This window comes from Nocardia sp. NPDC057272, assembly GCF_042668615.1.
In the GTDB taxonomy this organism is placed as follows: Bacteria; Actinomycetota; Actinomycetes; order Mycobacteriales; family Mycobacteriaceae; genus Nocardia.
The window spans coordinates 57,672-115,342 of sequence record NZ_JBHUYK010000009.1; the positions used below are offsets into that span (position 1 = coordinate 57,672).

The following is a 57,671-nucleotide window of genomic DNA, read 5'->3' on the forward strand; positions in this document are numbered from 1 at the left end:
GCCGCAAGGAAATGCTGCACAACCAGGCGCTGCGCGCGGATCACATGCGCGGGCACGCGGGCACCATCGCCCGTGAAGTGGATCAGATGGTCGCGCAGTGGGACGACGAGGGCGAGATCGATCTGCTCGAGTTCTTCGCCGAGCTGACCATCTACACCTCTTCGGCCTGTCTGATCGGGGTGAAGTTCCGCAATCAGCTCGACGGACGTTTCGCGCATCTCTATCACGAGCTCGAGCAGGGCACCGACGCCCTGGCCTACGTGGACCCGTACGCGCCGATCGAGAGTTTCGTCCGGCGTGACGCGGCGCGCGCGGCGTTGGTCGAGCTGGTGCAGGCGATCATGGATCAGCGCGAGGCGGATCCGCCCACCAGCAAAGACGATCGCGACATGCTCGATGTCCTCATCTCGGTGAAGGACGAGAACGGGGCGCTGCGGTTCTCGGCCAGCGAGATCACCGGCATCTTCATCTCGATGATGTTCGCCGGCCACCACACCACCTCGGGCACCGCGGCCTGGACGATCATCGAACTGCTGCGCCATCCCGAGACGCTGGCCGGGGTGGTCGCCGAACTCGACGAGCTCTACGCCGACGGCGCTGACGTGAGTCACCATGCGCTGCGCCAGATTCCGAATCTGGAAGCCGCGCTGAAGGAGACCCTGCGGCTGCATCCGCCGCTGATCATCCTGATGCGCCTGGCGCGCGGTGAGTTCGAGGTGTGCGGGCACCGCATCGAGCCGGGCGACATGGTGGCCGCCACCCCCGCGGTCTCCAACCGGATTCCGGAGGACTTCCCCGACCCGGACGCCTTCGATCCCGCGCGCTATCTCGACCCGCGCCAGGACGACATCCTCAACCGCTGGACCTGGATTCCGTTCGGCGCGGGCAGGCACCGCTGCGTCGGCGCGCCGTTCGCGCTCATGCAGCTCAAGGCGATCTTCTCGATTCTGCTGCGGGACTGGGAGTTCGAGCTCGCACAGCCGTCGGACACCTACCGCAACGACCATTCCAAGATGGTGGTGCAGTTGCAGCAGCCCTGCCGCGTCCGCTACCGCCGCAGGCAGCGCTGAGCGCGAGCGGAGGTCACTTGTGTCCGCGACATCCATCCCTGCCGGATTCGATTTCACCGATCCGGCCCTGTGGGAATCCCGCAACCCCGTCCAGGAATTCGCCGAGCTCCGCCGGACCGCACCGGTGTGGTGGAACGCCCAGACCGACGCGCAGTCGGGCGGCTTCCGCGACGGCGGCTACTGGGTGATCACCAAACACGAGGACATCAAGGAGGTTTCGCGTAATCCGGAGCTGTTCTCCTCCGAGCGCAAGGGCTCGGTGATCCGGTTGCCCGGCGAGGTGACACCCGAGCAGATCGAACTCACCGGCGCCCTGCTGCTGAACATGGATCCGCCCAAACACACCAAGATCCGGCGCATCATCGCCAAAGGGTTCACGCCACGCGCGGTCGAGGGGTTGCGCGCGGCGTTGACCGAACGGGCAGGGGCGATCGTGGCCGCGGCGCGTGCGGCCGGTAGCGGTGATTTCGTCGAACAGGTGGCGTGTGAGCTTCCGCTGCAAGCCATCGCCGAACTCGTCGGGGTCCCCCAGCGGGACCGCCGCAAGCTGTTCGACTGGTCGAATCAGATGCTCAACTACGACGACCCGGAGTACGGCGACGCCACGACCACCGACGCCTCGTCCACCGCGGCGATGGAGATCCTCGGCTACGCCTGGAACATGGCCGAGCAGCGCCGCATCGAACCCAGCGACGACATCGTCAGCAGGCTCGTGCACGCCGATCTCGACGGGGAGGCGCTCGGCTCCGACGAGTTCGGGTTCTTCGTGATCCTGCTCGCGGTCGCGGGCAACGAGACCACCCGCAACGCCATCACCCACGGGATGAAGGCGTTCATCGACAATCCGGATCAGTGGGAGCTCTACAAGCGACAGCGGCCACGGACCGCGCCCGACGAGATCGTGCGCTGGGCGACGCCGGTGACGGTGTTCCAGCGCACCGCGACCGCCGACACCGAGCTCGGCGGACAACTCATCCGCGCCGGTCAGCGCGTCGGATTGTTCTACAGCTCAGCCAATTTCGACGAGGACGCCTTCGAGAGCCCGTTCCGCTTCGACATCTCGCGCGACCCCAATCCGCATCTGGGCTTCGGCGGTACCGGCGCGCATTTCTGTGTCGGCGCGAACCTGGCCCGGCTCGAGATCGAGCTGATCTTCAACGCCATCGCCGACGTGATGCCCGATTTGTCCCAGGTTTCGGAGCCACAGCGGCTGCGATCGGGTTGGATCAACGGCATCAAACACTGGCAGGTCAGCTACGAGTCGGGAACGGTGCACTGATGCGGATCGCGCTGCTGTCATATCGGAGCAAGGCGCATTGCGGCGGGCAGGGTGTCTATGTGCGGTACCTGAGTCAGGGACTCGTCGATCTCGGCCACCAGGTCGAGGTGTTCTCCGGCCAGCCCTATCCCGAGGATCTCGACCCGCGGGTGCGGCTCACCGAGGTGCCGAGCCTGGACCTGTATCGCGACGAAGACCCTTTTCGCACACCGCATCCCCGCGAGATCCGGGATCGCGTCGACCTGCTCGAGCTCGCCACCATGTGGACGGCCGGGTTCCCCGAACCTCGCACGTTCAGCTTGCGCGTGGCCAAGCTGCTGGCCGCGCGCGCCACGGAATTCGATGTGGTGCACGACAATCAGTGCCTGGGCTACGGCCTGCTCGCCATCGCCGAGCGGTTGCCGCTGGTGGCGACCGTGCACCATCCGATCACCCGCGACCGCGCGGTGGACCTGGCGGCGACGCCGTGGCGGCGCAAACTGTTCGTGCGGCGCTGGTACGGATTCCTCGGCATGCAACAGCAGGTGGCACGCCGGATTCCGGATCTGATCACCGTCTCGTCGTCCTCGGCCGCCGACATCGCCGAGGACTTCGGGGTGCGCCCGGGGCACCTGTACACGGTCCCCCTCGGGGTGGACACCGAGCTGTTCCGGCCGCGCTCGACACCACGGGTGCGTGGGCGGATCGTGGCGGTCGCCAGCGCCGACAAACCACTCAAGGGCATCGCGCATCTGCTCAAAGCCGTTGCCCGGCTGCGCCATACCCATGAGGTCGAGCTCCGGCTCGTCGCGAAGCTGGAGCCCAACGGCCCTACCGAGAAGCTGATCGCCGAACTCGGCATCGCCGATATCGTCACCCCGGTCAGCGGAGTCAGCGACGAGCAGCTGGCCGAACTGCTCGCCTCGGCCCAGATCGCCTGCATTCCCTCGATGTACGAAGGGTTTTCGCTGCCGGCCGTCGAAGCGATGGCGAGCGGCACACCCCTCGTCGCCAGCCGAGCCGGGGCACTGCCCGAGGTCGTCGGCGACTGCGCCGAACTGGTCGCTCCTGGCGACGTGGACGCCCTGACCCGGGTGCTCGGCGAGCTGCTCACCGATCCCGACCGGCGCGCCCGCATGGAAGCGGCCGGGCGGAGCCGCGTCCTCGCGTTGTTCAGCTGGGCGGCCGTCGCGGCGCAGACCGTCGCGATCTACGAGCAGGCCGTCGCCCGGCGTTTCCCGACCACGATCCCTTCCCACCCTTTTCCGGAGGCCCCATGTTGACCGTCGATTTCGACCGCTTGGGCGTCGGCCCCGGATCACGGGTAATCGACATCGGCTGTGGTGCGGGCAGACACTCCTTCGAGGCGTATCGCCGCGGCGCCGACGTCGTCGCCTTCGACCAGAACGCCGCCGACCTGGCCGACGTGGACGTGATGTTCCAGGCCATGGCCGAGGTCGGCGAAGCCCCCGAGTACGCGAAGGCCGAGACCGTGCGCGGCGACGCGCTCGACCTGCCCTACGGCAACGACGAATTCGATGTGGTCATCGCCTCGGAGATCCTCGAGCACATCCCGCAGGACAACCGCGCCGTCATCGAGCTGGTGCGGGTGCTCAAACCCGGCGGCGCGCTGGCGGTCACGGTGCCGCGCTGGCTGCCCGAACGCATCTGCTGGGCGCTGTCGGACGAATACCACGCCAACGAGGGCGGCCACGTGCGCATCTATCGCGCCGACGAATTGCGCGACAAGATCACCGCGCGCGGCCTGCGCTACCACCACCAGGACTTCGCGCATGCCCTGCACTCGCCCTTCTGGTGGCTCAAATGCGCTGTCGGCGTGCGCAACGACGACCATCCGCTGGTGAGCGCCTATCACCGCATGCTGGTGTGGGACATGATGTCGGCGCCCGCGCTGACGCGCACGGCCGAACGTCTGCTGAACCCACTGGTCGGCAAGTCCGTCGCCCTCTACTTCACCAAACCGGCGGTGCGCAGTGATGCCCGCTGAACTGCCCGCCGTTGCCGGGGTCGTCTCCGCGTGCGAGATCCGGCGCACCGCCGAATCCATCGCCGCCGCACAGGAACCCGACGGTGCGATCCCCTGGTTCAGCGGCGGCCACACCGATCCGTGGGATCACATCGAGTCCGCGATGGCGCTCACCGTGGGCGGATTGTGGGACGTGGCCCGTGAGGCCTACATCTGGTCGGCGAAATCGCAGCGGTCCGACGGGTCGTGGCCCATGCAGGTCCGCGCGGGCGTGATCGAGAACCACGACTCCGACACCAATTTCTGCGCCTACCTGGCCACCGGTGTTCTGCACGCCCTCACGATCACCGGCGATACCGGGTTCGCCGCGGAGATGTGGCCGACAGTCCGCGCCGGCATCGACTTCGTCCTCGGGCTGCAACGGGGCGCCCACGGCGAGATCCATTGGTCGGCAAACGAATCCGGGTCGTCGGGGGAGGCTCTGCTGACCGGCTGCTCCAGCATCTTCCACAGTCTCGGCTGTGCGGTGACCCTCGCCGAGCGGGTGGGCGACCCGCGACCGGATTGGGCGGTGGCTCGCGGGCGGCTCGGCAACGCTCTGCGCCGTCATCCGGAAGCGTTCCTGGACAAGAGCCGTTACTCCATGGACTGGTACTACCCGGTCCTCGGCGGCGCGGTGCGCGGCGCGGCGGCCGCGGACCGGATAGCGCGGCACTGGAACGAATTCGTGGTCCCCGATCTCGGCATTCGCTGCGTGTCCGACGCACCGTGGGTCACCGGCGCCGAGACCTGCGAACTGGTGCTCGCACTCGATGCCATCGGCGACACCGCCGCCGCGAGCACGCTGTTCGCCGCGATGCAGCATCTGCGCGAATCGGACGGATCCTATTGGACCGGACTCGTTTTCACCGACGGCAAGCGCTGGCCCGAGGAGCGCACCACGTGGACCGCGGCGGCGGTCGTGCTCGCCGCCGACGCCCTCAGCCGCACCACCGCGGGCAACGGCATCTTCCGCGACGCACTCCCCCGGTGATCCGGCTCAGTTACATGCGGCGGTTCGCTGCAGGATGCGCAGCGAACCGGTGACCGAGAGTTCGCGGAATTTGCCGCTGTCGATCGCGCGTCGATAGATGTTGAACGGCGCGCGACCACCGTCGGCGGGATCGGGGAAAACGTCGTGGATGGCGAGCAGCCCGCCGCCGGCCACCCAGTGCACCCAGTTGTCGTAGTCGCGCTGGGCGGCTTCCTCGGTGTGGCCGCCGTCGATGAACAGCATGCGCAGCGGGGCCCGCCAGAGGCGTGCGGCGGCACTCGACGAGCCGATGATCGCGGTCACCGTGTCGGTGAGATCCGCGCGAATCATGGTGCGCCGGAACGCGGTCACGGTGTCGAAGACGCCGGTCTCCGGGTCGATCATGCTGGTGTCGTGGTACTCCCAGCCCGGCTGGTGTTCCTCGGAGCCACGGTGGTGGTCCACGGTGCACACGGTGGCACCGGTTTCGCGGGCCGCGGCGCCGAGATAGACGGTCGACTTGCCGCAGTAGGTGCCGATCTCCATGATGATTCCGTCACCCGCGTACGCGCGGGCGGCCGTGTAGAGCGCCTGTCCCTCCTCCGGCGGCATGAATCCGACGGTCTGTTCGGCGAGGGCGAACAGGTCGCTGGTACCGGCGGAGATCTCGTCTACAGCTCCCATGCGGGTGACGCTAACACATGACCTGGAATACAATCCGGACTACTGTCCGGAAACATGCTCGGATAGCCGGAACCCAAGGAGAACACCGATGAAGACTCGTCTCAACTGCCCCTGCGGCGTCAGCATTCGTGGCACCGACGAGGCCGATCTGATCAAGCAGACCCAGGAGCACCTGGCCGCGAACCACCCCGGCCACGACTACACCCCGGACGAGATCCTCTTCATCGCCTACTGATCATTTCGTCGGCAGGGCGTTCTGCAGGCCACCCACCTCGGTGATCTGCCAGTCGGAATTCCGGTCGACGGTGAGCGAATAGGTGACGGTGGTCCGCGTCCCCTCGGGCGTCTGGGCGCTGGTGGAGACCACGTCGAGGTAGGCGTTGACCTTGTAGATGCCACCGGCTTCCGAGATCACCTTCGCCGACAGCGGGTTCGCCTTCGACGTCCACTGCAGCGGGAGCAGGATCTGCTCCAATTGCGGTGCGGTGGCGTCGAATTTGGCGGCCAGAGACCCGGTGGTGCCGGTCTTGAGCCGGGCGAACCAGGCAGGCACGTCGCGGTAGTCGATCGTGGACGCGCCGACGCCGTAGCCGGTCGCGATCTGCTCCACGCGCTCGGCGTCGGCCGCGCGCGCGTCGCGCTCGGCGATCGTCGCCCGCGCCGAGAAATACAGCGCCGCGAACGTGACGACCGCGGCGACGAGCACCCCGATCGTGCCGCTGACCAGAACGGTCGAGAGCCGGACGGAGACGGTGCGCGGCGCCTGCTCGCCGGTAGCGGTGGCTTCTGCTTCGGTCGCTGTACTCATGGTCAGTTCCTTTGTCCGGCTATTTGACGCCGAGGCGGAAGTGCACGGTGCCGTCGGCGTCCACGTTCTGCAGTGCTTGGTCGATCAGGGTGCTGATGTCGATGGCCGGCGTCCGATGTACCGCATCGGTGACCACCGGGCCGAGAATCTGTCCCAGCGGGGCGATACTCGGGCCGATCTCGGTGATCAGGGCGGTCAGGTTGTCGAGGAAGGGAACCAGGCCGTCGCCGGTGAAGTAGTCGTCGACCGGACGGCTTTCCACGAGCTCCGAACCGGACTCGACGATCGCGTTCAGCGTGACACCGAACTCGCCGAACAGCGGGCCCGCCGTAGCGAGTGACGGTCCGAGCCACGCCATGTCACCGCCGAGGGCTTGGATGTCGGCGAACAGCTGCCGAATCGCTGCGGTGCGGCTGAGCAGCGTCGCCGCGAGCAGCGTCGATGACCGCTGCAGGGTCCCCATCGCGGCATCGGTCCCGGCCAGCGCGCGATCGAAGGTGTCGACCAGGTTCGCGATCGCCTCGGGACGGATCTGGTCGAGCAGCTCGACCAGCCGGGCCGAGAGCGCGGTGATGGTCGTCGGCAGGTGAACGCGGTCCGCCGCGACGACCTGGCCGTCCTCGAGATACGGGCCTGCCCCCGACTCCGGTGCGAAGGCGATGTAGGGCTCGCCCAGCGCCGACAACTGCTCGATGCGGACATCGCTGGACACCGGGACGCGGTAGCGACTGTCGATGCGCAACCGGACGAGCACACCGTCGGCCTGTTTTCGCACCGACTCGGTGCGCCCGACCTGGACACCGGAGAGCAGGACCGGTGAGTTCGGCGCCAGCCCGCCCGAGTTCGCCAGCCGCAGATCCGCGGTGCGGTAGCTGATTCGCGGATCGAGCCGCAGCACACCGAGCGACATGTACCCGACCCCGAAGATCAGCACCGCCATGATCGCCGAGAGTGACACTGTCGCACGAAGATTCATCGCACCAGGCCGATCATTCGCAGGGAATCGACGATCCGCTCGGTGTGTTCGCCGGGGGTGATCGACAGGTCGACCTTCGGTCCGTGTCGCGCGAACGGGACCAGGTCGGTGTTGATCAGGTCGATGAGCGCCTTCATGTTCGAGGGCGCGTCGGTGTCGAGGGGGTGGCTGCCCAGCAGCATGGGGACCACGGCGCGGGTGGTGTCGTCCAGGGAGGACAGCAGCGGGCCGAGCCACTGCACGCTCGGCGCGACCGGGCCGAGTGCGGTCAGCACGAAGATGACGCTGATCTGGGTGTTCACCGCATCGGTGGTGTGTTGGACGCCGTAGGGGGTGAGCAGCTCGTCGAGAATCGGCACGTTGTGCCGCATCCCGTCTTCGACGGTGGCTTCCATGCCGTCGAGCAGGGCGTCGACCGAGTTCAGGTGGCTGCCGAGGTCGGCGATATCGGCGCCGAGAATGTCTGCGATCCTGGCTGTTTCGCGCGGATCGTCGGGGAAGACCCCGTTCATCGTGCGCACGATGTCCTGGAAGTCGGTCACCGCGCCGCTGCCGATGAAGGTGGACAGCCCGGCCAGGATGTCCTCGATCGGCGGCGACTGGGTGGTGTTGGCGAGCGAAATGGTCGCGCCGGCTGTCAGCTCGCCCGCGGTCGTGTCGGCGGGATCGCTCAGGGCGATGTGGACGTCGCCGAGCGGCGTCTCCTGGCGCAGTTCGGCGGTGGTGCCCACCGGGAGCCGGACCGACTGCTGGATCTCGACATCGACGACGGCATACCCCGGCACGGCCGCCCGATCCGCCGTGGCGGGGACGGGATCGACCAGGGTGACCCCGGTGAGCCCGCCGACGCGGACACCCGCCGCGATCACCTTGGCCCCCTGCGGGAGATTGAGGACGTCGGCGAACTCGATCCGTAGCGGGTAGGTGGGTCCGCCGACATCGGCGCCCGGCACGGGCAGATCGGCGGGCTGGAATCCGCAACCGGTGGCGGCGAGCAGCACCGCGAGGACGAGCAGGGCGGCACGTTTCATCGGGCACTCACCGCTCCCAGCAGGACGGGCATCGCGGGAATCGTCATCGCACCACTTTCCGAAGGAACGCACACCTGCCCGGTGACGACCTGCACGGCCGCGCAGATCTGGGCCGAGTCCTGCTGGGCGAGTGCGAGTTTCGGCGGCGCGTAGCCGATGGTCAGCGCGCCGGTGGCCGGGTCGACGGCACCGGCGAAGCCACTGGCGACAGCAGGCGCCATCGCGATGACGTCGGCCAGCGAGCCGACCCCCGCCGCGATCATCCGCGACAGATCGGGCACCGCGTCCAGTGCGCGCAGTCCGGGCGAGCCGAACATCATGATCACATCGTTGAGCTGGGGCAGCAGATCGGCGAGGGTGGCGACTATAGCGATCACCGGGGGAAAGGCGATGGTGACGATGTCGTCGAATGTCTGCGGCAACCCGGTCACCGTCGTCTCCACCTGCGACCAGCCGCCGCGCGCGCGGTGCGCGAGCTCGGTGAGCGCGTCGAGCAACTGCCCGAGGTGACCGATCGCCGCATCGGGTGCGGCCAGTGCCCGGCTCAGCGCGACGATGATGTCGTTGATCTGCTCGCCCGTTCCCGCGGTGGCGCGATCGAGGGCAGTGATCCCGGCGCCGAGGGCGGTCCGCTGCGCCGGATCGCCCGTGCCGTTGAGCTGGTCGGCCAGACCGGCGAGGGCGTCGAAGGTCTGCGTGAGGCTCTTGGGCGTCAGGGTTTTGGTGATGCACGCGCTCGAATCCCAGCCCGGCCCGACAGGTTCGTTGCCGATGAGGGCCAGTCGGCGGTCGGCGATCAAGGTGTCGCTGACCGTCACCGCCCCGACCTCGAGCGGCAGCTTGCGGTCGGCGCGGACGGTGAATTCGACGCGCGCCGAAGCACCGGCGATGCTGATGTCGGTGACCCGCCCGACCGGCACCCCCAGCACCGTGACGGCGCTGCCTTCGTACAGTCCGATGCTGTCGGGCATGTCGGCGCAGTAGGCCCGCATCGGCGGGTTCGGCGTGCTCAGTCGCAGGCCGAGCGCGCCGGCGAGGACGAGCGTCAGGACCACCGCGACCGACATCAACCCCCGCGATCCGAGTACCTGTTTCGCTATCAACAGCCACCCCCCGGCAGTGGTACGCAGACCGCGGGTAGCTGGATCGTCGCCCCGGATTGATCGACGCTCACCCCGCCGCCCGGCGGAAGCAGCGGGAGCAAGCGCTGCTCCAGCGCGCGCACGGAATCGAACAGGGCGCCCAGGCGCGTACCGAGCTCTTCGAGCGCGGGGACCGCCGCGGCGAGCGGGGCCACCCGCTGCGCGATCGAGGCGTCCCACGCGCGCCCGAGCGGCGTGACCTGTTTCAGGACGACCGACAGATCGATCAGGGAATCCGCGACCACCACCTTGTTGGTCTGGATGATCTGCTCGAGCGTGCCGAGGGTGATGATCAGGTTCGCCAGCACCTCGGCGTTGGCCCGCAGTGCGCTGAGGTACTCGTCGGCGATGGACAGGGTGCGCGAGATGTCCGCGTTCTGCTCGTCCAGGATCGCGACCACGTCACCGGCGGCGCGCACGGCCGACCGCACCGCGTCCGGGCTCTTGTCGATCGCGGTGGACAGCGCAGCGAGGTCGCGTCGGAAGACCTCGCCGTCGATGCGGCGCACCGGCTCCACCGCGTCCTGGAATGCCCGGGTCAGGTTGTAGGGCACGATCACTCGCTGCGCGGGCAGCACCGCATCCCCCAGCGGTCGCGTGCCCGCGGGCAGCACCGCCACGTAGTAGCCGCCGACAAAGGTCAGCATCCGGATATCGAGGGTGGTCTGATCGCCGATGAACGCGTCGGCGGCGACGGTGAACTTCATCCTGACCCGGTCGGGCAGCAGGTCCAGCGAGGCCACTTTCCCGACGGGGATCCCGGCGAGCCGCACATCGTCGCCGACGCGGACCGAACCTGCCTCGGTCAGGTCGGCGGAATAGGTTCTCTGCGAGGTGGTTCCGGTGACATGGACGAGACCGATCGCGACCAGGAGCAGTACCGCGGCGCACATTCCCGCTATCCCCCAGCGCAATTCACCTACGCGGGGGTCGTTGACGGCGCGTCGGCGCGTTATCGATGACACAGCACGATCCCCTGTCCGGCGATGAGCACTTGCAGCGGTGGCGGTGCGGTGGCGTCACCGTGCGAGCAGGTGAGGTCGGGCCCGGTCTGGGGAATCGCGCGCGTCATCGACTGGATGAGGCCGGGCAGACTCTCGAACGCGGCCACCGCCTCGTACGGATCGGGGAAGGCTCTGGTGAGCGCCGCGTCGAGATCGCTGTTCGGCTCGCCGGTGACCCCGAAGACGGTCAGCATGCTGCGCAGCGGTTTCAGCACACCGGGGATACCGATCGAGAAGTCCACCAGCCCGGGCAGTTTCGCGGTGATGGCCATGAACAGGTTGGTCAGATTGGTCAGCAGCGTGATGGCGTTGCCCGACTTTCCGTCGAGATGATCGGCGACCTCGGCGAGGTTGCGCGCGAGCGTCGACAGGACCATCTGACGGTCGGAAGCGAAGCGGCTGAGCTTGTCGATGGCGCCCAGTGCCTGGCCGAGACCTGTACCGTCGCCCTGGATCACCGCGAGGATGCTGGTCGCGAACTGGTTGAGATCCTCGGGAGAGAGTTCGGCCAGCACCGGCTGCAAACCCTTGAACAGACGGGTGATGTCGAAGTCCGGCACCGTCTCCGCGGTGCTGAAAACCGACGCCGGATCACGTCGGCCCGTCGGCTGGTCGGGTTGTTCGACGCCCAGATACCGGAAACCCGTGAGGTTCTGGTAGCGAATGGCGATCCGGGAGTTGATGAACAGCGTCCGATCCCGCGCGACGGTGAAGCGCACGCGGGCGAGCGCGCCGTCGAGTTCGACGGCCACCACCTTGCCGACCTGCACCCCGTAGAGGCGCACGTCGTCACCGCTGCGCAGCCCGTTCGCATCGGTGAACAGCGCTGTATAGGTGTCGGTTTCGCCGTCGACGGGTCGCTCGATCACGCGCAGGACGCCGACCAGCACCACTGCCATCAGCGCGACCGCGGTGGCTACCCGGATCAGCAGGGCACGCGTTGTCATCAGTGCCCGCCCCCGAGCATCGCGGCCAGCGGCGCGGCCAGACCCGGCACACCGTCGAGCGCGACGTCGGCTCGGAGCACCGGGCCCTCGAATGTGTCCTGGAAGGCGGTGTCGAGTCGGGTGAGCAGCTCGCGCAGCTGCTGCGCCGAGCGCTGCGGGGTGCTGACCGAGGCGGCGAGGCGGTCGAGGACAAGGCTGAGCATGGGCAGGATCTCCCCGAAGTACTGCTGAGAGGTGCTGAACAGTCGCGTGACCGTCGGCAGCAATTGGTACTGGACGCCCTCGAACATCCGGCCGAACCGCTGGAGCTGATCGGGGACCGCCAGGTATTTGTTCGTGTACTCCGCGTTCAGCAGCGTCAGGCCGCCGGTCAGCATCGGCGGCAGACCGGTCAGCGCCGAACCGAACTGCTCGAACAGCACCGAGGGCGGTAGCTGCCTGGTCTCGGCATAGGAGCGGGCGGTCGTGCCGATGGCTTCCAGCAGCGGGGTGAACGCCGTCAGATCGCGGGAGACGGTACTGAGCAAGGCGACGAGTTTCGGTGTCAGCACCTCGTCGGTGAGCTGTCCCGTTGCTTTCAGCAAGGCGGAGAGCGTGGCGTCGTGGACCCGATCAGCGTCACGACCGGTCAAGTCGACAATCGAACCGTCGACCAGCTCAGCACCGCCCACCGTCGAGTGCAGCTCGATGGCGCTGATGCCGAACAGGTTTCCCGGCGCGTAGTCGACGGCCAGCGCGTCGGTCAGGCCGAACAGCTGAGACCCGCTCAGCGTCAGCTCGATGCGCTGCTTGCTCCGGCCGGCGAAGTCGATCGTGTGGACCGAGCCGACCCGCACACCGTCGAGCCGGACATCGGTGCCCTCCCCCACTCCCTCGCCGACCTCGCCGACCAGCAGCGCGACCCGGATCTGGTCGGCGGGCACACTGTCGGGGACCACGCGCCAGACCAGCACGGCGAGTAGCGCGAGCGCGATGGCGAGCGCGCCGAGGATCCGGGCGCGCAGCGGCCCGACTTCGGTTCCCGGCAGGGCGTAGGCAGGCATGGCATCACCCGGTGAACGTGACGGGGGATTGAAATCCCCACAGTGCGATGGTGGCGACCATGTCGAGCGCGATGATCGCCACCAGACTCGCCCGAATGGCGCGCCCGGAACCGATGCCGACGCCTTCGGGGCCGCCCGTGGCGAAATAACCCTGATAGCAATGGATCAGCACGACGGCGATGGCGAACACCATCACCTTGACGGTCGCGGCAAACACGTCCCACCCGACCACGAACTGATCGAAGTAGTGGTTGTAGGTCCCGGTCGGTGTGCCGTGGATGGTCGTCACGATGAAGGCGCAGGAGGCGTAGCTCAGAATCAGCGCGACCACGAATGCGGGTGCGACGGCGAAGATCCCGGCGATGACCCGCGTCGTGACCACAAAGGGCACCGACCGGATCCCGAGTGATTCCAGCGCGTCGATCTCCTCGGAGATGCGCATCGAACCGATCTCGGCGGTCATCCGGCACCCGGCCTGGGCCGCGAAGCCGATCCCGGCCGCGATCGGCGCGAGCTCGCGGGTCACCCCGAAGGCCGAGATCAGACCGCTGAGCTGACCCAGCGACAACAGGTTCAGCGCGCTGAACGCCTCGATGCCGATGGACGCGCCCATGGCGGCGCCGAGCAACAGCATCAGGGGCACCACGCCGCCGCCGATGATCACCGAACCGCGACCCCACGTCATGTCCGTCACCATCGTGACCGTCTGCCGCCGGTAGTGCACCAGCGTGTAGGGCACCGACGAGAGCACCTGCCAGCCGAAGCCGATCACGAAGCCGATCGACTCGATCGGACCGAGCGGCCGGATACCGCGGCGCCGGAGTCTGCCCACCCAGCGCAGCCCGGCGGGATAGTATGGAGCGGCGCTCATCAGGCCATCCTCACCGGGAAGAACATGGTGACCACCTGGGTGATCACGGTGTTCAGCACCACGGCCGCGGCGATCGACATCACCACGGCCGCGTTGACCCCGTCGGCGACACCGCGCGGTCCACCCTTGGCCTCCAACCCGCGCTGACAGGCGATCACGACGACCAGGAACCCGAAGATCAACGCTTTGACCAGCGAGACCCACACGTCGATCGAGGTGGTGAAGGAACCGAAGGACTGCCAGTAGCTGCCCGGGGTGACGTTCAACGCCGATACCGCGACCACGAACCCGGAGCTGATACCGACGAAGATGATCAAGATATTGAGCAGCGGCGCGACCAGCATCATGGCCGCGATGCGGGGCACCACCAGCCGCTGCACCGGGTCGATGCCCATCACCCGGAGCGCGTCGACTTCTTCACGGATGGTTCTCGCCCCCAGATCGGCGGCGATCGCGGCGGCGCCCGCACCGCCGAGCAGCATCGCGGTGGCCATCGGCGCGCCCTGTTTGATGACGCCGAGACCACCCGCGGCACCGATCATCGAATCGGCGCCGAGTTCGGACACGATATTGCCGACCTGGGCGGAAACGATGACACCGAACGGAATGGCCATCAAAATGCTCGGCACCGCGGTAACTCTGATCAGAAACCAGGCCTGCGCGAGAGTTTCGTGTATCTGGAATCGCCCGCGAACGGCGTCGTTCGCCCCGAGATAGACGGCGCCGGCGCCCATCCGCAATGCCCGGCCGAGCGTTGCCACGCTCGAAAGGACGGTCTCGGAGAAGTTGCGTCGAATTATCCGGGCCGCACTCGCCTGTTCCGCCTGCGGTACATCCGGGTCGCCCGTGTCCGCCGCACCGACCCGAGCCGGTGCGACTTCGCCGTCTACCCCTGCCATGGCGGTGACCGTACCATATGATTTGGACCACATTCCAGACACTGGTCCAGATTTCTGACCAGCCTCGAAATCCGCCGACAACGGCCGGTCGAGGCCCTCCTTCAGCCCGGAAACCGTTGTGCCGAACTTGTGTCGATGGTACCGTCCAGACACATGTCCAGCTACCTGTCTCCCTCGGTGCGATCGACCCCAGCACCCGGCGGCGACGACCTATCGAAACCGGGGTATTCACGATGACGAGCGCCGCTGTGGAACCCCTGACTTTCGACCCGTACGACTACGGATTCCACGATGATCCGTATCCGACTTACCACCGCCTGCGCACCGAGGCACCGCTTTATCACAATCCCGATCTCGATTTCTGGGCGCTTTCCCGGCATTCCGATGTGATCGCGGCTTTTCGCGACAGCAACCGGCTCTCCAGCGCCAATGGCGTCTCCCTCGATCCGGCTGCTTGGGGTCCGCATGCGCATCGGGTGATGTCGTTCCTGGCGATGGACGATCCACGGCATATGCGGATGCGCAGGCTCGTCTTCAAGGGATTCACACCGAAACGCGTCGCCGAGATGGAAGTCCGCATCCGAGAGATCACCCTGGAACATCTCGAGCCGGCCCTCGCGCGCGGCAGCTTCGACTGGATCGACGAGGTCGCGGGCAAATTGCCGATGGACGTCATCTCCGAACTGATGGGCGTGCCCGAGCCCGATCGCGCCGAGATCCGCCGGCTGGCCGATCTCGTGGTGCACCGCGAAGAGGGCGTCCTCGATGTACCCGTCGACGCGATCGACGCCTCGATTCGGCTGTTCGGCTACTACGCCGACATGGTCGCCCAGCGCCGCGCCGCGCCCGCCGACGATCTCACCTCGGCGCTGCTGGATGCCGAAATCGACGACGACACCCTCACCGACGAGGAGATCATCGGCTTCATGTTCCTGATGGTCGTCGCCGGAAACGAAACCACCACCAAGCTCTTGGGCAACGCACTCTATTGGGCGGCGGCCAATCCCGCGGAATACGCCAAGGTGGTCGCCGAGCCGGAGCTGGTGAGCGACTGGGTGGAGGAGACGCTGCGCTACGACACCTCCAGCCAGATCGTGGCCCGCACCGCGGCGGTCGACCTTGACTACCACGGCGGCACCATCCCGGCAGGCGCCAAGGTGCTGCTGCTGATCGGCTCGGCCAATCGCGACGCGACCGCCTTCGACGACGGCGACAGCTACGTGATCGACCGCAACGACAGCAGCGCACTCGCCAGTTTCGGTGCGGGCGTGCACTTCTGCCTCGGCGCGCACCTGGCCCGGCTCGAAGCCACCATCGTGCTCGGCGAATTCGCCTCGCGCGTCACCGGATACAACGTCGACGCCGACGGCATCGAACGGGTGCACTCCACCAACGTCCGTGGCTTCGCCAAACTCCCCATCACAGTAGAGGTCAGCTAGTGCCCCGATTCGAACCCCATCCCGACCGCAGACCCGCGCTGATCGCCGGCGCGTCCTCCGGAATCGGCGCCGCGACGGCCGTCGCGCTCGCCGAACTCGGCCATCCGGTGGCCTTGGGCGCGCGCCGGGTGGAGCTGTGCGAGGAGATCGCGGCCAAGATCCGCGCCGGTGGCGGCGAGGCGTACGCCCACCGTCTCGACGTCACCGATGCCGACTCCGTCGACGAGTTCGTGACGGCCGCCGAGCGCACGCTCGGGCCGACCGAGATCCTCGTCTCCGGCGCGGGCGATATCGAATTCTCCCTGGTCGGGGAGATGGACCCGGAACGCTTCCTGTTCCAGGTGCAGGTCCATCTCGTCGGCGCGCAACGTCTCGTGCACCGGGTACTGCCCGGGATGACCACGCGGCGGCGCGGCGATCTGGTCGTGATCAGCTCCGATTGCGCCGACAACCCGCGGCCACGGTCCGGCGCCTACAGCGCCGCCAAGAACGGGCTGGAGGCGATGGTCGGTCAGTTGCGAATGGAACTGGAGGGCACCGGAATTCGCGCCTCGCTGGTACGCCCCGGTCCGACCCTCACCGGGATGGGCATGGATTCGACTCCCGAGATCGTCGGGCCGGTACTGCAGGACTGGAAGAACTGGGGCTTGGCCCGCCACCCCTACATGCTGCGACCGCACCACCTCGCCGACGCGGTCGCGACGGTGGTCTCGGTCCCGCGGGGCGCGCACATGGTGCTGGTCGAGGTGCAGCCCGAGGCACCGCTGCGGCCGACGCCGGACGGAGGAGCGTCATGAGGATCGTGGTCGACCTGGACCTGTGTCAGGGACACGGCGTCTGCCAGGACGAGGCGCCCGCGGTCTTCACCGTGCCCAAGCGCGGCCCGGTCCAGATCACCGACGCCACCCCGGGCGCCGCGGAGCACAAGGCCGTCGAGGCCGCGATCCGCTACTGCCCCACCCGAGCTCTGTCGATCGCCGACGGTGGCGAATCCGACTCCACTGCGAAAGGCACAGACTGATGGCAAGTTTCGAGCGGGCCGAACTCGACGAGATGATTCGGCGCTGGGTCGTGGAGAACCAGCGATGTGAGGAGAAGGGTGACTGGAAGCCCCTCGCCGAGATGTACACGGCCGACGCCACCTACGGCTGGAACTATGGCCCCAAGCAGGAGTTCATGGCCGTCGGCCGCGACGAGATCCGCGACTACGCACTCGGCCAGGAGATGCTCGGCCTCGAGGGGTGGACCTACCCGTATCAGGAGTTCGTCGTCGACGAACGCAGCGGCACCGTCATCGGCTTCTGGAAGCAGATCAACGAGGGCAAGCGCGCTGACGGACGCCACTACTCCCCCGAGGGCATCGGTGGCAGCTGGTTCCGCTACGGCGGCGACTTCCAATGGTCCTGGCAGCGTGACTTCTTCGACTTCGGCAATGTCTCGGCGATGTTCCTCGACATGATCACCGACAACGCGCTGTCGCCGGGCATGCACCAGCGCATCGAGCGCTCCGTCTCGCGTGACCCGCTGCCCGGCTGGTACCCCATCGGCGAATCGCCTGCTTCCCTGTGGTGACGTCGATGAGCAGGTACGCGGAACTGTCCCGAGACCAGCTGGCCGCGCTGGTCCCCGAACTGCTGCTGTGCGGTCACCTCATCGACCGGTCCGGGATGGCGCACACCATCGCCGCCTTCGGCCGCGAGGGAATGACGGCGGTCGCGATCGAGGAGTGGCAGCTGGCCAGTCCGATCTACACCCGCCGGATGCAGCGAGCGTTGCGCTTCACCGGCGACAGTGTCGAAACCATCTTCAAAGGGCTGCAACTCGACATCGGCGCGCCACCGCAGTTCATGGACTTCCGGTTCCGCGTGGACGACCACGATCACGGTGAGTTCTGGCTCGATCACTGCGGGGCGCTGGCCGATGTGGAGCCGATGGGCGAGGAGTTCGTGGTGGCGATGTGCCACGACATCGAGGACCCCACCTTCGATGCCACCGCCCTGGCCACCAACCCGCACGCCCAGGTGCGGCCGGTGCACCGCCCACCGCGCATGCCCGCCGACCGGACTCCGGTGTGCGCGTGGACGGTCGTCATCGATTCCGCGCACGTCCCGCCCGAGGTCCCCCGCAACGCCGCGCTGCTCGCGAATTCCGTTGCCGCGGGGCTGGAGTTGGCCGAGATCGACGCGAGCGAGGAGGGCCTGTCCGACTACACCGGTCCGCTCCTGAGCGATCTGCGGTTCGCCGATTTCTCCCATGCGGCGTTGCGGCGGATGGCCGACGAGATCTGCCTGCAACAGCACCTGCTGACCCTCGGGTTCATGGTCGCCATCGGGGAACGCGCCGATGCGGCGACCGCCCTCGGCATCGGGCGCAAGCAGTTCGCCGGGATCGCCGGGCTGACCTCCGAGCGCATCCGCGACTGCCTGGATCTCGGCCGCGATCCCGCTGCGCTGGCCAAGATTCTGCGCGTGCATCCGGCATTGAACCCGCTGGGCTACACGGGAATCGATATCGCGGTAGTGGACTCTGTGGTGCGTCTGCGGTTTCCGCATTCCAGCGGGGCGCGGACCGACGGTGCGTGGCCCTCGATGCTGACGCCCGAGGACCTTCGCCCGCTCGATGCCCTTGTGCGTGGGGTCGACCCGCGATTCGTCGCGCGGGTGGCCGCCACCGACCAGCACGGCTGGACCGTCGAGATCGACCGGGCCGAACAACCCTTCCGCGAAGCGTCCGAGGTCGCGGTGACCCGCTTCAGCACCGGTGCGAGCTTCGCCTTCACCGACCGGGGCAAACCCCTGCCGCTCACCGTCGTGTGAGAGATCGTCGAGAGATGGATTGACATGGCCAACAACTTCGCCGACCTGTTCGAACACTCCGTCGACGCCATGCCCGATCGGATCGCGCTGATTCAGCGCGATCGTCGAGTGACGTTCCGGGAACTCGATATTCGTGCCAACCGGCTCGCGCACCAGCTCGCCGAGGCGGGCGTCGGCCACGGCACGCACGTCGGATTCCAGATGCACAACAGCATCGAGACCATGGAGACGTTGCTCGCGTGCTTCAAGCTGGCCGCCGTCCCGATCAATATCAACTACCGGTACGGGCCGACCGAGCTGGCCTATGTCTACAACAACGCTGACCTCGAAGTCCTGCTGTACCACGCCTGTTACACCGAGACAGTCCGCGCGGCCCTCGCGCTCGCTCCGGGGCTGCGCTTGTCGATCTGTGTCGACGACGACCGCGACGTCGGTACCCCCGAGACCGGCGCGGTCCTGTACGAGCAGCTTGTCGAGGCGGGAAACCCGATCCGCCCCTCGGTCACTCGCACCGCGGACGACCTGTTCATGATGTACACCGGCGGCACCACCGGCATGCCGAAAGGCGTCATGTGGCGTCAGGAGGACATGTGGCGTGTGCTCGGTGGCGGCGTCGACTTCTACAGCGGTGAACCGGTGCGCGACGAATTCCAGCAGTCCGCGACCGGCGCCCAAGGTGTGCCCGCCATCTGGTTCGTGCTCCCGCCGCTGATCCACGCCGCGGCCATGATGCCGACCTTCAACGCCCTGTGGTCGGGCAACAGCGTGCTGTTCGAGCCGCGCTTCGACCCGGAGCGGATCTGGCAGTCCGTGGCTACCCACAAACCGCACGTCATGGTCATCACCGGCGACGCGATGGCTCGCCCGCTCATCGACACCTACAGCGAGAAGCCGGTGGACGCCTCCTCGCTGCTCGTCATCGCCTCCGGGGCCGCGCTGCTGTCCCAGCCCGTGAAGAACGCGCTGCTGGAGCAGTTTCCGACGTCGATGGTGTCGGACTCGATCGGCTCGTCCGAAACCGGTTTCGGCGGTATCGGTTTCGCGCAGAAGGACGACGATCCGGCACGCGGACCACGAGTGCAGACCGGGCGCGGGGCGGTGGTCGTCGATGAGGACGGGCGGCCCGTCGCCGCCGGCGAGGAGGGTTGGCTGGCCAAGACCGGCGCGGTCCCGCTCGGCTACTACAACGACCCCGAACGCACTGCCCGGCTGTTCAAGACGGTGGACGGTGCCCGCATCGTGGTCACCGACGACCGTGCCCGCGCCGAGTCCAACGGCTCGATCACCCTGATCGGGCGCGGCAACATGGTGATCAACACCGGCGGGGAGAAGGTGTTCCCCGAGGAGGTCGAAGCCGTCGTGAAGTCACACGACGCGATCTACGACGCGGTCGTCATCGGTGTCGCGCACGAACGGTGGGGCCAGCAGGTGGCGGCGATCATCTCGATCGCCGCCGACCGCACCCTGGACTTCGACGCCGTGCGCACCCATCTGCGCCCCCACCTCGCCGGGTACAAGATCCCCAAACGCATCTGGGTGGCGGACACGATCTCCCGCTCCCCCAGTGGCAAACCCGACTACCGCTGGGCCAAGGACTTCGTCGCCGACCGAACCCCCGACCATCAGTCCGAGTGAGGCATCGCCGCGCTCGTCAGATGATCTTGGCGTCGATCAGCAGCTTCCAGATCTCGCCCTGGTCGACGACCTCGACCCCGAGCTTCTCGGCCTTCGCCAGCTTGCTGTCACCGACGCCCGCCCCGGTGATGAGCAGGTCGGTGTTCGCCGAGACCGAGGAGGCCGCCGTCGCGCCCGCCTGCTCGCACAGGCGCTGGAACGTCGGGCGGGCCACCTTCTCGCCGGAGCGTGGGTCACTGATCGCACCGGTGATCACCACTGTTTTGCCTTCGAGGGGTGCGCCTGCCGCGATGACCGGCGGCAGGTCCTCCTCGCGCACATCCAGGGACACACCGAGCTCGCGCAGGCGGTCCAGTTCCGGACGCAACCGCGTCAGGTGGACGACCAGGGAGGCGGCGACCTTCGGGCCGATGTCCTCTACCGCGACCAGTCGTTCCTCGCCCGCGTCGGCGACCTCTTCGAGGGAGCCGAAGCCCGACCGGGCCAGGCGCGCGGCGGTGCCGTCGGAGGCCATCGGGATGGCGAGGCCGATCAGAGCGCGGCGCAGACCGACCTGGCGGCTGGCGTCGATCGAATCGATCATGCGCGCGGCGGAGACCTCGCCGATGCGATCGAATTCGAGGAGCCGCTCCTTGGTGAGCGTGTAGAAGTCCGACGGGCTTTCGAGAATGCCTGCCTCGGCGAGGCGTTCGATCCACACTCCCCCGATGGCGTCGATGTCGGCCGCCGCGCGCGAGGCCCAGTGGATCAGCCTGCGCACTGTTTGGGCGGGACAGGCGACGTTGGTACAGAACAGTTCTCGGCTGTTGCCCTGCTCGATGACCGGCTGAGCGCACGAGGGGCACTCGGTGGGCGAGATGATCTCGAGCTCCTCGCCCGTGCGCTTGGCGGCGTCGAGCACACCGGCCACGAACGGGATGACATCACCGGCGCGGCGCACCAGCACCGTGTCACCGACCTTGATGTCACGGGCGCGGATCACCTCTTGGTTCGCCAGCGTCGCCTTCGTGACCGTTGTGCCGCCGACGAACACCGGCTCGAGCCAGGCGACGGGGACGATCTTGCCCGTCTTGCCGACATCCCAGATCACCTCGCGCAGCAGCGTGGTCTTCTCCTCGGCGGCGAACTTGAACGCCAGCGCACCGCGCGGGGAGTTCGACCGGGTTCCGGCCGCCGCGTAGGCGTCACGATCGGCCAGCCGTAATACCGCGCCGTCGATGTCGTAGTCCAGATCGTTGCGACCCTGCTCGATCTCGGTGATCGCCGCCTGGGCCTGCGCGGCGTCGGCGCACAGCCGCATCTGCGCACCCGCGACCCCGATCGCCCGCAGTCCTTCCCCGAGGTCGTGCGCGGCGTCGTCGGCGGCGGTATCCAGGTCGAAGCCGAAGAACTGCAAGCGCCGTTCCGACACGGTCGCCGGGTCTTTCGCGCGCAGGGTGCCCGCCGCGGCATTGCGCGGATTGATCAGTGGCTTGTCGGGGTGTGCGGCGTTGTACGCCAGGAAGGTCGAACGCAACATCACCGCCTCCCCACGCACCTCGACGCGGCCCGGCAGGTCGATCCGCTCGGGGACCCCGTCGACGAGGGCACGGACCAGTGGGGTCACGTCGTCACCGGTGGTGCCGTCACCGCGGGTGACAGCACGCGCCAGCCGCCCGTTCTCGAAGACCAGCGCCAGCGACAAGCCGTCGAGCTTGGGCATCACGACCACCGACTGACCGGGGAATCGATCGAAGAACGCCTCGACCTGCTCGGGCTTGGTCGCCTTCTCCAGCGACAGCATCGGCCGCGAGTGCCGGACCGGGGCGTGCAGCACCGCGGGCGCACCGACCTGCTCGAGCGGATTCGGGTCCGGTGCGAGGTCGGGGTGCGCCTCGATCAGGGCGCGCAGCTCGTCTTCGATCGCATCGAATTCCGCGTCGGCGACCAGCGGTGCCCCCTGGTAGTAGGCGTCGCGCAGCGCCACCATCCGGTCGGCGAGTTCTTGGATACGTTCCCCTGTTTCCACGGACAAGACGCTACCGATACCCACCGACATCTACGGACCGACATTCTCGAGCTGTCAGGATCGGGGGAAGCTCACCCCGTTCGGCCGAATCCCGTGAGCGGCAGGTGTCGCCGTTCGAACTGGTCACAACGCTATTTCGCATGGTTGCCGGTGAACGCCACCGAGACGCCGAGCCCGATCATCGACAAGCCCCCGACGGTCCCGAGCGTCTCCTCGCGTCGCGGCGACCGGCTGAACCAGTCGCGCAGCCGCGCGGCCAGCACCGCCCACAGGCTGTCCGACACCAAGGCGATCGCGACCGCGATCAGGCCGAGCAGCAAGATCTGAAGCTGGACTTGCCCGGCGCCTCGATCCACGAACTGCGGTACGACGGCGGCGGCCAGGATGAACGACTTCGGGTTCGACGCGCCGACGACGAAGCCCTGCCGCACCGAGGTCCGCCACGGCAACGCGGAACGTTCCGGGTCCAGGTCGCCCGCTCCGAACGCCGCGCGGTGCCGGATCGCGGTGACCCCGAGGTAGACCAGGTAGGCCGCGCCGGCGATTTTCACGATCCAGAACACCGTGGCCGACTCGGCGACGATCGCACCGAGCCCGACCGAGACCAGCGCCAGCACCGTGAGCAGGCCAAGGGTGTTGCCTACCACGCTGGCCAATGCGACAGACCGGCCGTGGGCGAGAGCCCTGCCGATGGCGAAGACCACGCTGGGGCCGGGAATCACGATGATGATCAAGGCTGCCACGCCGAATGTGACCAGCTGTTCGAGACTGAGCATGCGACCACGCTAGACCCATCTGGGGGACGTACTAACCTGGCGGCGATTCCTACTTGGCATCGCCGTAGCACTGCACTACGGCGGTGGTGAACGGGAAGCGGACCGGCGTCTGCCCGAAGGCGATCCGGCCCGCGGTGTCTGCGGCGGTGGCGATCGCTTCGGCCACCACAGCGGCCTCCTCGATCGGGCAGTGCACGATCACTTCATCGTGCTGGAAGAAGACCAGTTCCGCACGGAGGTCGCGGATCGCGTGCCGGATTCCGGCCAGGACCAGCAGTGCCCAGTCGGCGGCGCTGCCCTGCACGACGAAGTTGCGGGTGAAGCGGCCACGGGCACGGGCGGCGGAATCGGCGCCGAACTCGGTGCGGGTGTCCTGGGGCGGGTCCGCGTCGTCGAGCGCGACCGACAGCGGCGTGCAGGTACGCCCCAACCAGGTGCGGACGAGACGGCCTTGCTCGCCGGCGCGCGCGGCGTCGTCGACGTAGGCCACGGCGGCGGGATAGCGCCGGCGCAGGCCCGCGAGGTGGGTCAGAGCGTCGCCGGAGGTCTGGCCGTAGATGGCGCCGAGTAGCGCGATCTTGGCTTGATCGCGATCGCCGCCGAATCCGCGGGCGGCCAGGTCCGCGTAGAGGTCCTCGCCACGACCGGCCACTTCCATCAGCCCCGGGTCGCGCGAGATCGCCGCGAGGATCCGCGGCTCCATCTGGTCGGCGTCGGCGACCACCAGCGACCACCCGGGGTCGGCCCGGATCGCTTGCCGGACGATCTTCGGAATCTGTAGTGCGCCACCACCGTTGGTGGTCCAGCGCCCGGACACTGTGCCGCCGGGTAGGTATTCGGGGCGGAAGCGTCCGCCGTGCACCCACTGTTCGAGCCAGGACCAACCATGCGCGGTGTAGAGGCGATACAGCGATTTGTAGGCCAGCAGCGGCGCGACCGCCGGGTGGTCGATCCGCTGGAGCTCCCATTTCCTGGTGGAGGACAGCAGGATTCCGGCGCGACCGAAAGCCCTGATGATGTCGGCGGGCAGGTCGGGCCGGACTCGGACTCCTGTCCCGAACGCCCGCGACACCTCCTCGGCCAGTTCCGCCATCCGCCGCGGTTCCGATCCCCCCGGAAAGCGCTCTCCCAGCATCGAATCCAGCAGTTCGCGGTGGACGTCGGCGCGCCACGGAATTCCGAGCTGCCCCATCTCGACGGCGACGAGCATGCCCGCCGATTCGGCGGCGAGCAGCAGTCGCATCCGCTCGGGATGCTCGGCGCGAGCGGTGCGCGCGACCTGTCCCGCGTACACCGCCAGCAGGGCGGTGAACTCGTCGATCCCCGGCGGCAGTGGCACCGGACCCGACTCGAACAGCGACGGCTGCGTCTCGGCGGCCCGCACCGGCGCGTCCGGCGGGACGGCCAGGTTGTGCAACCGTGCCCAGGCCGCCGCCAGCGAGCGCGCCTGCCCCGCCTGTCCTTCCTCGTGGCCGATCAGCAACGACTCCGCCGCCTGGACGTCGTAGCACCGTTCGACCCACACGCCCGCTGCCAGCAACGCGCGGTAGATGTCGGCCGTGGACCGCCAGACCCACCGCTCCACGTCCGGGCGGGTGCGCACCGCCTCGACGAGCGAGGGCTCGTCGAGCACCGGTCCCGCCGGGTGACCGTCCTGATCGAGCGGACACAACCGAGCGCCGCCCTCGCCCGTCTCCGCTATCGCCCATCTCACCTGCCAGAGTCTGACACCGGGGTCCGACAACCAGCGGCACCCGCACGCCGACGACCAGCAAAAACCCTACGAAACGCCGACCGCGGCCTGTTCTCGACGCTCGCGCGAGGGCATCGCCAAGGTGAGCACCGCCAGCACCAGCGCCACGGCGGCGATGGCGCCCATCATCATGATGCTGCCGCCGAGGCTGTGCGAACTGAAGAACACTGTGGTCAGCACCGCGAGTCCGACCGCATTGCCGACCTGTTCGATGGTGGGCAGCACACCGGAGGACTCGGCCATCCGATTCGCGTCCAACCCGGACAGCATCATCGGCTGCAACTGCACGCCGAACAGGCCGACACCGAACCCGGCCGCGAACACCGGACCGGCGCAGAGCAGCGCGTTCGCCACCCCGTCGACCAGATACAGGTACACCCCGCCCGCGCCGATACATCCGCCGAACAGCGCGATCCCGGCGGCCAGCGCCCAGATATCCCAGCGCGGCACCAGAATCAGCGAACCGAGAGCCCCGGCGCCCGCACCGAGGGCGAACAGGGTCATCACCATGCCGGTGAGCAGCGGCGAGTAGCCGAGCACATCCTGCATGGTGATCGAGGCGGCGAACACGAACGCGGTGAACAGCCCGAAGAACGCGCCGACCAGCACCGAGCCGATCCGGAAGCCGTGGTTGCCGAACAGGTCGAGGCGCACGAGCGGGTTGGCGCCGCGGGCGGTGCGGGTGCGCTGCTGGGCGAGGAACGCCGCCGTCAGCACGAGCCCGGCGCCGGTGACGGCGAGCAGGTCGAGCCGCCACCCGTGCTCCTGGATCTGAGCCAGGCCCGCGATCAGCGCGAACAAGCCGAGCCCGGACAGCGCGGCACCGACCAGATCGAGTTGGTGACGACCGCCCGGACTGCTCCGGTCCAGGAATTTCCAGGCCAACGCGAACGCGAACAGCCCGATCGGCAGGTTGATCAGAAAGACCGACCGCCACCCCCACCCACCGATATCGATGGTGAGCAGCGCGCCGCCCACGATGGGTCCGAGCATCCCGGCGAATCCGGCCACTCCCCCATACAGCGCGAAAACCAGGGGATGGCGCTCGCGCGGAAAACCGGCTGTGAGAATGGCGATCGTCTGGGCGGCCATCCCCGCCCCCGCCGCACCTTGGACCACCCGCGCGAGCACGAGTTCGGTAGGGCCGGAGGCCAATCCACACCACACGGATGCCGCGGTGAAAGCGACCACCGACACCAGGAACATCGTGCGCCGGCCGACCATCGCACCGATCCGCGCGGCGGTGAGCAGGGTGCAGGCGAACGCCAGCGCGTACCCGGAGATCACCAGCAGCTGCGCCGACCTGGACGCACCCAGGTCGGCGGTCAGACTCGGCAGCGCGGTGTTCACGATCGTCACGTCGATCATCTGCATGAACACCGCGATCAGACAGGCGCCGAACGCCAGCCACGCGCCGAGCTCGGGCACCCGAGCCTTCGCGACCCCGGTGGTCTCGCTCACGAGACCAATTCCATCGTGGCGCGCGGGGCCGACATCGACATCTGGGTCGGGAAACTCAACTGCACCATCCGGTGCGGCGCCGCCACCTCGAACAGGGCGATGAACGGCGGCACGACCGAGCCGACCATCTTGTCCAGCATCCCGTTCACCTGATCGAAGCCGGGCCGCAACCGCACCTGCCAGCACGGGAACACCCCGGCCGGTCCCGCGAAGACGACCTGCTTCTCCACCCGGACGAGCAGTGGCCAGTGCACCGACGCCGCGAGCCACACGTCGACCGTGTCGACCAGCCCGTCGGCGAAGTCCAATCCGCGCAGCATCGTCAGCCCACCGGCGATCGGCATCACATTCGGCGGGAACGGACCGGGCAGGCCACCGAATTGCAGATGCACGGTGTCGACGAAATTCACTTCCTCGCGCGAAACCACCGTCGATCCCGACCGGGTCTGCGCGCGATAGCTTTCCGCGTGCAGTCGCCCGTCGATGCGCCCTATGCGCTGTTCGACGGTCATCACCAGTTCGCGGTCGCGCCCGCTCTTGTCCTCCGGGCTCGCCTCGAGTGTCGTGTGGTAGCCGCCCCGGTCGTGCACGACGACGTGCGATATCTCGAAGCCGCCGGGCTCGCCGGTGATGCCCACGCGGTATCTCGACTTCTCGCCATCGGGAATGCCGGGGTCACGAAAGATGGTCGGGACGAATTCTTCTCGGATCATGGGTGCTCCGCGGCGCTGTCGATGATGGCTTCGAATACGGACTTCATGGTGGCCAGGTAGCGGCGCACCGACTCCTGCGCGATCGCGGTGTCGGGGAAGATGACGCTCAGCGACGTCCGGCCCGGTAGCCGGTTGATCCAGATGAGTGCTTCCTCGGAGGCAGCGCGGTTGGCGAAGACCCCGGCGTTCATGCTGTCGAACAGCTCGTTGCCCAGAAAGTCCCTGGCGTCGATGAACGAGATCATCGGGGTGACCCACCCCGGCTCGGCCTTGATCTCGGAATCGGGGGGCAGCAGATCGAGAACACGGTGAAAAGAAGTGGGCGCCAGCAGGAGTCCGCTGTCGTAGGCCCGCTGCGCGAGCGCGAGCGCGCGGGCGACCGTGGTGCGTTCGCTGAGCGGGAACGCGACCGGAACGAGCGTCACGTACCAGCCCACCGAATTGTTCTCGGCCGCCGAAGTTCTGGTGCTCACCGGGGTCATTCCGAAGTAGTAGTCCGAGCCGACCAGCTCGCGTTCGGCCAGTGCGGCCGCGGCGAACACACCGCCGACGAATTCGGCGCCGTTGGCACGGCAGACCACTTCGAATCGATCGGCCTCGTCGTCGTCGAACAGCACGACGCTGCGGTGGGCGCTGCGATGGTATCCGTCGGTCTTCTTGCCCAGGTCGAGGGGGAAGACCGGAAGCTTGTTGTCGTTGCCGCCCAACAGTGCCAGCCATTTCTTCACACCTGGAGAAGACAGGCTCTGCTGATCGCTGAAGAACCGCTCGTTGCGGCAGTAGTCGAGATAGCTCGCCGCGGGCGCGAGCGGTTCGGCCTCGTCCCACAGCTGCGCGGCGTAGAGCTGGGCGAAGTCGGCCGCGGACAGGTACTGCCCGAGACCGTCGGTGTGCAGGTGGTCGACGGCCAGGTACACGGTGGTCGAATCGCCGTGCTCGATGGTGCCGAACGTGAAGCAATCCCACTGGAACGGGCCGGGTGTCGTTTTCTCCACGTGCCGGCAGATCGCCTCGGGGTCGTCGATGGCGCCGTAGTCGACCGGCACGAACTCGACATCGGCTTCGGGCACCAGATGTCGCCGCACGCTGCCACCGGCTTCGACGGCGAACCAGGTGCGAAAGGTGTCGTGGCGCAGCAGGAATGCGTGGATCGCCCGGGTGATCGCGTCGCGGTCGAGGTCACCGGTGGGGATCTCGGCGGTGACCAGGCACAGGCCCGAGAACCGGAAGTCCGCGCCTGCGTGCCGGTCGGCCAGGCGCAGGTACTGCTCCTGCTGGAGCGAGGGCGGTGCCGGATGGACCGGCGCCCTGGCCGCGCGCGCGACCGAGTCCGCCGAGGCGAACCAGGTGACGAGCCGACCGGGCGCCGGGCGCCATTCGTCGATCAAGCCGAAGTCGACCATCAGTGCGATCCCGCCATCGAGACTTCCGCCGGCCGCTCGACGGTCCACTGGTCGGGCACCTCGACGATCGGCGGGGCGGATTCACCGGGCGCCACCTCCGGAAGTGGCGGTGTGACAGCGGGTTCGGAGGCCAGGATCAGCTCCGCGACCTTCGGGCCCGCCTGTTCCAAACTGAACGATCGGCCCATCTGCATCGACATCAGGTCGATGCCGAGCGTCTTGGTGACCCGCGCGCCCAGTTCGACCGCCATCAACGAGTCGAGCCCCAACTCCGGTACGGGCACCGTCATGTCGATCGACTCGACCGGCACCCCCATGACCACGGCGAGTTCGTCGGCCATCTTGCGGGCGATGGCGGGTCCGCGCTTGGCTTCCTCCATCGCGGCGAGTTCGGCGCGGAGCTTGGCCAATTCGGAGGTGTCCTTGGCCGAGGATTGCGCCAGCGCGGCGGTGCGGCCGGTCCGCACCAGCTGCGGGAAGGTTCCGGTCAGTTTCGCCCAGTCGGTGGGAATGATCGCCGCGTTCGTCACGCCGAGGCGCAGGGTCTGTTCGAGGTAGGCGGTGGCATCGGCCATGTCGATCGGACCGAAACCCACCAGGTCCAGATACTTTTCGGCGGTTTCATCCGATGCCATGCCGCCCGAGGCGCCGGACAGGTGGCCCCAGCCGATGCACAGTGCGCGCTCCCCCTCGGCGGCCCAGCGCCGGGCCAATGTTTCGACGGCGACGTTGGCGGCGCAGTAGTTGTATTGACCGTAGATCCCGTACATCGAGCCGCCCGAGGAGCACAGCACGAACATGTCGAGGGTGATACCCGCGTCCGCTACCGCCTGGTGGATCACCTGTGCGCCATGAACTTTGGGGCGATAGACCCGGCCGAGCTCGTCGCGCGACATGCTGGCGAGCCGGTTGTCGGCGACCGCGCCCGCGGCGTGGAACACCCCGCGCAACGGGTGTTGTGCACTGTGCGCGCGGGCGACGATCGCGGCGACGGCGGCGGCATCGGTGACGTCGGCGTGTTCTTCGATCACCTCGATGCCCACCGCGCGCCACACCTCGAGCTGGCGGCGAGCCGTCTCGGTCGCGGCGCCGCTGCGCCCGACCAGCACCAGCCTGCGCGCACCGCGCAGCGCCAGCCAGCGGCCGATCGCCATCCCGAATCCACCGAACCCGCCGGTGATGAGATAGTTTCCGGCACTGTCGATGTCGAGCGCCGGCAGCGAGGGCCGCACGGGCGGCAGCGGGTCGTCCATCCGCAGGGCGACCCGGCCGACACGCGAGGACCGCAGTGTCTCCTCGAACGCCTGGCTCACCTCGTGTGTCTCGAACATCTGGTACGGCAGCGGGGTGTAGACGCCTTCGGTGACCTTCTCGAACACCCGCTCCAGCAGTCGCGACAGCCGTTGCGGGCGCACCGCGACCAGGCGATCCAGATCCATCGAGTAGTAGGCGAGGTTCTTGTCGAAGTTGGCCAGTTCCAGCAGACCACCGGTGTAGATGTCGGCCTTGCCGACCTCGACGATGCGACCGAATTCGGCTGCGGCGTTGAAGTTCTGGCGCAGGATCTCACCGGGTGCGCTGCTGACGATCACGTCGGCACCGGCGCCGCCGGTCAGCGCGAGGACGTCGTCGACGAAGTTGAGCGAACGCGAGTTCACCGCGAAATCCGCGCCCATGGCCAGGACGTGTTCGCGCCGCTCGGGCGAGCTCGCGGTGCCGATGATACGGGCGCCGATGGACTTGGCCACCTGGATGGCCGCGGTGCCGACGCCGCCTGCCGCACCGTGGATCAGCACGGTCTCGCCCGGTTCGAGGCGGGCCAGGTCGTGCAGGGCGTATTCGGCCGTGCCGAAGGCGATGGTGCTGGTGCAGTAGCCGGGATCGGTGTCGGCGGGCACGATCACCGCCAGCGCCCGATCGACGACGGCGAATCGGCGCATCATGCCCTTGGACGCCACCGCGACCTTGTCGCCGACCGCGACGTCGGTGACCTCGGCGCCGACCCGGACCACGGTGCCGATGCCCTCCATACCGGGCACGGTGCCGAAATAGGTCGGCGCGAGTTCGCGTTCGCCGAGCAGGCCGATGACCTTGAGCGGATCCTTGTAGTTCAATCCGATCACCGCCATCGCGACCTCGATCTGGCCCGCGGCCGGTTCCGGACGTGGGCATTCACGCCATGCCACCTGCGAGAGCACCCGCGTACGTGGCATGTCCAGCTCGAAGTTCGCCGCCGGATCGGCCAGCGGGTGCGACGTCTCGAGCTCGTCGATCCGCTCGGGTAGCGGCTTGGTCACCATCGGCGCCCAGCGCCGGCCGTCGCGCAGCAGCACCTCGTCGCTGTTGTCGAAGGTGAAGGCACCGGGCACACCCAGTTCGGCGACGAGTTCGGTGACGGTGGTGCCGGGTTCGGCGTCGACCAATCGCCAGCGCAGCGGGGTCTGCTCGTTGAGCAGCACCCGGCGGCCACCGGCGAGCGCGGCCTGGCGCGGGTCCGGTGCGACATCGCTGCCGGGAACCGTGAAGGCCGATTCGGTGACCAGCGTGGCATGGACGTTGCCGTCACCGAAGCTGATCTGCGGCGGGGCCCCTTCCACGGTCGGGGTGACGTACTCCGACACCGCGACCGCGACGCGCTTGAGCGTCCACAGGTCGGCGACATCGTCGGTGCCCGCACCGACCACGACACAGACGTGGGTGCGCTGCGTCTCGTCGGCTTTCGCCGCCTCCAGATTCGCGACGAGCTCCGATTCCAGTTCGTCACTGTCCGGGTCGACGAGCAGTACCCGCGATCCCGGGATCGCGGCGGCCAGCTCGGCGGTGCGCGGGCTGTCACCGAGCGCGACGATCACCGTCGACACCGACCCGGCTTCGGCCAGTGCCGCGGGGTCGATCGGGTCACGCTCTTCGAGCACCTCGGTGTAGTAGAAGTCGGCCATCCGGTGCAGCGGGCTGTCACCGGGCTTGAGCGCACCGATCTGCAGGCCGGTCAACCGCGCCACCAGGTTTCGGTCCCGGTCGAGCAGGTCGACATCGGCGCGCAGGCGGGCACCGGGGTCACGGCGTGCGATGACGGTGATCTCCGCGGGGAGTTCGGCGAGCAGCCGCACCGCGCTCACCCCGACGGGCACCATGACGCCCTCGTTGATCCGTTCGTCGGTGAAAAGCATGGCCGCGCACTGCATCGCGGCGTCGACGACGGCCGGATGCGCCAGATGTCGCGAGTCTTCGGCGATGCTCCCGTCGACGGTGGCCAGCACCACGTCGCGTCCCACCCGCACGGAGGTCACCCGCTGGAACGTCGGACCGTATTGCAGCCCGGCCGAGGCCAGGCCCGCGTAGAACATCGCCGGGTCGACATCGACACCGACCTCGATGGTGGGCACCTCGACTGCTGTCTGTTCGTGACTGCCGGTCAGCGTGCGCCCGGTCGAGTGCACCGTCCACGCTGTTCCGGTCGCGCTGCGCGATCTGATCATGAAGCGACCGCTGGCCTCCTCGACGCTCATCGCGACCAACGGCACATCGGGGGCACCCATGATCAGCGGCGCGACGAACCGAACGCCTTCCAGCGCAACCTGTTTGCTGCCGATCCGCGCGGCGGTGGCACTCAGCGCGGCGTCCAGGTACGCCGCGCCGGGCATGATCTTGACGCCGTTGACGACGTGGTCGGCCAGCCACGGCAGCAGTTCGGTGCCCACCTGCAGCAGCCACTCGGGGCGCCCCTCCACATCGGGGTCGCCGAGCATCGCGTGCCCGCCGGGTGTGCCGAGGCGTGCCTGCTCGAACAGTGGCAGCGCCGAGTGCAGGCGGGTGCGCTGCCAGGGATAGCGCGGCAGCGGTACGTGCGCGGTGACGCCACGCTCGGCGGGGAACAGCAGTTCACGGTCGAGTACCCCGGCGGCATGCAGGCCGATGAGGGTGCGCCGGATGCTGTGCGAATCGGTCTGCTCGCGGTCGAGGGTGGGCACGGTGGTGCCGTTCACGTCCGCGTCGACCAGGGCCTCGCGGATATTGCCCGACAGCACCGGGTGGGGGCCGACCTCGAGGAAGATCCGGTTGCCCGCGGCGATCAAGCTCGCGACCGCGGCGAAGAACCGCACCGGCTGACGGACATTCGACCACCAGTACTCGGCGTCCCAGTCGCCGTCGGTGACGAGTTCCCCCGTCACCGAGGAGTACAGCGCCACCGTGGGCGCCTGCGGCGCCAGATCGGCGAGCGCCGTGCGCAGTTCGTCGTGGATCGGATCCATCAGGCGACTGTGATACGGCACCTCTACCCGCAGCCGACGCGCGAATATGCCGTCCTCCGTGAGCTTCTCGGCGATCTCGTCGAGACGGTCGACGTCGCCGGACAGGGTCAGGGAGGTGGGGCTGTTGATCGCGGCGATGTCGACGCGCGCATCGTCGGCGACGAGCGCGTCGGCCTGTTCCTTGGTCAAGCCGACGGCGAGCATCCCGCCGGTCCCGGCGGTCGTGGCCTGCAGTCGCGCTCGGTGATAGGCCACCCGCACCGCTTCGCGCAGCGTCAGCATGCCACTGACATACGCCGCCGACACCTCACCCACACTGTGTCCGACGATGGCCGCGGGGACGATGCCGTATTCGGCCAGCTCGCGTACCAGACCCACTTGGACGAGGAAGTTCGCGGGCTGCGCGACCTCGGTGCTGGTCACCCGGGACTCGTCCTCCGGCTTGCTCAGCTCCTCGATGATCGACCAGCCCGCGATCGCGCGGAATTCCGCGTCGATCTCCTCGGCGGTCTCGGCGAACACCCCACCGGCGGCGAGCAGACCGCGCGCCATCTTCCAGTGCTGCGGTCCCATACCCGAGAAGACGAACACCGGCTCGGCGGCGCTGGAGGACACCGTGCGGCCGGCGTCGCGCCCGGTACCCGATGCGTACTCGTGCAGTTCACGGACCAGGTCGTCGGTGGAACCGTCGAGGAGTACACCGGTGCGGAACGGGTGGTGCGCCATCCGGGTCCACGCCGCTTCGGCCAGCCGGTCCGGGTCGGCCCCCGCGGAGATCAGGTCGGCGAACCGGCCGGCCAACGCACGCGCGGCACCCGTACTGCGGGCCGAGATGGGCAGAATGCCGAGGTGGCGGGCCGGTTCGGTCGGCGTTTCGGGCGCGCGGAACTCCTGCAGGATCGCGTGGGCATTGGTGCCGCCGTAGCCGAACCCGTTGACCGCCACCGACATCGGCGCGGCGTCGGCGGGCAGCGGTTGCGCCTCGGTCTGGATGTGCAAGCCCAGCTCGTCGAACGCGATGTCGGGGTTCGGATCGTTGAGCCAGCCCTGCGGCGGCAACGTGCGATGCCGCAGTGCCAGTGCGGCTTTGATCACGCTGGCCACGCCCGCGGCGGCCTCGGTGTGACCGATCGTGGCTTTCACCGAGCCGACGCCGATGGTGCCGCTACGCCCGGATGCTGAACCGAAAACCCTTCCGAGAGCGCGCAATTCGACCGGATCACCGACCAGCGTGCCCGTGCCGTGCGCCTCCAGATAGGTAATCTCGTGGGGCGCCAGGCCCGAGCGTTCGCACACGGTGCGGGCCAGCGACTCCTGCGAGTCGGCGTTCGGCACCGTGATCGCGGTCGTTCGCCCGTCCTGATTCGACCCGGTGGCCTTGATCACCGCGTACACGCGATCACCGTCGCGGACAGCGTCGTCGAGCTTCTTCAGCGCCACCATTCCCGCGCCTTCACCGCGACCGTAGCCGTCGGCGGACGCGTCGAAGGACTTGCAGCGGCCGTCGGTGGCCAGGAAGCCGCCTTTGCACATGAGCACGAAGGTTTCCGGCTGCAGCATCACATTGACCCCGCCCGCCAGCGCGACTTCGCAGTCGTCGTTCTCCAGCGCCTGGCAGGCCAGGTGCAGCGCGACCAGCGACGACGAGCACGCGGTGTCGACGGTGATCGCCGGACCGATCAGGTTCAGCGCGTAGGCGATGCGGTTGGACAGCATCGTGTAGGAGGCGCTGGCCGGGGTGTGCATGTCGGTGTGGAACAGCGCGGGGCCCACCACGCCGATCACCGACTGGTCGACGACGAAACCGCCCACATAGACCCCCACCTGCGCGCCGGCCGAGCGCCCAGCGATCCCGGCGTCGTCGAGGGCCTCCCAGGTCACCTCGAGCATCAACCGCTGCTGCGGGTCGAGGACCGTGGCCTCACGCGGTGAGATCCCGAAGAAGTCGGGATCGAACTCCCACGGATCGTTGGTCATGAAGGCGCCGTGTTTGGTGTAGCTGCGCCCCGGGGTCCGCGGTTCGGGGTCGTAGTAGCGGCGCCAATCCCAGCGATCGGCGGGCATCTCCACGACGCCGTCGCGCTTGTCGACGATAAAGTCCCAGAACGATTCCGGGGAATCGATTCCGCCCGCGAACCGACATCCGATTCCGACAATGGCAATATCCGACACGCAATTTCCTCCGGCTCGACCGGCCTGTGGCATTTGACCGTTGGTGTCAACGTAGAAGCCCACCACCGCGGCGATCGTGGCGATTACCGACCTCTGGAATTTCGGACGGGTAATCGCGCGGTCTCCTGTGATCGGACCCAGAGCGCGAAGTCATGGCTCACAACAGGATTCCGAGAATCGTTGTGACCGGCCGCAACATTGCGCGGTAGCGACCGAAAAGGCGGCGACTCCTGACAAGTTCGACCACATCGCGAGCAGTTGGGAGGCGAATGTGTTCGCCGAGTTGACACAATGGGCAGACACCGTCGTGCGGCGGCGATATCTGGTGATCTTGATAATGGTGACCGGATTGCTGGCACTGGGCACCTACGGGCTCGGACTCGGCGCGGATCTCAGTTCGAAGGGGTTCGACGATCCGTCCTCGGAATCGGTGCGGGCGGCGCACGTGCGCGACAACGCGTTCGGCCGTGACCACAGCAGCGACGTGATCCTGCTGGTGCGGGCGCCCGAAGGCACCACCATCGACGATCCGGCTTTCGCCGCGACGGTCGTGGCGGGCCTGAACACTCTGCCGCAGCGGTTCCCGAACGAGATCGACCGCGTCAACGGCGCGTATTGGCCCACCGATACCGGCGTGGCGATTCCCGAGGTCTTCGGGTCCCCCGACCGTGACTACGCGTTCGCCTCGGTCGCGGTCAGCGGCCTCGACCCCACCGAACAGGGCCGCAATTACCGCAAGGTCGCCGAGGAGTTCGTGATCCCCGGAGTCGAGGTCGAGCTCGCCGGCGGACAGCCGGTCGCACTCGCGTTGAACGACACCATGGTTCAGGATCAGCGCCGCGTGGAATTGTTCGCCGTCCCCGCGGTCGCGATCCTGCTGTTCTTCCTGTTCGGTGGCGTCGTCGCCGCGGCGCTGCCGCTGATCGTCGGCGGACTCACCATGCTCGGCGCGTGGGGACTGCTGCGCTGCCTCACCGCGGTCACCGAGGTGAACTCCTTCGTCTCCCCGGTCGTTTCGATGATCGGGCTCGGCCTGGCGATCGACTACGGACTGTTCGTGCTCAGCCGGTTCCGCGAGGAACTCGCCGACGGACGCACTGTCGACGACGCGGTCCGTCGCTCGGTGACCACGGCGGGACGCACTGTGTTGTTCTCGGCCTTGATCGTCGTGGTCGCGGCAGCCGGGATTCTGGTGTTCCCGCAGGGCTTCCTGCGATCGTTCGCCTACGGCGCGATCATCACCATCTCCCTGGCCGCACTGACCTCGATCACCCTTCTCCCCGCGATGCTGGCTGTCCTGGGCAGGCGCGTCGACTGGCTCGGCGTCGACTGGTTCCGCAAACCGGTCGCGAGAGATCGTGTTACCGGCAACGGCTGGGGCCGATTCGCTGCGGGAGTCATGAAACGTCCACTGGTGGTGGCCGTTCCGATCTGCCTAAGTCTGCTGCTGCTCATCGTCCCGATCCAGAATCTGGCCTTCGGTTCCATCAACGAGCGGTTTCTCCCGCCGTCACATCCGACGCGCCTGGCCCAGCAGCACTTCGACGAACTGTTCCCACTGCGCCAGATCGACCCGATCGACCTGGTCATCGTCACCTTCGACCCCACCACCGCCGATACCGTGCGCGCCGACGCCAACCACGCCCCCGGCCTGGCCGCGCCGTTCGCCGAACCGATGCAGTCGCCGTTCCAGCCCCAGGTCCTCACCACCCAGACCGTGCTCGCCGAATCCGGCGACGCCGAGGCGACCATCGACTATCTGCGCTCGATGCCGTTGCCGCCCGGCACGACGCTGATGGTCGGTGGGCAGCCCGCCGTGGAGAAGGACAGCATCGACGCGCTGGTCGAGCGCATGCCGCTGATGATCGCGTTCGTCTTCCTGGCCAGCACGCTGCTGCTGGCGCTGACCTTCGGTTCGCTGGTGCTGCCGCTCAAAGCAGCCGTGCTGAACCTGCTCGGGCTCGGCGCCACCCTGGGCGTACTCACCTGGGTCTTCATCGACGGGCACGGCGCGGGAGTGTTCGGCTTCACCCCGCAACCGATCATGTCGCTGGTCCTGGTCGTGATCGTGTCGGTGGTCTACGGGCTGTCGACCGATTACGAGGTATTCCTGCTGTCGCGCATCGTCGAAGCCAGAGCGGCGGGCGCTTCCACCGCCGAAGCCGTGCAGGCGGGTATCGCCCGGACGGGCCGCATCATCACCGCGGCCGCGTTGATCCTGCTGGTGGTCACCGGCGCGTTCGCGCTGTCGGATCTGCTGATGATGCGGTACATCGCCTTCGGCATGGTGACCGCGCTGTTCATCGACGCCACCATCCTGCGGATGCTGCTGGTCCCCGCGTCCATGCGGCTGCTCGGGGACGCCTGCTGGTGGGCGCCGGCGTGGCTCGAACGTTTGCGGCCCGCGCCGGAACACGAAACCCTCGCCCACCCGACACCTTCCGGAGCTGCTCCGACGCCAGTCCGCGGCGACCGGGACTGAACCCGCGGAGTACCACCATGAACGTCCGGAGCGGCACCGTCGAGGTGCCCGCCGCCCCCATCCACACGCTGCCCGCCTTCGCGTGGCGCGAGGTATCGATCGTCGCCGCCGTGGCCGCGACGCTGTTCCTCGCCAGGATCGACCGCTATCGGATCGGCGGTGACGAACTGTATTTCCTCGCGGCCGGACGGCATCCGTCGGTGAGCTATGCCGATCAGGGCCCGCTGGTTCCGCTGCTGGCCGCACTGTCGGACCACCTCGCACCGGGATCCACGCTGGCGCTACGGGTACCCGCGCTGCTGTTCACGGTGCTGGCCATCGTGCTCAGCGCGGTGATGGCCAGGGAGTTCGGCGGCGGCCGACTCCCCCAGACCGTCGCCGCGATCGCCTACGCGACCACCCCGATGGCGGTGATGCAATCGGCGATGCTGAGCACCTTCGCCCTCGACATCACCTTGACGGCGGTGCTCGCGTGGCTGCTGATCCGCTGGGTGCGCACGCGCGAGGACTACCTGTTGGTCGCGGCGGGGTTCGTCGCCGCCGTCGACTTCCAGGTCAAGTGGCTGATTCCGATCATCTGGGCGGTGCTCGCGCTCGGCGTGGCCGTGTTCGGGCCGCGGGAGATGCTGCGCAGGCCCGCGTGGTGGCTCGGCTCGGGTCTGCTCGCGGGGTCGGCGGTCCCGATTCTGTGGTGGCAGCACAGCAACGGCTGGCCGCAGCTGGCGATGGGTGCGATCGTGCGCGATGAGCAGCTCGCCACCGCCGGGGTTCTCGCGGCGCCGTGGACGATGATTCAGGTCACCGGTGCGGCCGGTCTGCTGTTGCTCGCCGGGATGTGGGCCGGGCTGCGCGCGCAGCGGTTCCGTCCGTACTACTTCCTGATCCCGATGATCGCGATCGGGCTGGGCGCGGTGGTGCTCGCGGGCCTGCGCCCTTACTTCGTGGCCGGCGCTTTCCCCGGCCTGTTCGCCGCGGGCGCGGTGTATCTGGCGGACCGGGGTATCACGCGACGCGGCGCGATCATCGGCGGTGGCCTCGGCGCGCTGGCTACCGCGATCTGCGTCGCGCTCGTCGTCGCGCTGCCCCTACCGGAGTCGGCGTTGCGGCAGTCGACGACCGACTATTCGCAGATCCACTCGCGCAGTGTGCTTTTCGGTCCGAGCGGCTGGGACGACCTGGCCACCGCGGTCGCCGAGACCTATCACCGGATACCGCCGCGACAGCGCGAGGGTGTGGTGATCGTGACCCAGAACTATTGGCAGGCAGCGGCACTCGAGGAATTCGGGCCTGCCGCCGGTCTTCCCGCGGTGTTCAGTCCGAACCGCGGCTACGGCTACTTCGGCACCCCACCCGACACCGCGACCACGGTGCTCTACATCGGGGTCGACGGTCCCGAGACCGCGCTGCGTACCCGTTTCACACAGACGACGCTGCTGACCCGCGTCGACGAACCCCTCGGCTTTCCCGGCGTGAACCGCGGCGTCGCGCTGTGGCTGTGCGACGGACCGAGCGAACCGTGGTCGGCCCTGTGGCCCGATGCCAAGGAACTGCGCCTGGTCGACGGGACGAGTCGGCATGGGCGATAACGACGCAGCAGTGAACGGAGACAAAACAGTGCGCAATTCGATGGTGCGACGGCTCGCGCTCACGGTGGCGGTCGCCGCCGCGGGCCTGCCTGTCGTCGCGACGGCGCAGGCGGCCCCGGATCTGGTGGCCGCCCGTGCCATGGCGGCGGCTCTGCCCGCGCCGAACGGGTCCTACGCCGTCGCGGCCGCGGCGAACGGGCCGGGCAAGGTGATCGATGTGACCGTGCACTCCGCGGCGATGAATAGACCGGTCACCGTCGCGGTCATTCCCGCCGCCGACCCCGAGGCGCCCGCCGGCTCGCTGTATCTGATCAACGGCGTCGACGGTGGCACCGACACCCCCGACTGGCGCGAGGGCAGCAACTGGTTCACCAAAACAGACGCCCTCGACTTCTTCGCCGCGAAACAGGCGAACATCGTGATGCCGATCGGCGGTGCGGGCACCTTCTACACCGACTGGCAGGCCGACGATCCCGGTACCGGACGCAACCGCTGGCTCACCTTCCTCACCACCGAACTGCCGCCGATCATCGATTCGGCCTTCCACGGCACCGGCCGCGACGCCGTCGCCGGACTGTCGATGGCCAGCTCGGCGGTCTTCCGGATGGCACAGCAAGCACCGCTGCGGTTTCAGATGGTCGGCTCGTTCAGTGGCTGCATCCAGACCAGCAACCCGGCCGGACAGGCGATGGTGGCCTCGATCGTCACCGCGCGCCGCGGCAACCCGCTCAACATGTGGGGACCACCCACCGATCCGGCCTGGACGGCCAATGACGCCGCCCTCAATGCCGAGAAGCTACGCGGGGTCCAGGTGTATGTGAGCACCGGCAACGGCCTGCCCGGCCCGCTGGACACCTTGAACGGCCCTGGTATCCAGCGTAATCCGGTGAAACTGCTCGATCAGCTGCTCATCGGCGGCGTGCTCGACGGGATCACCGTGGTGTGCACCGCGCTGCTGCGCGACCGCCTGGCCGCCCTGGATATCCCGGCGACCTTCGACTTCCGCCCTGCGGGCACGCATTCGTGGGGCTACTGGGAGCAGGACATGCACACCTATTGGGAACGCGCCGCCACGCTGCTCGTCCCCTAGACACACGAAAATCGGGTGCATCGCGGCCAAGCCGTGCCGCGATGCACCCGAATCGTCCGCTCGTCTACAGGGAGCCACCACCCCCGATCAGCCACGGGTTGAACGTGCAGGTCAGGTTCGGGTTCTGCACCGGGTCGAGCGCCCGCAGCGCGATCGACAAAGCACGCGGCGAGTACATCATCGTCAGGTGATCGGAGATGTCCTGCTCGCACCCTTCCTGCAGCACTACGTTGTTGACCGTCGAGCCGGGGCCCTGGTCGAGGAACGTCAGCTCGTACGGGTTGGTCACCTCGTCGTAGCGCGTGCCGACCACGGTGTAGTCGACACCGGGAACGGTGTCACCGTTGGCGTTGAGCGTCTTGACAAAATCCGAACCGACGGTCTGCTGGATACCGGCGTGGCCGACGAAGATCTCGATCGGTCCCAGCACATCGATGCCGAGGTTGTTGACCATGCGGCCCAGGGCGCCGATGCCGTCGAGGCTGGTGCCGTGGTGGGTGGCACCGAAGGTGATCAGGTTCTTCACCTTGGCCGCACCGCCCTCGTACTTGGTGTACCAGTTCGCCATCGACCCACCTTGGGAGTGCGCGATGATGTCGACCTCGTCGGAACCGGTAGCCGCGAGGACCCGGTCCACGAACGCCGCGGTCTGCTTGGCCGAATCCTGGATGTAGCCCGTGCCCATCACACCGGGCAGGAACGAACCGAGCCCGCCGCCTTCGACGATGCTGGAACGGCCGTAGTTGAACGTGAACGTGCAGTAGCCGGCGTCCTTGATGGGCTGGCCCATGTAGGCGTAACCGTTGTAGGCGTTCATCCAGGTGCCGTGCAGCAGCACGACCGGGCGAGGGTGCGCGGCGGTCGGCTTGCAGTTCCAGTCGTTGGTGCCGGGAGCACCCGCGTCGGGGTTCAGCAGGCCGTACCCGAACGCGGGCAGGAACGCCGTCGACGCGGGGCCGATAGCGCCCGGGTCGGAGGAGTAGCCACCCGAGGAGCCCGAGCTGGAGCCGGAACCACCGAGGCAGTCGCCGGAGCCGTTACCCGAGCCCGCACCGCTACCGGAGGTACAGGCCGAACCCGTGCCGCCGAGCCCGCCATCGGTACCCCAGGCCACATCGCGGCCCTGGTAAATGATTTCGGCCAGCTGCTGTTCGGTGGGTTCGGACGCCGGGTCAGCCGCCGCCCCCGCCCCGGAGAGGGCGACAGCAACAACGCTGACGCCCATCAGTATTGCCGCACGCACCGAGCGTGTGCGGCCACGAGTAATGGTCATGCAAGGTCTGCCTTTCCGAATGCGAAAAAGGAATCGGCTCGTAAGCCGCCCCGAACGTATGCCGGAACAACCGGCACGGAAATCGCTTCCGGTCAGGTGTGTGCACCTCACCATTCACTGTCGCGGAACCCCATGGCCGCACACAGGAAATATTATTCACCGTTGCGCCGCAGTCTTTTACGAATAATCCGGCGGGAATCGAGGCGGCACACCCAGATCACACAGAATTACGTATTCCATTGTGCCGGCACATAGCCGGCGCATGCCGCGGACAGCGGTGAAAGAATTCGCCGGATCAGTTGCTGACCGCGGAATTCCGTCTGGTGGCAACCCAGGTGGCGATCTGTGCCCGGTTCGCGGAGTCGAGCTTGGTCAAGATATTGCCCACATGGGTGTCGGCGGTGCGCGGCGCGATGACCAGCCGTGCGGCGATCTCCTTGTTCGTCAGCCCGCTCGCCACCAGGGCCGCCACTTCGTACTCGCGCGGGGTCAGCGGAGCGATCGTGGATCCGGCATCGGGGCAATCGAGCGCCATCGCGACCGCTTCTTCCAGTGGCATCGCATGCCCCTTCCCGAAAGCGGCGGCGAACCCGCCGGCTCCCAGTGCCCGCTCGGTCGCGTCACGGAACAGCGTGTGCGGATGGACGAGAATGATCCGCGGGTCGGTGCCCAGCCGCTCCCAGCCGGCCGCCGCGACACCGAAAAGCGTTGCCGCACGGTGGTGCCGGTCGCGCGCGGACGCCACCCAGGCCAACGATTCGATGTGGTAGGCATCGCCGAAGGTGTTGCCCCATCGGCGGGTGATGCCCAGCGCGGTGCGCGCGCAGGTTTCAGCGGCGTCGGGATGCCCCACCAGCACCTCGATCAGGCTGATCGTGAACAGCAGCATCGTCTGGTAGTAGTAATCACCCTGTGCCGCACAGGCTTTCACCAGATCGCGCAGTTCCGGGAGCCGGTACTGCGGATGCGCGGCCGCGGTCGCCAGCGCGTAGGTGCTGCGCGCGAACACGGTCTCGCGCAGGCCGCTGCCGGGGGGCATGCTGCTCAGCGCGGCACCGGCCAGTTCCGCCGCGAGCACATTGTTCAGTTCGATCTTGGCCACCGTCGCCCGAATGGTGAGCACACGTGCCATCGCGAGCGGGTCGGTCCCCGCGGCGGTCTCGGCCAGGTCGAGCTCGCGGTAGGCGCTGTCGCGATCGGTCAGCCACAGCGAGTGCATCGCCAGCATCGACCACCCGCGTGGCGCGTGCGGCGAATCCGGTGCCAGGCCCAGCGCCCGTTCCAGCCAGGTGTGCGTCTCGTGGTTGGCGCCGGCCATCGTCCAGAATTCCTCGACACACGAGGCCATCTCCAGCGCGGTGCCCGCCTCACCGTCGGTGGACAGCGACCACTCCATCGCGAGGCGCAGATCCAGATGCGCCAACTGCAGTCGCCGCACCAGTTCGTATTGGCGCGGGCCGAGAAACTCCCGGTCGGCCAGCAGGAGCAGCTCCCGGAACCAGTCCCGGTGCCGCCGGGCGACGCTGTCGGACAGGCGCGCGGCGGCGAGTTGCTCGGCACCGAATTCGCGCACGACCTGTAGCAGCCGGAAGTGCACCACCTCGTCGCCGCGGCGCTCGAGGATCGACTTGTCCACCAGCGAATCCACCAGGTCCACCACGGGGACACCGAGATCCACACCCGCGCAGACGTATTCGGCGGCCTCGAGCTCGAACCAGTCCTGGAACACCGACAGGCACGCCCACACCCCGCGCTCGTCGTCGCCACACAGGTGGTAGCTCCAGTCCACGGTCGCGCGCAGGGTCTGGTGGCGATCCGGCACGCCGTGCGACCACGCTGTCGGCAGCGTGAGGCCGCCGGGCCAGCGCGACACCACCTGGCCGGGCGAGAGCGAACGCAGGCGGGCGGCCGCCAGTTCGATGGCCAGCGGGATGCCGTCGAGCAGCCGGCACAGCCGGGCCACATCGGCGGAGTTCGCCGCGGTGATCCGGAAGTCCGACCGGACCGCGCGGGCCCGATCGAGCAGCAATCGCACCGCGGGATATTCGGCGATGCGCGCCGGGTCGTCCTCGCCCGGCCCGGGCACGGCCAACGCGGGCATCCGGAACACCTGCTCGCCCGCGACGCTCAAAGTCTGCCTGCTGGTGGCGAGCACGGTCACGCCGGGACAGTCCGTGAGGATCCTCGCGACCAGGTCGGCACACCCGTCGAGCAAGTGTTCGCAGTTGTCCAGGACGAGCAGAGGTGCCCTGCGCCCGAGATGGTCGAGTACCCGTTCGACAGTCGCTTCTCTGGCGCCGACCCGCAGCCCGAGCTCGCCGGCCACCGCGACGGCGACCTCCTCGGGATGTCGCAGCCCGGCGAGTTCCACGAAGAAGACACCGCACTCGTAGGCCGCGACCAACTCGGCGGCCAGCCGCCGGGCCAGCCGCGTTTTGCCGAGACCGCCCGCACCCGTGATCGAGACCAGACAGCTGTTGTCGAGCAGCTGTCGCACGGTCTCGATCTCGGCGTCACGGCCGAGGTAGCTCGTCGCCGCTGGGTCGAGCGCGTTTCGCACCATCTATCGCTTCGGGTCCGGCCGGTCGAGGCGAAGGCTGTGCCCATCCGGCTCAAGGGTGTGCTGGGTCACAGGTGATGGTACTGCGCACCAACGAAGCAGTGGCCGGACTGGCGCAAGCGAGCAAATCAGCCCAAGGTCGTCGCCTTCTCGTTGTGATCCACCCTGGTCCACGCCGAATCGGTGCACAGACCGCAGGTGGCGCCGACGAAGCGGGCGCGCGCGGCCGCGTCGTCGAGCAGCTGATATTTCAGCCAGTCGGTCATCACGTCCACATATTCTCGGCCGTCGAGATGCCCCGCACCGCCCAGCTCGGCGAAGATCGCGGGTACCTGATCGGCTTTGTCGAACAACGGCTTCACGATGAGATCGGTGTCCACGATCCGGTCCTCGGCACCGGCGAGGAACAATGTCGGCCCTAGAATTCTGCCCGGGGACGCGAGTGGGCCGGGCTGCAGCGCCAGTACGGTTCGTACCATTCCGTCGGCACCGGCGTTGATCGCGCCCGCCCCGCCCTGGGAATGTCCGGCGGCCGCCACTCGGTCGGTCGCGATCTTGCCGTAGTAGACGCTGTCGGACTTGTCGTTTCGCCGGAGAAGTTCCCGGCCGCCCGCGAGCATTTCCGCGCCCGAATTCGACATCGTGGTATTCGCGGCCACCACGACGAAACCCGCCGCTGCCCAGTGCTCGAGCAGCCATTCCTCGTAGTAGCCCGGACCCACCCCGGTGCCGTTGCCCCAAATCACCACCGGGTGGCGGGTCGCGCCGAGGTCGGCCGGCCGATACACGGTGTGGTCGGCCCATTTGTCGATGGTCACGGCGGCCGGGGCCTGCGACTCGGAACTGCCGGTACCCGATCCCAGCGGCCCGTTGCGCAGGACCACCGAGCCCGCATCCGACGGGCTCGCCGTCGCGGGCGCCCCGGCGAGAACGCCCACCAGCGACACAGCGGCGACCGCGATGCACGGCAGGAGACGTACGTTACTGCTCATTTCGCTTTTCCTTCGATCGGCATGCCCGCGACGACAAGCGCGGAGCGTAGATACCACAGGTCCGGGCACCGCTTGGCGTCGAAGCCCGTCAAGGCCGCGATGCGCCGAATTCGGTAATCCACGGTGTTGGTGTGCAAGTGCAACATTCGTGCGGTTTTGCGCCGGTTCAGATCATTGGCGATATGACAGCGCAGCGTTTCCAGCAATTCGGGATGAACAGCGAGCGGTTCGAGCACGGTGCGCAGGTACTCCTGTGCCGGACCGGGGCGGCTGAGCTGATATTCGAGTGCGAAATCGCTGAACCGGTGCACCCCACCGACCCGGCCGATCCGCCGGACGATCTCGAGCAATTCGTGCGCGCATTCCGCGGCGGCGGGAATGTCGTCGAGCTCCGCGCGCACCACCGTCACAGTGATCCGGCGACCCGCGGCGCGCGACAGCGCGGCCGCCACGGTGTCGACGTGGTGTTCGGGCCGATCGGCGGTCGGTATCAGGACGGTGCCGCCCTGAGCCGACAGCGCCGCGAGTGCGTCACCGTCGCACGCCCGATCGAGTTCCAGCCGGATACGGGTCATCGCACGGCGCGCTCGTACCCGTTCGTCGAGTCCGTCGGTGCTGTCGTCGCGCGACTCGTCGCCGATGTCCATCGCGAGAACCCAGTACTCGGCGGCCAGCACGACCCCGCAATCACGGGCCGCGATGCGGGAGCGACTGCCCACGATCAGCTGCTCTGCGAGGTTGTCCCTGGCGTGGTCGCTGTGCCCGGTCACGTCCAGCGCATACCGCACATAGGCGGCGGCGACCGCCGCGGAGACGCTGCCGAGCAGGTCGACGAGCTCGGATGCGCGGATATCGTCGCCCGGTTCCAGGATGACCCGCACGCACCGGTGCACCATGTCGAGAACGGCGTCGACCGCGATGCCGTCGCGCGCCCATTCCACCGCGCCGCGTTCCAGCTGCCCGATCGCCGAGTCCACGGATCTGTCCGCCCGCAGCGCGGCGACCAGCTCCGAGCACAGACCCGCTATCGGCCCGATCTCGTGCCGCCGGAGAGTGCTCGGCCCACGGTCGGCGGAACCCGCCAGCCGCACCACCCGATCGAGCTCGGACTCCCGCACTACGCACACCGTCTCCGGCCTGCTCAGCAGGGCGAGCCCGGATTGTGGTCTCTCGCTCATTGGACGCTCCTCACGCGCTTCGAACCGCGATCCAGCGTGCCGCGCCGCCCGGTGTGTCGGCATCGGTAGAACTGCGTATCTGTGGGCCGAACATCCGCGCTCGGATCCGCACGCGCAGGTCACCGATTCGCCGCCGATATTGGAGCGATGTCGCCGAGAAGTTCGGCGGGAATGAGGACGACGGCACGAACTCCGCCGTAGTCGGACTCGTTCAACCGGACCGAGATACCGTGGGTGCTCGCCAGCCGGGCCACCACGAACAGACCCATCCTGGAGTCTCGCGCCAGCGCGCCGAGCCCGGTTCCTGTTGGGGTATCGAGCATTTCGTTGTAGCTTCCGAACTCGGCGGCGGTCAGCCCGATACCCCGGTCACAGACTTCGACCACCGCGCCCTTGCCGACGATCCCACCGCCGACGTCGACTTTCGCCTCCGGCGGCGAGAACGCGGTGGCGTTGTCGACCAATTCGGCGATCAGGTGGACCAGATCGGCAACCACCGCACCGATCACGGCGATCTCCGGTATCGCGGCGACGCGGACCCGCGCATACTCGGTGGTCTCCCCCACCGCGCTGCGCACGACATCGGCCATCGGAATTGGTTGGCGCCATTGCCTGCCGGGCCTGCTGCCTCCCAGGATCAGCAGATTCTCGGCGTTGCGCCGCTCACGCGTCGCCAGATGATCGAGCCGGAAGAAGACCTCGAGCAGTTCGGGATCCTGCTGTCCGCGTTCGGCGTCGTCGAGAATCTCGAGCTGGCGGTGCGCGAGGACCTGGCTGCGGTGGGCGATATTGACGAACACAGCGTGCACACTGTCGCGGAGCCGGGCTTCGTCGACCGCCGCGGTGAGGGCGACCGCGGCAGCATGCTCGAACGCCTGTGCCACCTCACCAATTTCGTCGCGCCCGAAGTCCAGCGTCGGCGCCGCGTCGTCGATCTCGGGTTGCGCTGTCGCCGAGCGGATCGCGCTCGGCAGCTGCTCGTCGGCGAGGACCAGGGTCGCGGCACGCAATCGCCGGAGCCGCCGAATGATCCTGTCCGCCAGCACAACCGCGATCAACAGGGCAACGATACTGCCGATCAGGACGATGCCCCCGGTGACCAGACCCGAACGTTCGGAGCGTTGCGCGACGTCGACGGCACTGACTCGGGCGTATTCGTGTTGACCGGCGTACGCGGCGAAGAGACCACCGACGACAGCGTCGGCAACCTGCTGCCATTCGAGAATCGACATCGGCATTTCGGCATTACCCGACACCGACCGCGATGCGAAACGCAGATTGACCGCGGATTCCATCGCCGAGAGTCGCCGCCAGGATTCGCTCGCCATGAGATCGAGCAACGCCTGCTTCTGCGGCGAGCCGGCTTCGGCCGCCAGATTTCTGATCTCGGCGTGATAAAAGCCTACTTGCGTCGTGAATTCGTCGAGCCCGAACGCGCTGCCCTGCGAGCTGACCAGGGCGAGGGCTACCGCGTTACTGCGCGACATCGCCTCGGTGGCACTCAGCAGACGGACAGCCTCGGAAACTCTCGTCGCAAGAATCGGATCCGGTGCGGATTGCTGTGCCCGGCGGAATCCATCGCCGAACATCGAGTACGGCGCGTTGAAGAAAGTGTAGGCGTCGCCGACCGAGATCCGGCGGCCGTCGACCCCCGTGCGCAGAGCAGCGATGGCCTCCGCGAGTTTCGCACGCTGAGCGGGCAGGTCGGCCGACGGCTCGTGCCGCGTGGCGTCGACTCGGACGAGCATCTCGAAAGCCCGGTCGACGCGCCCCCGCGCCACGGCCAGTCCGGAAATCGCCTCTTCGCCGGTCAGCAGTCGCAGGGAGAGCAACCGCTCGGCTTGCGTAGCCGCCAACGCCTCGGTGGCGACCGGCCGTATTCGCTCGAGATCGTCGATCCAGTTCCGGATCCGGTAACTGTCACGAACCAGATTTCCCGCCGTCAGCATTCCGAGGAAAAGCAAGGTGAGACTGGGGACGAGCGCGATCGCCAGAATGCGGGTGCGAACGCCGAGCCGAGCTGAGAACATCGGCCCAACCTAGGACCACGCCGGGAATTCGACTCGCACTCGGACGCCTTTTTGTGCGGGAAACGCACGTCCGAGCGCAACCCTTGATGAGCCGACTCAATACCGAACCGCCGAGCGGCGAAAAGCGGCTCCCGCTATCTACCCTTCGCCCATGACAACTCCACGACCTCGCCGAACAGCGACGGTGGCTCTCGTCATCGCCGCCGCAGTCGCGACCGGCACGATGACCGCACTCGGCACGGGAACGGCGACAGCGGCGCCGGCCTGTGCCGACGTCCACCTGGTTTCGGCTCGCGGCACCAACGAGCCCGGCGGCATGTGGAGCAAGTTCCATCTCGGCACCGTCGTCGGCAATCCGGTGTACGCCGCGATCGACGACGCGGCATCCGGCACCGTCGACGCGTACCGGGTCGAGTACCCGGCGAGCCTCGAGCAGCCGGCCTCGGTGCAGAAGGGCAATCGAGACCTGGTCGACCATGTGGTGCGGCAGGCCGCCGCCTGCCCGAACCAGCGGTTCGTGCTGGTCGGGTACTCGCAGGGAGCGAACGTGGTGGACAACGCGATCGGCATCAGCAGCGAGGGCGCCAAGGTCGGCGGTCCGATCGTCGCCACGCTGCCGGCGCAGCTCGACGGGCGGATCGCCGCGATCCTGTTGTTCGGCAACCCGATTCGCGGCATCGGCAAGGAAGTCACCGGCCCCTACACCGAACGCACCTTCGATGTCTGCAACGACAACGACCCCGTCTGCGACCCGGACGGCACCGACTGGAACGTGCACACGCGCTACGCCCGCCATGCCGACGCCGCAGCCGATTTCGTCACCGCTCGGATCTGAGCTCGGCGTGGCGCCACTCCTCGATCGCGCGACCGATGTCGGTGGTCGGGGCCTCGTGGTGCAGCCACTCCCGGGCGAGGCGATGCCAGTTGTGGGTCGCCTCGATCCGGCCGAGCGCGGTCAGCGTGAAAAGGTCGGCGCGGCGGGAGAATACGTGTTCCGGCGGCAGCAGCAGATGCCGCACGCCGCGGTGGTCCGCGGAACGCGGATCGAGTGCGAGGACGACGGCACCGGTGGCCAGCTCGGGAGTCACCGTGATCTCCTCGTCGAGCAGGTGCCAGCCCGCGGCCGACCACACGTATTCCAGGCAGTCCTGCGCCCGCACCCGGGATCCGGGCTCGACGATCCCGCGCTCGGCCCACAGCCGGTAGACCTCGTCGGCCCGGTACTGTTCGGCCGCGCACAGCACCTGTCGTTCCAGCTCGAGATGCTCGCGTTCGATCGTGTTGTACAGCCCGAAATCGACGAAGCCGACGCGCCCGTCATCGGCGACCAGCACATTGCCCGGATGGGGGTCGGCGCAGTACTCGCCGTCGGTGAACATGGCGGTGATATAGAACCGGTACACCAGCTCGCCGACGTGATTTCGCTGCGCCGCGGGAAGTCCGCGAATGGTCTGAAATGGTCTGCCGTCGAAGAATTCGGTCACCAGTACGTTGTCGGTACAGAATTCGCCGATGCTGTCCGGGACGGTGATGTACGGATGCCCACGATAGCGCGAAGCGACCCGGTGCTGGTTGCGTGCCTCTTGCCGATAGTCCAGTTCCGCGGTGATGTTTCGGGCTATCTCCTCGAGCACATCGTGGTCGCCTGCCGACGGAAGAAAAGACTTCCACAGCAGGCTGAAGAACTGCAGATTGCGCATATCCGCCTGCACCGCACGGTCCACGCCGGGGTACTTCACTTTGACTGCCACGTCCCGGCCGTTGTGCAGTCGCGCACGATAGACCTGACCGATCGATGCCGCGGCGACGGGGACCGGGTCGATATCGGCGAACACTCGACCGGCCCGGCCGAGATCGTGCTCCAACACCGCCATCATCTCCGCGAACGGCACCGTCGGCGCACTGTCGAGCAGTGTGGCCAGCTTCGTGCGGAACATCTCGCGATAGTCCGCCGGGATCAGGTCCAGGTCCAGGACCGATGCCATCTGTCCCAGCTTCATCGCCGCGCCCTTCATCCCGCCGAGCACGGTGACGACCTGTTGAGCGGCCTGCAGCGTAGATCGCTCGGCCAGCACTCGACGGGCCTGCTCGGTGCGCCCCAGCATGGCCAGTTTGGTGCCCGCGCCGCGCGCCGCCTGACCGGCCGCCAACCGTCCCAGCCGCGCTCCGCGCACGAGCCGGCCTGTCGGTATCTGCCGGTCTGCCATCGTGGCCTCCTGCGAGTGGTCGATAGGCGAATTGTCGACAGCCGCCCGGATCTCCACAGTGCGCCCGGCCCCGATCTGTGCGAATTCACCATTGCCGCTGTGATCGACAACAAGCGGGTAGCACCGACTCGCCGAAAGGAATACCGATGCCACCGAAACCCGTCGACCGGCGGATCCGGCCGAAGCAGGAGCGGGCGAAGGCGACCCGGGAGCACATTCTCGACACCGCCGCCGAACTGTTCGGGCAGCGGGGAATCGACAACACCTCCACCAATGTCATCGCGGCGCAGGCGCACGTCAGCATCGGAACGCTGTACCGATACTTTCCGGAGCGGTCGTTTCTCGTCGACGAACTCCTCGATCGGCTCATCGCCGATGTCGAGCAGGAGTTCACCCAGCGGGTATTCAGCCTGCCCGTGGCGACGTCGCCGAAGAGCAGCGACGACTATGTCGCCGTCGCGTCCGAGATACTCGATGTCTTCGCCGAAGTACTGATCGCGAAGTCGGATCTGGTTCGCGCGCTCGTCGGCAGTGTGCAGTTCTACAGCAGCGGGCTACCCGAATTCGAGCCGCGTCTGCGAATGCTGGTAAAGCTCATCGTGATCCAGTTCGTCGGGCCCGGCGACGACCGTGACAACGACATGATGTCCTGGGTTCTGGTCAACACCGGATTCGCCGCGGTCTTGCGCGCTTCGGCCGACGACGTGGCCGACGGCGACCGCGCCGCCGCCATCGCCATGACCGCGCGGATGATCGGCACCTGGCTGTACGGCGAGATGCGGGGCCGCGACTAGCACTGGGCTCCTACCGGCACCTCGTCGCGGGACTGGAGGTCGGCGAGAACCAGGCGCAGCAGCTGTTCGGCACGGATACGCTGCCAGCCCAGCATGGCGTGCGGACTGAACCTGGCTTCCTCGAACAGCGCGACCAGTTCATGCGCGCCGTCGTCGTGCAGCACGCCGCTGTCGAAAGCCCGCTCCAGTACTTCCCTCGGCGTATCCGAGATCAACGGCGCCGCAGCCCGATCCGCGGCCAGCCCGGCCTCCATGGCCACATAGCAGGCGATCACGGCGGTCCGCGGATCCTGACCTGGCGCGTTCATCGCGGCCAGTCCCATCTCGGCGGCCCTGGTCAGCGAGTCGACTGTGTTCGAGACCTCTTCCTCGGTCAGTTCCACGCTGTCGACCAGCGGCGCCCGGCCGGCGACGGCGACGCCGACGAGACCGGCCACCGCGATGCCGATCAGCACGATCGCCAGGCCCGCGGCTCCCAGCAACGCCATTCCGCTCAGACGCGACGAGTCGACCGCCGAATCGACCACCTGCACATCGACAGCGGCGGGCGCACCGGGCTGTCCCGCTTCCGCCGGTGTCACCGAGGCGACCGGTGTCGGCTGACGCCGTGCGCCGGGCAAGACGAACAGCATGGTGATGCCGACCGCGAACGTCAGCGCCACGGTACTGAGCGCGATCGGGGCCAGCACCGCGAACCGCGTGAACGACAGACGAACCCGGAGACCGTGCTCGACCGCGGGCATCGCCAACGGCAGCCGATGCTGACTGACAATGACGCCCGCGAGCAAGATCACCACCGATACCAGCAGCAATACCGGCATCAACGCGACAGCGACCGGCGAAGTCCCACCGGTTTCACTGGGAACAACGGTCCCAGGTAAACGCCCGTGCAGCGCGATAATCGCCGCGACAATCAAAACGACCGCCGCGACCAGCCGACCTATTGGCGCCAATATTTTTCCCACAGCCCTACCGCCGAACCCCTGGAAGCCACCCGAAATGCCCACATAGTGGCATTTCGCCCGGCAATCAGGAACCGACCGAACAAGATTTGGTCGAACTCCCTCGAGGCCCCCGGATTCCTTGTCTCCGACAACATTTCCTACCCCGAGGCAATGAATATTCCGGTGTGGTCATCGCTGCTCGGGGCGTCCCCATACCGTCGGATCCGGTGGAGGCCAGCCTTGCGCCCCCGGGAGCGGAAGGTCTGGAACCGCACTCGATCGATCGGGGCTCGACGGATCGGCAACCCGACGCCAGCCACCTCGAAGCGGGCGCGGTGTCGGCGACGCAGGCGTCGCCGAGCTCGGCGCAGGCGCCACGACAGGAGGGGCCACGACCGGTGGCGGTGTCGGGCGCGGGTGCTGGCTCGGCTCGGTGCGGCGCGACCGCGTCACCCGCACGATCACGATGACAACGATGATCACGAGCACCGGGACCAGCAGGACCGCGAGCCACGACAAGTAGCGCACGAGTTGCACATACTTCGCGGATCCTGGCGGCGGCTCGGGCGTCGGAGCCTGTGCGAGCACGGGACCCACAGCGTCGTGTACGGCGAGAAGGACAGTGCTCACCGGACCCCCTCCCGGAAAACCAAGCGCTGCAATCGGATACCCGACCAGTGTGCACCCCGTACGCCGCCTCCGCATCGTTTCCGTGTCCGGTTTCCACGATGGCCGCGGCGGCGTGGGGTGTGTCAGTCGGCGAGAAACCGGGCAGCGTTCGCGTGCGCCCAGCGATCGAATGTGGTGGCGGGGTGGCCGGTGATGTCTTCGACACTGGTGGTGAGCAGGGATTCCGGCGGCGGGGCGAAGTCCAGCAGGACGTTGTCGACGTACCAGGCGGCGTTGTCGCCCATGGTGGGTCGTAGCGCGGTGATGGTCTCCTCGCGGGTGGAGGTGCGAAAGGTGATCTCGCGGTCGAGGGCATCGGCGAGGTGCGCGACCAGGTCCGCGCGAGTGAGGATCTGCGGGCCCGCGAGGGAGTGCGCGCGGCCGAGGTGACCGTCCTCCAGCAGAGCGGTCGCGGCTACGGCGGCGATGTCGTTCATGGCGATGGGCGCACTGGCTGTGCCGGGGTGCGGCTCATGAACAGCACCGGTGTCACGGATCTGCTGAGACCACGTCAGAGTGTTCTCCATGAAGTCGGCGGGCCACAGATGAGTCCAGTCCAGCCCGCTGCCCTCGACGGCGTTACACACACTGCCCCACCAGCTTTCGGGCTCACCCGACAGGTCCACGACGTGCCGCACCCCGGCTGCGCGCGCCAGCTCGAGGATCTCGGTGACATTGTCCGGCGAAGGCGCGAGATACATCCGGTCGACGCCCTCGAATGCCGCGGGCAAGCCGGCCGGTCGTCCCAGATGCCCCCGCGCCATCTGAACGCCTGCGGGCAGCGCCGCCTTGGTGGGGTTGATGGTCAGCGCGCGAATGTCGGTCGCACCGCGCGCGATCAGCTGGTCCACGACCATGCGCCCGATATTGGCCGTCGCCCCGGTAACCAGGATTGTCATCGGTTTCCCTCCGTCTCGGTTCGTTGGACCACTCGATCCTGCCAACGAAATCCGCGCGGCGCACATGGCAATTTCGCGTGGGATCGCAGGCAGATTCGCAAGTCCGCAGCGCTGCAACGAATCCGGTTGCCCGGGGCTTTCGCCGCTGCCGAATCGGTGCTAACTTGACAGCGGAAATCAAGTTACCGGCCAGTAACATGCTTGTGTTGCCGGCCGGCGGGGACAGGGGGCAACACCGTGAGCGCTGCGACGATCGCACTTGGGGTCATCGGCGTCATCATCACCGCGATCTGCTGGGGGTCACTGGCCCTCGGCCTGTCCCGGATGATTCGCGTTCTCCGCAGCGGCCAGCCCGACCGGTCACGGATCGGCCCCGTTCTGCCACGGATGAAGACCGTCGTCGTCGAAGTCCTCGCGCACACGCGGATGAACAAGTTTCGTACTGTCGGTTGGGCGCACTGGCTCGTGATGGTCGGGTTCCTGCTCGGCATGGTGTTCTACTTCGAGTCCTACGGACAGACCTTCGACCCGGAGTTCGGCTGGCCGATCATCGGCGACACGTTCGGCTACCACCTGCTGGAGGAAATACTCGGTCTCGCCACAGTGATCGGAATCCTGGTGCTGATCACCATCCGACAGCGCAACCACCCACGCCGCCCCGAGCGCCTCTCCCGGTTCAGCGGGTCGAATCTCGTTGCCGCGTACGCCGTCGAGACGATCGTGCTCATCCACGGCCTCGGTGACGTGCTGCTCAAGGCAGGCAAAATCGCCACTTACGGTGGTGGCCACGCGTCGAGTGATCTGTTCACCATGCAGATCGCGCGGCTGCTGCCTGCCAGTCCACTGATGATCTCGCTCTTCGCGTTCATCAAGATGCTCGCCGGGGCGGCGTTCCTTTATCTGATCGGCCGCCACCTCACCTGGGGTGTTGCCTGGCACCGGATTTCGGCCTTCTTCAACATCTATTTCAAGCGCGAAGACGACGGTGGCGTCGCACTCGGCGCGGCCAAGCCCATGATGTCCGAGGGCGGCGTCCTCGACCTGGAGACCGCCGACCCCGACGTCGACACGCTCGGCGTCGGCAAGGTCGAAGACTTCACCTGGAAGGGCTTGCTCGACTTCACCACCTGCACCGAGTGCGGTCGCTGCCAGTCGCAGTGCCCTGCCTGGAACACCGGAAAGCCGTTGTCCCCCAAGCTGCTCATCACTTCGCTGCGTGATCACACCTATGCCAAGGCGCCCTATCTGCTCGCCGGTGCCGACGAGATCCCCGAGGCCGCGCGTGCGGAGGCGGATCGTCCGCTGGTCGGTGGCGAGGACGTCCACGGCATCATCGATCCCGAGGTGTTGTGGTCGTGCACGACCTGTGGTGCCTGTGTCGAGCAGTGCCCGGTCGATATCGAGCACGTCGATCACATCATCGATATGCGCCGCTACCAGGTGTTGATCGAGTCGGAGTTCCCCTCCGAGCTCGCGGGTCTGTTCAAGAACCTCGAGAACAAGGGCAACCCGTGGGGGCAGAACTCCAAGGACCGCCTCAACTGGATCAAGGAAGTCGATTTCGACATCCCGGTCTTCGGTAAGGACGCCGACAGCTTCGACGGCTACGAGTACCTGTTCTGGGTCGGGTGCGCCGGTGCCTACGAGGACCGGGCCAAGAAGACCACCAAGGCCGTGGCCGAGCTGCTGGCGACCGCGGGCACGAAGTTCATGGTGCTGGGTGCGGAGGAGACCTGCACCGGTGACTCGGCGCGTCGTGCGGGTAACGAGTTCTTGTTCCAGCAGCTGGCGTTGCAGAACATCGAGGTCATCAACTCGGTGTTCGAGGGTGTCGAGCAGTCCAAGAAGAAGATCGTTGTCACGTGCGCGCATTGCTTCAACACGCTCAACAACGAGTACCCGCAGGTCGGTGGTCGCTACGAGGTTGTGCACCACACCCAGTTGCTGAACCGGTTGGTGCGCCAGAAGCAGCTGGTGCCGGTCGCGACGGTTTCGCAGAACATCACCTATCACGATCCGTGCTATCTGGGCCGGCACAACAAGGTCTACGACGCGCCGCGTGAGTTGATGGAGGCCTCGGGGTCGAATCTGATCGAGATGCCGCGCCATGGCGAGCGGTCGATGTGCTGTGGTGCCGGTGGTGCCCGGATGTGGATGGAAGAGCAGCTCGGTAAGCGGATCAATGTCGATCGGGTCGATGAGGCGTTGTCGACGAATCCGACCAAGATCGCGACGGGTTGCCCGTTCTGCCGGGTGATGCTCAACGATGGGGTGACCGCGCGTCAGGAGCAGGGCCAAGGCGAGGGTGTCGAGGTTGTCGATGTCTCGCAGTTGATGCTGGACTCGATCACCCGTATCGATTCCGCCGCGCTGTCGGCGAACCTGGTCGTCGTCCAGGAGCCGGAGGACGAGTCGGAACCGTCCAGCGTCCCGTAGTACCGGAATATTTCCGGTAACCGTACCGATATCTATGGTGTGGCAATGTAATTCACCATTTATGTCGAAGTGATGATGTTTTTCCGGTATCACCGCTGGTGGGTTCCACGGAATCGCCGTCGATGCGAAAATGTCCTCGGACCGAGATCCGGTCCGGCAGAGGATGTTCCGCCGGATCTGGCGGGCAGACTGGAGGGGCAGGATGCATTTCTCGTCTCGAACAACTTCGGGCGCACAACGACTCGGCGTGATCGCCGTTCTCGCGGCAGGTGCTGTCGGCCTCGCGGCGACCACCACCGCGCAGGCCGCACCATCAGCCGCGGCTCCGATCGTGCAGGGTGTCGACAGCGGCGTCGCGTTCACCGCGAGTCCGCTGGCCGATGGCTCCGGGCTCACGGTGTCCGCCCCGGACGGCACGTTCCGGGTCGTCGGCGGTGCGGTCACGCTCACGAACAGGGAGGGCAACGTGGTCGCGGCCGTGCCGACCCGCATCATCACCGGAGCAGGCGATTTCGACCTGGTCGCGGGCATCTCCGCCGACGGCAGGTCAGCGACGCTGACCCCCACCGCCGCACCGGCCGTCGTCACCGCCAACATGGCCGAATTCGTCGACGCGGCCGCCGACACCGAGGCCCGCAAGCAGCACAACGCGGGCATCGGCGCGCTCATCGGCGCCGGCATCGGCGCTGTGCTCGGCTTCTTCCTCGGCGGAGTCGGCGCGCTGGTCACCATCCCGATCGGTGCGGGCATCGGCGCCCTCATCGGCTACTCGACGCCGTAACGGGTACCGAGTGGTGGCCGGCCTCACGCTGCCACCACTCGGACCGTCGCCGGGCCGCCACCACAGGGTGCACACACGAGTGTTCTACGAAACTGTCTGTGGGACAAGATAAGTTGAGCAGCGAAGCCGTGAGACCGCACGGCGCTCAGGAGGCTCCGCTGTGTCCGACCCCACACGCTATCCAACCGCTCATCAGGGCCGGACATTGCAACAACTCCCCACGCGGCCGCAGCAGTCGTCGGGTGGGTGGATCGTGGCGGCGGTACTGGTGATCGTGGGCGGAATTCTCGGCGCCATCGGTGTCGGCGCCATCGGATTCTTCCGCATGTCGGACAGCGTCGACCGATACCAGCGCGTCACAGTCCCTGGTTCCGGCGATCTGAACCTCGCGCCAGGCGATTACACCGTCTACTTCGAGTATCCGGGTGCGGCCACGATCGAGCCGCCGGAAGCAGTGCGAGCCCGATTGACCGACCCCACAGGGCAAGTCGTGCCGACCGAGGCCTTCAGTGGTGAGCAGTCGTATCAGCTGAGTGGCCACGAGGGAACCGCCGAGTTCACCTTCCACGCGGACCGAGACGGCGTCTAC

The 57,671-nt window shown here is 67.6% G+C and carries 45 protein-coding genes (2 of these 45 cut by a window edge); 20 read left to right on the top strand and 25 right to left on the bottom strand.

Features of this window, described 5'->3' with window-relative positions:
- The 5 genes in view from ACFULV_RS15135 to ACFULV_RS15155 are tightly spaced (at most 19 nt apart) and all read left to right on the top strand, a layout consistent with a single transcriptional unit that may run on beyond the window.
- Positions 1-1,070, top strand: the 3' portion of a protein-coding gene (locus tag ACFULV_RS15135) for a cytochrome P450 (RefSeq protein WP_378656843.1). The gene continues 283 nt to the left of window position 1, outside the view; only the last 1,070 of its 1,353 coding nucleotides appear in the window; its start codon lies beyond the left edge, outside the window; the stop codon is at positions 1,068-1,070.
- A gap of 19 nt (positions 1,071-1,089) precedes the next feature.
- Entirely contained in the window at positions 1,090-2,349 is a 1,260-nt protein-coding gene (locus ACFULV_RS15140; RefSeq protein ID WP_378630321.1) for a cytochrome P450, read from the top strand.
- A complete protein-coding gene (locus ACFULV_RS15145; protein ID WP_378656846.1) occupies positions 2,349-3,611 on the top strand; it encodes a glycosyltransferase family 4 protein in 1,263 nt (420 codons plus the stop codon). Before ACFULV_RS15140 ends, ACFULV_RS15145 begins: the two co-directional genes overlap by 1 nt.
- Positions 3,605-4,336 (top strand): class I SAM-dependent methyltransferase, encoded by a 732-nt coding sequence (locus ACFULV_RS15150; RefSeq protein WP_378656849.1) that lies wholly within the window; start codon positions 3,605-3,607, stop codon positions 4,334-4,336. The genes ACFULV_RS15145 and ACFULV_RS15150 overlap by 7 nt, the downstream gene beginning before the upstream one ends.
- Positions 4,326-5,348, top strand: a complete 1,023-nt coding sequence (locus ACFULV_RS15155) for a prenyltransferase (protein ID WP_378656851.1) — start codon at positions 4,326-4,328, stop codon at positions 5,346-5,348. The genes ACFULV_RS15150 and ACFULV_RS15155 overlap by 11 nt, the downstream gene beginning before the upstream one ends.
- A gap of 6 nt (positions 5,349-5,354) precedes the next feature.
- Here ACFULV_RS15155 and ACFULV_RS15160 read toward each other — a convergent pair whose 3' ends face one another.
- Positions 5,355-6,011, bottom strand: coding sequence for a class I SAM-dependent methyltransferase (locus tag ACFULV_RS15160; RefSeq protein ID WP_378656854.1), 657 nt, complete (start codon positions 6,009-6,011; stop codon positions 5,355-5,357).
- A gap of 88 nt (positions 6,012-6,099) precedes the next feature.
- Between ACFULV_RS15160 and ACFULV_RS15165 the strand changes: the two genes are divergently transcribed.
- On the top strand, positions 6,100-6,246 hold the full coding sequence (locus ACFULV_RS15165) for a DUF1059 domain-containing protein (protein WP_378630312.1): 147 nt from the start codon (positions 6,100-6,102) through the stop codon (positions 6,244-6,246).
- On the opposite strand, the gene ACFULV_RS15170 is transcribed toward ACFULV_RS15165, so the two are convergent.
- Genes ACFULV_RS15170 through ACFULV_RS15210 form a run of 9 tightly spaced genes read right to left on the bottom strand, consistent with a single transcriptional unit; the run spans position 6,247 to position 14,732 of the window.
- Positions 6,247-6,819, bottom strand: a complete 573-nt coding sequence (locus ACFULV_RS15170; RefSeq protein WP_378656857.1) for a hypothetical protein — start codon at positions 6,817-6,819, stop codon at positions 6,247-6,249.
- A 19-nt stretch (positions 6,820-6,838) separates the two neighbouring features.
- Positions 6,839-7,795, bottom strand: coding sequence for an MlaD family protein (locus tag ACFULV_RS15175; protein ID WP_378656860.1), 957 nt, complete (start codon positions 7,793-7,795; stop codon positions 6,839-6,841).
- Positions 7,792-8,826, bottom strand: a complete 1,035-nt coding sequence (locus tag ACFULV_RS15180) for an MlaD family protein (RefSeq protein ID WP_378656863.1) — start codon at positions 8,824-8,826, stop codon at positions 7,792-7,794. The genes ACFULV_RS15175 and ACFULV_RS15180 overlap by 4 nt, the downstream gene beginning before the upstream one ends.
- Entirely contained in the window at positions 8,823-9,893 is a 1,071-nt protein-coding gene (locus tag ACFULV_RS15185; RefSeq protein WP_378656866.1) for an MlaD family protein, read from the bottom strand. The genes ACFULV_RS15180 and ACFULV_RS15185 overlap by 4 nt, the downstream gene beginning before the upstream one ends.
- A 32-nt stretch (positions 9,894-9,925) precedes the next feature.
- Positions 9,926-10,933, bottom strand: a complete 1,008-nt coding sequence (locus tag ACFULV_RS15190; RefSeq protein WP_378656869.1) for an MlaD family protein — start codon at positions 10,931-10,933, stop codon at positions 9,926-9,928.
- A complete protein-coding gene (locus ACFULV_RS15195) occupies positions 10,921-11,919 on the bottom strand; it encodes an MlaD family protein (RefSeq protein ID WP_378656871.1) in 999 nt (332 codons plus the stop codon). Before ACFULV_RS15195 ends, ACFULV_RS15190 begins: the two co-directional genes overlap by 13 nt.
- Entirely contained in the window at positions 11,919-12,962 is a 1,044-nt protein-coding gene (locus ACFULV_RS15200) for a hypothetical protein (RefSeq protein WP_378656874.1), read from the bottom strand. The genes ACFULV_RS15195 and ACFULV_RS15200 overlap by 1 nt, the downstream gene beginning before the upstream one ends.
- Positions 12,963-12,966: 4 nt before the next feature.
- Entirely contained in the window at positions 12,967-13,833 is an 867-nt protein-coding gene (locus ACFULV_RS15205; protein WP_378630298.1) for an ABC transporter permease, read from the bottom strand.
- Entirely contained in the window at positions 13,833-14,732 is a 900-nt protein-coding gene (locus tag ACFULV_RS15210) for an MlaE family ABC transporter permease (protein WP_378656877.1), read from the bottom strand. The genes ACFULV_RS15205 and ACFULV_RS15210 overlap by 1 nt, the downstream gene beginning before the upstream one ends.
- Before the next feature lie 233 nt (positions 14,733-14,965).
- On the opposite strand from ACFULV_RS15210, the gene ACFULV_RS15215 reads away from it, so the two are divergent.
- From ACFULV_RS15215 to ACFULV_RS15240, 6 genes are read left to right on the top strand one after another with little or no spacing between them, the layout of a single operon-like run.
- Complete coding sequence (locus ACFULV_RS15215) at positions 14,966-16,171, top strand: cytochrome P450 (RefSeq protein WP_378656878.1); 1,206 nt, start codon at positions 14,966-14,968, stop codon at positions 16,169-16,171.
- Positions 16,171-16,968, top strand: a complete 798-nt coding sequence (locus tag ACFULV_RS15220) for an SDR family oxidoreductase (protein ID WP_378656880.1) — start codon at positions 16,171-16,173, stop codon at positions 16,966-16,968. Before ACFULV_RS15215 ends, ACFULV_RS15220 begins: the two co-directional genes overlap by 1 nt.
- Positions 16,965-17,192 (top strand): ferredoxin, encoded by a 228-nt coding sequence (locus tag ACFULV_RS15225; RefSeq protein WP_378656881.1) that lies wholly within the window; start codon positions 16,965-16,967, stop codon positions 17,190-17,192. The genes ACFULV_RS15220 and ACFULV_RS15225 overlap by 4 nt, the downstream gene beginning before the upstream one ends.
- Positions 17,192-17,743 carry a nuclear transport factor 2 family protein gene (locus ACFULV_RS15230; RefSeq protein WP_378630289.1) on the top strand — a complete coding sequence of 184 codons (552 nt, stop codon included), beginning with the start codon at positions 17,192-17,194 and terminating at the stop codon, positions 17,741-17,743. Before ACFULV_RS15225 ends, ACFULV_RS15230 begins: the two co-directional genes overlap by 1 nt.
- A 5-nt stretch (positions 17,744-17,748) precedes the next feature.
- Complete coding sequence (locus tag ACFULV_RS15235; protein WP_378656884.1) at positions 17,749-18,987, top strand: hypothetical protein; 1,239 nt, start codon at positions 17,749-17,751, stop codon at positions 18,985-18,987.
- A 24-nt stretch (positions 18,988-19,011) separates the two neighbouring features.
- Entirely contained in the window at positions 19,012-20,622 is a 1,611-nt protein-coding gene (locus tag ACFULV_RS15240) for an acyl-CoA synthetase (RefSeq protein ID WP_378656887.1), read from the top strand.
- A gap of 16 nt (positions 20,623-20,638) precedes the next feature.
- Here the strand turns inward: ACFULV_RS15240 and ligA are convergent, their stop codons facing one another.
- From ligA to ACFULV_RS15275, 7 genes are all read right to left on the bottom strand, one after another.
- Positions 20,639-22,630: an NAD-dependent DNA ligase LigA gene (ligA, locus tag ACFULV_RS15245; RefSeq protein ID WP_378656890.1), complete on the bottom strand. Its 1,992-nt coding sequence runs from the start codon at positions 22,628-22,630 to the stop codon at positions 20,639-20,641.
- A 131-nt stretch (positions 22,631-22,761) separates the two neighbouring features.
- Positions 22,762-23,406 (bottom strand): LysE family translocator, encoded by a 645-nt coding sequence (locus tag ACFULV_RS15250; protein WP_378656893.1) that lies wholly within the window; start codon positions 23,404-23,406, stop codon positions 22,762-22,764.
- A 49-nt stretch (positions 23,407-23,455) separates the two neighbouring features.
- A complete protein-coding gene (locus ACFULV_RS15255; RefSeq protein WP_378656896.1) occupies positions 23,456-25,120 on the bottom strand; it encodes a bifunctional 3'-5' exonuclease/DNA polymerase in 1,665 nt (554 codons plus the stop codon).
- Positions 25,121-25,186: 66 nt separating this feature from the next.
- Positions 25,187-26,620, bottom strand: coding sequence for an MFS transporter (locus ACFULV_RS15260; RefSeq protein WP_378656899.1), 1,434 nt, complete (start codon positions 26,618-26,620; stop codon positions 25,187-25,189).
- Positions 26,617-27,333 carry a hypothetical protein gene (locus ACFULV_RS15265; RefSeq protein WP_378656901.1) on the bottom strand — a complete coding sequence of 239 codons (717 nt, stop codon included), beginning with the start codon at positions 27,331-27,333 and terminating at the stop codon, positions 26,617-26,619. Before ACFULV_RS15265 ends, ACFULV_RS15260 begins: the two co-directional genes overlap by 4 nt.
- Positions 27,330-28,736, bottom strand: coding sequence for a condensation domain-containing protein (locus ACFULV_RS15270; protein ID WP_378656904.1), 1,407 nt, complete (start codon positions 28,734-28,736; stop codon positions 27,330-27,332). Before ACFULV_RS15270 ends, ACFULV_RS15265 begins: the two co-directional genes overlap by 4 nt.
- Positions 28,736-35,161 (bottom strand): type I polyketide synthase, encoded by a 6,426-nt coding sequence (locus ACFULV_RS15275; protein WP_378656907.1) that lies wholly within the window; start codon positions 35,159-35,161, stop codon positions 28,736-28,738. Before ACFULV_RS15275 ends, ACFULV_RS15270 begins: the two co-directional genes overlap by 1 nt.
- 271 nt (positions 35,162-35,432) lie before the next feature.
- On the opposite strand from ACFULV_RS15275, the gene ACFULV_RS15280 reads away from it, so the two are divergent.
- The 3 genes from ACFULV_RS15280 to ACFULV_RS15290 are packed head-to-tail and all read left to right on the top strand — an operon-like array spanning position 35,433 to position 40,319.
- Positions 35,433-37,643 carry an MMPL family transporter gene (locus tag ACFULV_RS15280; RefSeq protein WP_378656910.1) on the top strand — a complete coding sequence of 737 codons (2,211 nt, stop codon included), beginning with the start codon at positions 35,433-35,435 and terminating at the stop codon, positions 37,641-37,643.
- Positions 37,644-37,660: 17 nt separating this feature from the next.
- Positions 37,661-39,229, top strand: a complete 1,569-nt coding sequence (locus ACFULV_RS15285; protein WP_378656913.1) for an ArnT family glycosyltransferase — start codon at positions 37,661-37,663, stop codon at positions 39,227-39,229.
- Between the two features lie 10 nt (positions 39,230-39,239).
- Positions 39,240-40,319, top strand: a complete 1,080-nt coding sequence (locus ACFULV_RS15290; protein ID WP_378656915.1) for an alpha/beta hydrolase — start codon at positions 39,240-39,242, stop codon at positions 40,317-40,319.
- 64 nt (positions 40,320-40,383) lie between these two features.
- Here the strand turns inward: ACFULV_RS15290 and ACFULV_RS15295 are convergent, their stop codons facing one another.
- The 5 genes from ACFULV_RS15295 to ACFULV_RS15315 all read right to left on the bottom strand — a co-directional run bounded on the left by ACFULV_RS15295 (position 40,384) and on the right by ACFULV_RS15315 (position 48,352).
- Entirely contained in the window at positions 40,384-41,592 is a 1,209-nt protein-coding gene (locus tag ACFULV_RS15295; RefSeq protein WP_378656918.1) for an esterase/lipase family protein, read from the bottom strand.
- A gap of 295 nt (positions 41,593-41,887) precedes the next feature.
- The gene (locus ACFULV_RS15300; RefSeq protein ID WP_378656921.1) at positions 41,888-44,155 is read right to left on the bottom strand and encodes an ATP-binding protein; all 2,268 of its coding nucleotides are present in this window, start codon (positions 44,153-44,155) and stop codon (positions 41,888-41,890) included.
- Positions 44,156-44,280: 125 nt separating this feature from the next.
- Positions 44,281-45,144 (bottom strand): acetylxylan esterase, encoded by an 864-nt coding sequence (locus ACFULV_RS15305; protein ID WP_378656923.1) that lies wholly within the window; start codon positions 45,142-45,144, stop codon positions 44,281-44,283.
- A complete protein-coding gene (locus tag ACFULV_RS15310; RefSeq protein WP_378656925.1) occupies positions 45,141-46,322 on the bottom strand; it encodes a PucR family transcriptional regulator in 1,182 nt (393 codons plus the stop codon). The genes ACFULV_RS15305 and ACFULV_RS15310 overlap by 4 nt, the downstream gene beginning before the upstream one ends.
- Before the next feature lie 119 nt (positions 46,323-46,441).
- Positions 46,442-48,352 carry a nitrate- and nitrite sensing domain-containing protein gene (locus ACFULV_RS15315; protein ID WP_378656927.1) on the bottom strand — a complete coding sequence of 637 codons (1,911 nt, stop codon included), beginning with the start codon at positions 48,350-48,352 and terminating at the stop codon, positions 46,442-46,444.
- 151 nt (positions 48,353-48,503) lie between these two features.
- Here ACFULV_RS15315 and ACFULV_RS15320 point away from each other — a divergent pair, with 151 nt between their 5' ends.
- Positions 48,504-49,187 carry a cutinase family protein gene (locus ACFULV_RS15320; RefSeq protein ID WP_378630253.1) on the top strand — a complete coding sequence of 228 codons (684 nt, stop codon included), beginning with the start codon at positions 48,504-48,506 and terminating at the stop codon, positions 49,185-49,187.
- Here the strand turns inward: ACFULV_RS15320 and ACFULV_RS15325 are convergent.
- On the bottom strand, positions 49,171-50,559 hold the full coding sequence (locus ACFULV_RS15325; protein ID WP_378656930.1) for an ABC1 kinase family protein: 1,389 nt from the start codon (positions 50,557-50,559) through the stop codon (positions 49,171-49,173). The genes ACFULV_RS15320 and ACFULV_RS15325 overlap by 17 nt on opposite strands.
- Before the next feature lie 146 nt (positions 50,560-50,705).
- Between ACFULV_RS15325 and ACFULV_RS15330 the strand changes: the two genes are divergently transcribed.
- Positions 50,706-51,353: a TetR/AcrR family transcriptional regulator gene (locus ACFULV_RS15330; RefSeq protein ID WP_378630248.1), complete on the top strand. Its 648-nt coding sequence runs from the start codon at positions 50,706-50,708 to the stop codon at positions 51,351-51,353.
- Here ACFULV_RS15330 and ACFULV_RS15335 read toward each other — a convergent pair.
- Both ACFULV_RS15335 and ACFULV_RS15340 read right to left on the bottom strand, forming a co-directional pair.
- Positions 51,350-52,174 carry a DUF4129 domain-containing protein gene (locus tag ACFULV_RS15335; RefSeq protein ID WP_378656933.1) on the bottom strand — a complete coding sequence of 275 codons (825 nt, stop codon included), beginning with the start codon at positions 52,172-52,174 and terminating at the stop codon, positions 51,350-51,352. The two genes, ACFULV_RS15330 and ACFULV_RS15335, sit on opposite strands and share 4 nt — an antisense overlap.
- An 875-nt stretch (positions 52,175-53,049) precedes the next feature.
- Complete coding sequence (locus tag ACFULV_RS15340) at positions 53,050-53,865, bottom strand: NAD(P)H-binding protein (RefSeq protein ID WP_378656936.1); 816 nt, start codon at positions 53,863-53,865, stop codon at positions 53,050-53,052.
- Positions 53,866-54,102: 237 nt separating this feature from the next.
- Here ACFULV_RS15340 and ACFULV_RS15345 point away from each other — a divergent pair, with 237 nt between their 5' ends.
- The 3 genes from ACFULV_RS15345 to ACFULV_RS15355 all read left to right on the top strand — a co-directional run.
- Positions 54,103-56,301, top strand: coding sequence for a (Fe-S)-binding protein (locus tag ACFULV_RS15345; protein ID WP_378656939.1), 2,199 nt, complete (start codon positions 54,103-54,105; stop codon positions 56,299-56,301).
- Positions 56,302-56,548: 247 nt separating this feature from the next.
- Positions 56,549-57,082, top strand: a complete 534-nt coding sequence (locus tag ACFULV_RS15350) for a hypothetical protein (RefSeq protein WP_378656941.1) — start codon at positions 56,549-56,551, stop codon at positions 57,080-57,082.
- 160 nt (positions 57,083-57,242) lie between these two features.
- Positions 57,243-57,671, top strand: partial view of a hypothetical protein gene (locus ACFULV_RS15355; protein WP_378656944.1) — the 5' portion only. The gene runs 213 nt beyond the window's last position; only the first 429 of its 642 coding nucleotides appear in the window; its start codon is at positions 57,243-57,245; its stop codon lies off the right edge, out of view.

Excerpts from the sequence above, each read along its gene's own strand:
- ACFULV_RS15195 (WP_378656871.1), bottom strand. The coding sequence starts at position 11,919 with ATGACAACGCGTGCCCTGCTGATCCGGGTAGCCACCGCGGTCGCGCTG.
- ACFULV_RS15235 (WP_378656884.1), top strand. The coding sequence starts at position 17,749 with ATGAGCAGGTACGCGGAACTGTCCCGAGACCAGCTGGCCGCGCTGGTC.
- ACFULV_RS15180 (WP_378656863.1), bottom strand. The coding sequence starts at position 8,826 with ATGAAACGTGCCGCCCTGCTCGTCCTCGCGGTGCTGCTCGCCGCCACC.
- ACFULV_RS15300 (WP_378656921.1), bottom strand. The coding sequence starts at position 44,155 with ATGGTGCGAAACGCGCTCGACCCAGCGGCGACGAGCTACCTCGGCCGT.
- ACFULV_RS15165 (WP_378630312.1), top strand. The coding sequence starts at position 6,100 with ATGAAGACTCGTCTCAACTGCCCCTGCGGCGTCAGCATTCGTGGCACC.
- ACFULV_RS15320 (WP_378630253.1), top strand. The coding sequence starts at position 48,504 with ATGACAACTCCACGACCTCGCCGAACAGCGACGGTGGCTCTCGTCATC.
- ACFULV_RS15215 (WP_378656878.1), top strand. The coding sequence starts at position 14,966 with ATGACGAGCGCCGCTGTGGAACCCCTGACTTTCGACCCGTACGACTAC.
- ACFULV_RS15250 (WP_378656893.1), bottom strand. The coding sequence starts at position 23,406 with ATGCTCAGTCTCGAACAGCTGGTCACATTCGGCGTGGCAGCCTTGATC.
- ACFULV_RS15305 (WP_378656923.1), bottom strand. The coding sequence starts at position 45,144 with ATGAGCAGTAACGTACGTCTCCTGCCGTGCATCGCGGTCGCCGCTGTG.
- ACFULV_RS15160 (WP_378656854.1), bottom strand. The coding sequence starts at position 6,011 with ATGGGAGCTGTAGACGAGATCTCCGCCGGTACCAGCGACCTGTTCGCC.
- ACFULV_RS15185 (WP_378656866.1), bottom strand. The coding sequence starts at position 9,893 with ATGTCGGTCGCGGTGGTCCTGACGCTCGTCCTCGCCGGCGCGCTCGGC.
- ACFULV_RS15200 (WP_378656874.1), bottom strand. The coding sequence starts at position 12,962 with ATGCCTGCCTACGCCCTGCCGGGAACCGAAGTCGGGCCGCTGCGCGCC.
- ACFULV_RS15340 (WP_378656936.1), bottom strand. The coding sequence starts at position 53,865 with ATGACAATCCTGGTTACCGGGGCGACGGCCAATATCGGGCGCATGGTC.
- ACFULV_RS15240 (WP_378656887.1), top strand. The coding sequence starts at position 19,012 with ATGGCCAACAACTTCGCCGACCTGTTCGAACACTCCGTCGACGCCATG.
- ACFULV_RS15230 (WP_378630289.1), top strand. The coding sequence starts at position 17,192 with ATGGCAAGTTTCGAGCGGGCCGAACTCGACGAGATGATTCGGCGCTGG.
- ACFULV_RS15315 (WP_378656927.1), bottom strand. The coding sequence starts at position 48,352 with ATGTTCTCAGCTCGGCTCGGCGTTCGCACCCGCATTCTGGCGATCGCG.
- ACFULV_RS15150 (WP_378656849.1), top strand. The coding sequence starts at position 3,605 with ATGTTGACCGTCGATTTCGACCGCTTGGGCGTCGGCCCCGGATCACGG.
- ACFULV_RS15325 (WP_378656930.1), bottom strand. The coding sequence starts at position 50,559 with ATGGCAGACCGGCAGATACCGACAGGCCGGCTCGTGCGCGGAGCGCGG.
- ACFULV_RS15175 (WP_378656860.1), bottom strand. The coding sequence starts at position 7,795 with ATGAATCTTCGTGCGACAGTGTCACTCTCGGCGATCATGGCGGTGCTG.
- ACFULV_RS15155 (WP_378656851.1), top strand. The coding sequence starts at position 4,326 with ATGCCCGCTGAACTGCCCGCCGTTGCCGGGGTCGTCTCCGCGTGCGAG.
- ACFULV_RS15205 (WP_378630298.1), bottom strand. The coding sequence starts at position 13,833 with ATGAGCGCCGCTCCATACTATCCCGCCGGGCTGCGCTGGGTGGGCAGA.
- ACFULV_RS15225 (WP_378656881.1), top strand. The coding sequence starts at position 16,965 with ATGAGGATCGTGGTCGACCTGGACCTGTGTCAGGGACACGGCGTCTGC.
- ACFULV_RS15145 (WP_378656846.1), top strand. The coding sequence starts at position 2,349 with ATGCGGATCGCGCTGCTGTCATATCGGAGCAAGGCGCATTGCGGCGGG.
- ACFULV_RS15210 (WP_378656877.1), bottom strand. The coding sequence starts at position 14,732 with ATGGCAGGGGTAGACGGCGAAGTCGCACCGGCTCGGGTCGGTGCGGCG.
- ACFULV_RS15265 (WP_378656901.1), bottom strand. The coding sequence starts at position 27,333 with ATGATCCGAGAAGAATTCGTCCCGACCATCTTTCGTGACCCCGGCATT.
- ACFULV_RS15330 (WP_378630248.1), top strand. The coding sequence starts at position 50,706 with ATGCCACCGAAACCCGTCGACCGGCGGATCCGGCCGAAGCAGGAGCGG.
- ACFULV_RS15170 (WP_378656857.1), bottom strand. The coding sequence starts at position 6,819 with ATGAGTACAGCGACCGAAGCAGAAGCCACCGCTACCGGCGAGCAGGCG.
- ACFULV_RS15295 (WP_378656918.1), bottom strand. The coding sequence starts at position 41,592 with ATGACCATTACTCGTGGCCGCACACGCTCGGTGCGTGCGGCAATACTG.
- ACFULV_RS15270 (WP_378656904.1), bottom strand. The coding sequence starts at position 28,736 with ATGGTCGACTTCGGCTTGATCGACGAATGGCGCCCGGCGCCCGGTCGG.
- ACFULV_RS15335 (WP_378656933.1), bottom strand. The coding sequence starts at position 52,174 with ATGCCGGTATTGCTGCTGGTATCGGTGGTGATCTTGCTCGCGGGCGTC.
- ACFULV_RS15285 (WP_378656913.1), top strand. The coding sequence starts at position 37,661 with ATGAACGTCCGGAGCGGCACCGTCGAGGTGCCCGCCGCCCCCATCCAC.
- ACFULV_RS15310 (WP_378656925.1), bottom strand. The coding sequence starts at position 46,322 with ATGAGCGAGAGACCACAATCCGGGCTCGCCCTGCTGAGCAGGCCGGAG.